The organism is Rugosimonospora africana (assembly GCF_016862975.1).
Classification (GTDB): Bacteria; Actinomycetota; Actinomycetes; order Mycobacteriales; family Micromonosporaceae; genus Rugosimonospora; species Rugosimonospora africana.
This window is the reverse complement of sequence record NZ_BONZ01000035.1, coordinates 1-57,671: the sequence shown is the minus strand read 5'-3', so window position 1 is coordinate 57,671 and position 57,671 is coordinate 1. Positions and strand designations below refer to the sequence as shown.

At 71.3% G+C, this 57,671-nt stretch carries 43 protein-coding genes (1 of these 43 running past the window's edge); 13 read left to right on the top strand and 30 right to left on the bottom strand.

Annotation, left to right across the window (positions count from 1 at the left end; all coding sequences use genetic code 11):
• Nucleotides 1-1,069, bottom strand: partial view of a C39 family peptidase gene (locus Raf01_RS18720; RefSeq protein WP_203919207.1) — the 5' portion only. Its footprint begins 212 nt before the window's first position; only the first 1,069 of its 1,281 coding nucleotides appear in the window; its start codon is at nucleotides 1,067-1,069; its stop codon lies off the left edge, out of view.
• A 313-nt stretch (nucleotides 1,070-1,382) separates the two neighbouring features.
• Nucleotides 1,383-2,189, bottom strand: a complete 807-nt coding sequence (locus tag Raf01_RS18715) for a DeoR/GlpR family DNA-binding transcription regulator (RefSeq protein ID WP_203919206.1) — start codon at nucleotides 2,187-2,189, stop codon at nucleotides 1,383-1,385.
• Nucleotides 2,190-2,674: 485 nt separating this feature from the next.
• On the opposite strand from Raf01_RS18715, the gene Raf01_RS18710 reads away from it, so the two are divergent.
• Nucleotides 2,675-3,679 (top strand): N-acetylglucosamine kinase, encoded by a 1,005-nt coding sequence (locus Raf01_RS18710; protein ID WP_203919205.1) that lies wholly within the window; start codon nucleotides 2,675-2,677, stop codon nucleotides 3,677-3,679.
• On the opposite strand, the gene Raf01_RS18705 is transcribed toward Raf01_RS18710, so the two are convergent.
• The 3 genes from Raf01_RS18705 to Raf01_RS18695 all read right to left on the bottom strand — a co-directional run bounded on the left by Raf01_RS18705 (nucleotide 3,669) and on the right by Raf01_RS18695 (nucleotide 6,876).
• A complete protein-coding gene (locus tag Raf01_RS18705) occupies nucleotides 3,669-4,499 on the bottom strand; it encodes a carbohydrate ABC transporter permease (protein WP_203919204.1) in 831 nt (276 codons plus the stop codon). The genes Raf01_RS18710 and Raf01_RS18705 overlap by 11 nt on opposite strands.
• Nucleotides 4,496-5,467: a carbohydrate ABC transporter permease gene (locus tag Raf01_RS18700; protein WP_203919203.1), complete on the bottom strand. Its 972-nt coding sequence runs from the start codon at nucleotides 5,465-5,467 to the stop codon at nucleotides 4,496-4,498. The genes Raf01_RS18705 and Raf01_RS18700 overlap by 4 nt, the downstream gene beginning before the upstream one ends.
• 122 nt (nucleotides 5,468-5,589) lie before the next feature.
• A complete protein-coding gene (locus Raf01_RS18695; protein WP_203919202.1) occupies nucleotides 5,590-6,876 on the bottom strand; it encodes an extracellular solute-binding protein in 1,287 nt (428 codons plus the stop codon).
• Between the two features lie 244 nt (nucleotides 6,877-7,120).
• Here Raf01_RS18695 and Raf01_RS18690 point away from each other — a divergent pair, with 244 nt between their 5' ends.
• The 3 genes from Raf01_RS18690 to Raf01_RS18680 all read left to right on the top strand — a co-directional run bounded on the left by Raf01_RS18690 (nucleotide 7,121) and on the right by Raf01_RS18680 (nucleotide 10,660).
• On the top strand, nucleotides 7,121-8,374 hold the full coding sequence (locus Raf01_RS18690; RefSeq protein ID WP_203919201.1) for an N-acetylglucosamine kinase: 1,254 nt from the start codon (nucleotides 7,121-7,123) through the stop codon (nucleotides 8,372-8,374).
• Between the two features lie 112 nt (nucleotides 8,375-8,486).
• Nucleotides 8,487-9,617: a peptidoglycan recognition protein family protein gene (locus tag Raf01_RS18685; protein WP_203919200.1), complete on the top strand. Its 1,131-nt coding sequence runs from the start codon at nucleotides 8,487-8,489 to the stop codon at nucleotides 9,615-9,617.
• 122 nt (nucleotides 9,618-9,739) lie between these two features.
• Nucleotides 9,740-10,660 (top strand): C40 family peptidase, encoded by a 921-nt coding sequence (locus tag Raf01_RS18680; protein WP_203919199.1) that lies wholly within the window; start codon nucleotides 9,740-9,742, stop codon nucleotides 10,658-10,660.
• Between the two features lie 27 nt (nucleotides 10,661-10,687).
• On the opposite strand, the gene Raf01_RS18675 is transcribed toward Raf01_RS18680, so the two are convergent.
• Entirely contained in the window at nucleotides 10,688-11,593 is a 906-nt protein-coding gene (locus Raf01_RS18675; protein WP_203919198.1) for a LysR family transcriptional regulator, read from the bottom strand.
• A gap of 64 nt (nucleotides 11,594-11,657) precedes the next feature.
• Between Raf01_RS18675 and Raf01_RS18670 the strand changes: the two genes are divergently transcribed.
• A complete protein-coding gene (locus Raf01_RS18670; RefSeq protein ID WP_203919197.1) occupies nucleotides 11,658-12,878 on the top strand; it encodes an MFS transporter in 1,221 nt (406 codons plus the stop codon).
• Nucleotides 12,879-12,924: 46 nt separating this feature from the next.
• On the opposite strand, the gene Raf01_RS18665 is transcribed toward Raf01_RS18670, so the two are convergent.
• Together Raf01_RS18665 and Raf01_RS18660 are read right to left on the bottom strand one after the other, a co-directional pair.
• Nucleotides 12,925-14,856 (bottom strand): alanine--tRNA ligase, encoded by a 1,932-nt coding sequence (locus Raf01_RS18665; protein WP_203919196.1) that lies wholly within the window; start codon nucleotides 14,854-14,856, stop codon nucleotides 12,925-12,927.
• 283 nt (nucleotides 14,857-15,139) lie between these two features.
• Nucleotides 15,140-15,595, bottom strand: a complete 456-nt coding sequence (locus tag Raf01_RS18660) for a MarR family winged helix-turn-helix transcriptional regulator (RefSeq protein ID WP_239133726.1) — start codon at nucleotides 15,593-15,595, stop codon at nucleotides 15,140-15,142.
• Nucleotides 15,596-15,693: 98 nt separating this feature from the next.
• On the opposite strand from Raf01_RS18660, the gene Raf01_RS18655 reads away from it, so the two are divergent.
• On the top strand, nucleotides 15,694-17,316 hold the full coding sequence (locus tag Raf01_RS18655) for an MFS transporter (protein WP_239133725.1): 1,623 nt from the start codon (nucleotides 15,694-15,696) through the stop codon (nucleotides 17,314-17,316).
• Nucleotides 17,317-17,328: 12 nt separating this feature from the next.
• Here Raf01_RS18655 and Raf01_RS18650 read toward each other — a convergent pair whose 3' ends face one another.
• Complete coding sequence (locus Raf01_RS18650) at nucleotides 17,329-17,535, bottom strand: hypothetical protein (protein ID WP_203919195.1); 207 nt, start codon at nucleotides 17,533-17,535, stop codon at nucleotides 17,329-17,331.
• Between the two features lie 477 nt (nucleotides 17,536-18,012).
• On the opposite strand from Raf01_RS18650, the gene Raf01_RS18645 reads away from it, so the two are divergent.
• The 3 genes from Raf01_RS18645 to Raf01_RS18635 all read left to right on the top strand — a co-directional run bounded on the left by Raf01_RS18645 (nucleotide 18,013) and on the right by Raf01_RS18635 (nucleotide 21,318).
• Nucleotides 18,013-19,494, top strand: a complete 1,482-nt coding sequence (locus Raf01_RS18645; protein WP_203919194.1) for a glycoside hydrolase family 10 protein — start codon at nucleotides 18,013-18,015, stop codon at nucleotides 19,492-19,494.
• A 175-nt stretch (nucleotides 19,495-19,669) separates the two neighbouring features.
• Nucleotides 19,670-20,080 (top strand): YciI family protein, encoded by a 411-nt coding sequence (locus Raf01_RS18640; RefSeq protein WP_203919193.1) that lies wholly within the window; start codon nucleotides 19,670-19,672, stop codon nucleotides 20,078-20,080.
• A 53-nt stretch (nucleotides 20,081-20,133) separates the two neighbouring features.
• Entirely contained in the window at nucleotides 20,134-21,318 is a 1,185-nt protein-coding gene (locus tag Raf01_RS18635; RefSeq protein ID WP_203919222.1) for an RNA polymerase sigma factor, read from the top strand.
• Nucleotides 21,319-21,372: 54 nt separating this feature from the next.
• Here the strand turns inward: Raf01_RS18635 and murJ are convergent, their stop codons facing one another.
• The 9 genes from murJ to Raf01_RS18590 all read right to left on the bottom strand — a co-directional run bounded on the left by murJ (nucleotide 21,373) and on the right by Raf01_RS18590 (nucleotide 36,890).
• Nucleotides 21,373-22,935, bottom strand: a complete 1,563-nt coding sequence (murJ, locus tag Raf01_RS18630) for a murein biosynthesis integral membrane protein MurJ (protein ID WP_203919221.1) — start codon at nucleotides 22,933-22,935, stop codon at nucleotides 21,373-21,375.
• Between the two features lie 184 nt (nucleotides 22,936-23,119).
• A complete protein-coding gene (locus tag Raf01_RS18625; protein WP_203919192.1) occupies nucleotides 23,120-27,103 on the bottom strand; it encodes an Ig-like domain-containing protein in 3,984 nt (1,327 codons plus the stop codon).
• 174 nt (nucleotides 27,104-27,277) lie between these two features.
• Nucleotides 27,278-29,017 carry an ABC transporter ATP-binding protein gene (locus Raf01_RS18620; RefSeq protein WP_203919191.1) on the bottom strand — a complete coding sequence of 580 codons (1,740 nt, stop codon included), beginning with the start codon at nucleotides 29,015-29,017 and terminating at the stop codon, nucleotides 27,278-27,280.
• A gap of 10 nt (nucleotides 29,018-29,027) precedes the next feature.
• On the bottom strand, nucleotides 29,028-30,704 hold the full coding sequence (locus Raf01_RS18615; RefSeq protein WP_203919190.1) for an ABC transporter substrate-binding protein: 1,677 nt from the start codon (nucleotides 30,702-30,704) through the stop codon (nucleotides 29,028-29,030).
• Nucleotides 30,705-30,753: 49 nt separating this feature from the next.
• Complete coding sequence (locus Raf01_RS18610; RefSeq protein ID WP_203919189.1) at nucleotides 30,754-31,746, bottom strand: ABC transporter permease; 993 nt, start codon at nucleotides 31,744-31,746, stop codon at nucleotides 30,754-30,756.
• On the bottom strand, nucleotides 31,743-32,669 hold the full coding sequence (locus tag Raf01_RS18605) for an ABC transporter permease (protein ID WP_239133724.1): 927 nt from the start codon (nucleotides 32,667-32,669) through the stop codon (nucleotides 31,743-31,745). The genes Raf01_RS18610 and Raf01_RS18605 overlap by 4 nt, the downstream gene beginning before the upstream one ends.
• 319 nt (nucleotides 32,670-32,988) lie before the next feature.
• A complete protein-coding gene (locus Raf01_RS18600; RefSeq protein ID WP_203919188.1) occupies nucleotides 32,989-33,780 on the bottom strand; it encodes a rhomboid family intramembrane serine protease in 792 nt (263 codons plus the stop codon).
• Nucleotides 33,781-33,972: 192 nt separating this feature from the next.
• Nucleotides 33,973-36,000 (bottom strand): hypothetical protein, encoded by a 2,028-nt coding sequence (locus Raf01_RS18595; RefSeq protein WP_239133723.1) that lies wholly within the window; start codon nucleotides 35,998-36,000, stop codon nucleotides 33,973-33,975.
• A gap of 122 nt (nucleotides 36,001-36,122) precedes the next feature.
• Nucleotides 36,123-36,890, bottom strand: a complete 768-nt coding sequence (locus tag Raf01_RS18590; protein ID WP_203919187.1) for a maleylpyruvate isomerase family mycothiol-dependent enzyme — start codon at nucleotides 36,888-36,890, stop codon at nucleotides 36,123-36,125.
• On the opposite strand from Raf01_RS18590, the gene Raf01_RS18585 reads away from it, so the two are divergent.
• The 3 genes from Raf01_RS18585 (at nucleotide 36,861) to Raf01_RS18575 (ending at nucleotide 40,336) form a co-directional block, all read left to right on the top strand.
• Complete coding sequence (locus tag Raf01_RS18585) at nucleotides 36,861-37,067, top strand: hypothetical protein (protein WP_203919186.1); 207 nt, start codon at nucleotides 36,861-36,863, stop codon at nucleotides 37,065-37,067. The two genes, Raf01_RS18590 and Raf01_RS18585, sit on opposite strands and share 30 nt — an antisense overlap.
• 129 nt (nucleotides 37,068-37,196) lie before the next feature.
• The gene (locus Raf01_RS49625; RefSeq protein WP_239133722.1) at nucleotides 37,197-38,579 is read left to right on the top strand and encodes a ricin-type beta-trefoil lectin domain protein; all 1,383 of its coding nucleotides are present in this window, start codon (nucleotides 37,197-37,199) and stop codon (nucleotides 38,577-38,579) included.
• Nucleotides 38,580-38,794: 215 nt separating this feature from the next.
• Nucleotides 38,795-40,336, top strand: coding sequence for a Na+/H+ antiporter (locus Raf01_RS18575; protein WP_203919185.1), 1,542 nt, complete (start codon nucleotides 38,795-38,797; stop codon nucleotides 40,334-40,336).
• 133 nt (nucleotides 40,337-40,469) lie between these two features.
• Here Raf01_RS18575 and Raf01_RS18570 read toward each other — a convergent pair whose 3' ends face one another.
• The 10 genes from Raf01_RS18570 to Raf01_RS18525 all read right to left on the bottom strand — a co-directional run bounded on the left by Raf01_RS18570 (nucleotide 40,470) and on the right by Raf01_RS18525 (nucleotide 55,537).
• Nucleotides 40,470-40,958: a PH domain-containing protein gene (locus Raf01_RS18570; RefSeq protein ID WP_203919184.1), complete on the bottom strand. Its 489-nt coding sequence runs from the start codon at nucleotides 40,956-40,958 to the stop codon at nucleotides 40,470-40,472.
• A gap of 119 nt (nucleotides 40,959-41,077) precedes the next feature.
• Nucleotides 41,078-41,905, bottom strand: a complete 828-nt coding sequence (locus Raf01_RS18565; protein WP_203919183.1) for an NmrA family NAD(P)-binding protein — start codon at nucleotides 41,903-41,905, stop codon at nucleotides 41,078-41,080.
• A 75-nt stretch (nucleotides 41,906-41,980) separates the two neighbouring features.
• Nucleotides 41,981-45,037, bottom strand: coding sequence for an AfsR/SARP family transcriptional regulator (locus tag Raf01_RS18560; RefSeq protein ID WP_203919182.1), 3,057 nt, complete (start codon nucleotides 45,035-45,037; stop codon nucleotides 41,981-41,983).
• A gap of 154 nt (nucleotides 45,038-45,191) precedes the next feature.
• Nucleotides 45,192-45,935: a MerR family transcriptional regulator gene (locus Raf01_RS18555; protein ID WP_203919181.1), complete on the bottom strand. Its 744-nt coding sequence runs from the start codon at nucleotides 45,933-45,935 to the stop codon at nucleotides 45,192-45,194.
• Nucleotides 45,936-46,103: 168 nt separating this feature from the next.
• Nucleotides 46,104-48,248, bottom strand: a complete 2,145-nt coding sequence (locus Raf01_RS18550; protein WP_203919180.1) for an alpha-glucuronidase family glycosyl hydrolase — start codon at nucleotides 48,246-48,248, stop codon at nucleotides 46,104-46,106.
• Complete coding sequence (locus Raf01_RS18545) at nucleotides 48,245-50,263, bottom strand: beta-galactosidase (RefSeq protein ID WP_203919179.1); 2,019 nt, start codon at nucleotides 50,261-50,263, stop codon at nucleotides 48,245-48,247. Before Raf01_RS18545 ends, Raf01_RS18550 begins: the two co-directional genes overlap by 4 nt.
• A 254-nt stretch (nucleotides 50,264-50,517) precedes the next feature.
• Nucleotides 50,518-51,576 (bottom strand): substrate-binding domain-containing protein, encoded by a 1,059-nt coding sequence (locus tag Raf01_RS18540; protein WP_203919178.1) that lies wholly within the window; start codon nucleotides 51,574-51,576, stop codon nucleotides 50,518-50,520.
• 90 nt (nucleotides 51,577-51,666) lie between these two features.
• Nucleotides 51,667-52,698 (bottom strand): ABC transporter permease, encoded by a 1,032-nt coding sequence (locus Raf01_RS18535; protein ID WP_239133721.1) that lies wholly within the window; start codon nucleotides 52,696-52,698, stop codon nucleotides 51,667-51,669.
• Nucleotides 52,695-54,338, bottom strand: coding sequence for a sugar ABC transporter ATP-binding protein (locus tag Raf01_RS18530; RefSeq protein WP_203919177.1), 1,644 nt, complete (start codon nucleotides 54,336-54,338; stop codon nucleotides 52,695-52,697). Before Raf01_RS18530 ends, Raf01_RS18535 begins: the two co-directional genes overlap by 4 nt.
• Nucleotides 54,338-55,537 carry an ROK family transcriptional regulator gene (locus tag Raf01_RS18525; RefSeq protein WP_203919176.1) on the bottom strand — a complete coding sequence of 400 codons (1,200 nt, stop codon included), beginning with the start codon at nucleotides 55,535-55,537 and terminating at the stop codon, nucleotides 54,338-54,340. Before Raf01_RS18525 ends, Raf01_RS18530 begins: the two co-directional genes overlap by 1 nt.
• 208 nt (nucleotides 55,538-55,745) lie before the next feature.
• Here Raf01_RS18525 and Raf01_RS18520 point away from each other — a divergent pair, with 208 nt between their 5' ends.
• Nucleotides 55,746-56,117: a YybH family protein gene (locus Raf01_RS18520; protein WP_203919175.1), complete on the top strand. Its 372-nt coding sequence runs from the start codon at nucleotides 55,746-55,748 to the stop codon at nucleotides 56,115-56,117.
• A 24-nt stretch (nucleotides 56,118-56,141) separates the two neighbouring features.
• On the opposite strand, the gene Raf01_RS18515 is transcribed toward Raf01_RS18520, so the two are convergent.
• Together Raf01_RS18515 and Raf01_RS18510 are read right to left on the bottom strand one after the other, a co-directional pair.
• On the bottom strand, nucleotides 56,142-56,678 hold the full coding sequence (locus Raf01_RS18515) for a DUF6886 family protein (RefSeq protein WP_203919174.1): 537 nt from the start codon (nucleotides 56,676-56,678) through the stop codon (nucleotides 56,142-56,144).
• A 46-nt stretch (nucleotides 56,679-56,724) separates the two neighbouring features.
• Entirely contained in the window at nucleotides 56,725-57,516 is a 792-nt protein-coding gene (locus Raf01_RS18510; protein ID WP_239133720.1) for an SAM-dependent methyltransferase, read from the bottom strand.
• Nucleotides 57,517-57,671: the final 155 nt, after the last annotated feature.

Here is a 57,671-nt window from a genome sequence, read left to right as displayed (position 1 = left end):
TGGAGTAGTCGGCGCCGGGGACCTGGCCCTTCTTGAACGCGGCCGACACCACCACCGGTATGCCGGCCGCGATGAACTGCTCGACCTCGTTGAACGAGCGCATCCGGGTCACGAAGGAGCGCAGCCCGAAGCGCGCCGCGTAGGCCGTGTTGAACGGCCAGTTCCCGCAGCCGGTGTAGTTGTTGTCGTAGGTGTTGCGGGCGGCGTAGTCGACCCACGGGTCGGCGTAGCCCGGGTCCACCCAGGAGTAGTCGGCGGGGCTGGGTCCCTTGTGCCAGTAGGCGACGACCATCGACGTGGACGTGGGGCTGCACCACGCCTCGCCGCCGTTGTCCCACTGCGGGTACTGGTCGAGGTGGACGTCCTGGGAGAACTGCGGTACCCGCAGCGTGACGCCCTTGGCCCGGCGCGGTGTGCTGGTCGGGTACTCGTCGGCCTCGGGCAGCAGCGAGGCCATCGCGCCGACCGACCGTACCGTCGGGGTCTGCCGGGTGTCCGCCGGCCGGTACAGGGTCAGCCGCAGCTGCCAGGCACGCAGCCCGGTACCGTCGGCGGCCTCGAACGTGTCGATGTCCACCGTGCCGTCGGCGTCGCGCTGCCCCGGCACCGAGGTACGGGAGAACTGGGTGTCGTCTTCCGCCCACCGGCCCATGACGTACCACTTGGTGGTGGTACCGGCCGGGGTGACGCCGCGCAGCTCCGTCTGGATCCAGGTGCCACCCGGTGTCGTGGCGTTCCAGGACGTCACCGCCTGGCTGGCGGCGAACCCGGGGAACACCCACGGGGACGTCCAGGTGGCGTACTCGTAGTCCCGGCTGCCGCCGACGAACGGGTCGGTGTAGGTGATGGTGCCGACCGGCCTGCGGATGGTGAGCCCGGCCAGGCCCAGCGCGGTCCCGGCCGCGGTGCCGCGGGCGAGCCCGGCGATGCCGTTCCAGCTTTCGTAGCTGACGTCGCGGGTCGGCTCCGGAGACGCGGCAAGGGCGGCCCGGGCGAACTCGGGTCCGGCAAGGACACCGGCCGTTCCGGCGGCGAGCCCGCGCAGCAGTGTCCGTCGATGGATAATCATGACGACTCCCTCCGAGGTATCTTGTGGGATTGTTGCAGAGATCGACGGCCACGGACATAGCCGATCAGCGATCAAAACGGGAGTCGGCCGCGCGGAATCCCACGCCGGGACGGGTGGTGCGAGGCGCCGAGCCGCGATCTGTCCGATGTGGATTGTTCTGCGGCAAGTCGGACCGGCCGGCGGCCGGCCCAGGCGGGTTGAGCCGGCGGCCAGGGCAGGCAGCGGCGGCGTTGAGCCCGCGCCCGGGCGGGCGGCGGCCCGATCAGTCAGCGAGCCGACGGCCGTCGTACGCGGCGCGCGATCGGCGGTTCCGCTACTCCGGACCGGTCAGCGGAGCGGCGACGATGACCCGGACGCCGGCCTGTTCCAGCGACCGCACGCCCGCCGGGTCGGCCGCCGAGTCGGTGATGACCGCGGTGACGGCGGACAACGCGCAGACCCGGCCCACCGCGATGTGACCGAGCTTGGTGGAGTCGGCCAGCACGTACGTCTCGGTCGCCTGCCGCAGGATCGCCTGTCGCAACGGGATCTCGTCGAGGCGGTCCGCGGTCACCCCGGCCTTCGCGGCGACACCGCTGGCGGCGACGAACGCCCGGTCGGCGAAGAACTGGTCGAGGAAGCGCTCCGCGCTGGCGCCGACACAGGCCAGGTCGGCACGGCGCAGCTGCCCGCCGGCGAGGTGCACCTCCACGTCGTCCCGGCTGGTCAGCTCGGCCGCCGTGGGTACCGAGCAGCACAGCGCCCGGCCGGAGAACGTGGCCGGCAGCGCGCGGGCGGTCTCCGCGACGGTGGTCCCCACGTCGAGAATGACTGTGTCGCCGGGTTCGACCAGCGCGGCCGCGGCCGCGGCGATGGCCCGTTTCGGGTCCAGGTGGGCGACCGCGCGTTCCTCGATCGCGCTCTCCCAGCTGCGCCCCTCCTGGGCGACGGCGCCCCCGTACACCCGCCGCAGCACGCCGCGTTCCTCCAGCACCTGCAGGTCGCGGCGGATCGTCTCGCCGGAGACCGTGAACTGGTGGGCGAGGTCTTCCACCCGGACGCGGGCGTCCCGGCGCAGCTGCGCGGCGATCTGGAGTCGGCGCTCCTCGGGCAGCGCCGCGGCAAGCAGTTCTTCCTTCATGGGGTTGGGACTCCGCAAGGTCGACCGAGGGTGTTCGGCCGGCTGCCCGACGCCCCGCTTGCACGGACTTCACCGGATCGAGTTGCCGGTACGTCTGGTGCCAGCCACCCGGGCAAGCGTAACCGGTCACGGTTCCCGCGGTCCCGACTGTCCGGTCCGACTCGCGCACCGGGTCGGTCGACCGGCCCGGGTTCGGACCGGGTACGCACGCGACCTCGCACCTCCATGACCATGAACGGTTGCAACGACGACTATCCATGTCCATCCCGATATCAGTCAAGACTCACCTTGGACTGCCGTGGGATACGCGGTGCGACGGCCCGACCCGGCGTCGGTGGCGGACGATCGCGCCCGCGTGGGGAGGCCATACCGGTCGCCGGCTGCGAACCGGCCACGAAACGACCCTCCGATAGCCAATCCGGCAGCCGCTGATCTATCGTCCGATCAGCGTGAACGGACCCTGCTATCCGCCACAGGAGTGTGCAATGCCGAACGCCGCCGACGGGGCCGGCAGTCTGGTCCTGGGCATCGACGCGGGCGCCGGGCTCGTCGAGGCCGTCTGCGCCACGACTGACGGCGAGGTGGTCGGGCGGGGCAGGTCGGGCTCGGCGAACGCGATGGCGATGCCGGTGGCCGAGGTCGCCGACCACCTGAGTTCGGCGGCACGGCAGGCGACGGAGACGGTCGACCCGCGGCTGGTCAGCCACGTGGTGGTCGGGGCCGCCGGGGTCATCCGGTACACCCGCGGCGCGACCGTCGAGCCGCTCGCCCAGGTGTGGGACTCGGCGGGCCTGACCTGTCCGGTACGGGTGGTCGCCGACGCGGTGACCGCGTTCGCCGCCGGTACCTCGCGGCGGCACGGCGCGGTGCTCATCGCCGGCATCGGTGCGATCGCCGCCCGCATCGGCGACGAGGAGGTGCTGGAGCGGGTCGACGGCAACGGCTGGCTGGTCGGCGACGACGGTTCCGGCTTCTGGCTCGGTCGCCAGGCGGTCCGCGCGGTGTTCGCCGCGCTCGACCACCGAGGCGAGCCGACCCTGCTCACCCAGGCCGTTCTCGCCACGCTGACCGGTGACGAGACGGTACCGGCGGATCCGGCCGAGCAGGTCGTGGTGCTGCGCGACACCGTGTACGACGGCCCGCCGATCGCGCTGGCCGGGCTGGCCCCCCTGGTCCCGGCCGCTGCCGAGGCCGGCGACCGGGTCGCGCAGCGGATCGTCGACCGCGCCGTCGCGCTGCTGGTGGACTCGGCGACGTCGCTGTCCGCCGCCGAGCCGGACGAGCCGCTGGTCCTGGCCGGTTCGCTGCTGTCGGGCGGCGGCCCGATCGGTCGGGAGGTGCAGCGGCGGCTGGCCCGCCACCGTCGCACCGATCCGATCCTCGCCGGCAGCTGCGCGGGTGCCGCCGCCTGGCTGGCCGCCGGCATCGTGGCGCCGGACCTCGACCCGGCCGCCCACGCCCGGCTCACCCGGCGGCCGGTCAGCCCTTGACCGCTCCGGCGGTCAGCCCCCCGGCGACCCGTCGCTGTACCGCCATGAAGAAGGCCACGACCGGTACCGCGATCAGCGTGGAGCCCGCCATCAGCGGCCCGTACTCGGTCCCCTCGCCGAGGGTGAAGTGGGTCAGCCACAACGGCAGCGTGTAGTTGCCCGGGCTGGAGATGAGGAAGTAGGTCAGCATGAACTCGTTCCAGGCCAGGATCATCGTGTAGACCGAGGTGGCGACGAGCCCGGGCAGGACCAGCGGCAGCACGATGCGGATGAACGCGGAGAACCTCCCGCACCCGTCCACCATCGCCGCCTCCTCCAACTCCACCGGGATGTTGGCGAGGAAGCCGCGCAGCGTCCACACCGCGAACGGCATCGCGAAGGCCAGGTACGCCAGCACCAGGCCCGGTACCGTATCGGTCAGCCGCGCCCGGTTGAACATCAGGAACAGCGGGATGACGACCGCGTTGAGCGGAACCATCTGCACGATCATCACCGCGAAGACGAACGCCTTGCGACCGTGGAAGCGGAAGCGCGCGATCGCGAGCGCGGCCAGGAACGCGACCACCATCGCCGCGACCACGGTCAGGCCGGTCACGATGGCGCTGTTGCGCAGCGCGCGCCAGAACACCGGATCGGTCACGACGATCCGGAAGTTGGCCACCGACGGGTGGTGCGGCCAGAACTGCGGGGTGACGGTCTGCATGTCCTTGCCGGGCTTGAACGCGGTGTTGGCCATCCAGTACACCGGGAACACCCAGACCACCACGACCGCGAGGCCGCACACGGTCCAGACCAGGGTGCGCAGTCGACCCCGGCTCATTCCGCCTCCCCCATCCGCAGGATCTGGCGCAGGTACACGACCATCACGCCGAGCAGCAGCAGGACCGTGACGACGGCCAGCGCCGAGGCGTAGCCGTAGTCGTGGCTGTAGTAGGCCCGCGCGTACGAGTAGATGCCGAGCGTGAAGTAGTCCTTGGTGGGATTGGACTGGCGCAGTACCCAGATCTGGGTGAAGACCTGGAAGTCCCAGATCACCGACAGCGTGCTGAGCATCAGCAGGATCGGCCGCAGCAGCGGCACGGTCACCTTGCGGAACACCTGCGGCGATGACGCGCCGTCGACCCTGGCGGCCTCGATCAGGTCCCGGGGAATCTGGGCGAGCGCCGCGTACACGGTGATGGCGATGAGCGGGACGGCGCCCCAGACGACGACCGCGGTCGAGACCGCGAAGCCCTGCACGTTGTCGATGTACCAGTTGTGCCGCGGGATGCCGAGCAGGTAGTTGATGACGCCGTAGTTGTAGTCGGTCATCCACGCGAACATCTCGGTGGACACCGGCTGCGGAACGGCCCAGGCGAGTACAAGCGCGAAGGTCATCAGCCAGCGGCACCACCCCGGTACCACCTGCATCAGCAGCGCGACCGCCACACCGACCACCATGGACAGGACCACCATCGCGGCGGCGACGATGACCGTGCGTTCCAGGACCGTCCAGAAGAACCCGTCGCTGAAGATCCGGCGGTAGTTGGCCAGCCCGGCGAACGACGGCCCGGCATCGGGGTTGAAGATCTGCGCCAGTCCCCAGGTCTGGAACGACAGCACGACCAGCTTCGCCATCGGGTACCCGAGGACTCCCACCAGGACCACCAGCGCCGGAGTGGCCAGCGCGTACGGGGTCAACCGGGCGCGACCGCCCCGCCTACCGCCCCGGCGCGGTGGCCGCGCGGCGGACGGGCCTGGTGGGCCGCCGGCCAGGTCCGCTGTCCGGGTGGTGCCTGTCGACGCCATGGCTCCCCGTTCCGGTGGTCCGCTGGCGGCGGCCCGCCAACATCGGTGAAGTCAGCGACCCTGCCAGGGCTGTGCCGCCCTGGCAGAGTCGCCGATGCTGACGCCGTCCCGGTGGGGACGGGTCAGGACTGGTTGAGGTCCTTCTCGATGGCCGCGTCGGCGGTCTTGGTCGCGTCCGGAATCGACTTGCCGGTCGCGACGTCCACCAGCAGCTGGTTGATGATCTGGTCCTTCTCCACCTGCGCCCAGTTCTTCGCGAGCGGGACGAACCAGGTGTGCGCGAGTTCCGCGGAGAACGCGGACCGCAGCGGGTCGTCGGAGGTGATGTTCTTGGAGTTGGCGAGGAACCCGCCGGCCACGAACTCGTTCTCCGCGCTGGACGAGGTGAACGCCTTGATCCACGCCTTGGACCAGGCTGGGTGCGGCGCGGACTTCGGCACGGCCAGGTCGGAACCGCCCATGAACGGCGGTACGGGCTGGCCGGCGTTGGTCGGGCTGGGCAGCGGGAACGTGCCGAGCTTGTCCTTGAGCGCCGGGTTGCCCTTCGCTCCGTAGACCGCGGCCATCTGGCCGGACGAGTCGTAGAACATCGCCGCCTCGCCGGAGACCAGCTGGACGTAGGAGTTCAGATTGGTCTTCGTGCGGTCGCCCCGGTAGCCGGCGTCGATCAGTTCCTTCCAGTTCGCCAGGCCCTTCTGCGCCTCGGCGGAGGACAGGTTCGCCTGCCACTTCCCGTCGGAGGACTGGGTGGCGATCTGGCTGCCGGCGTCGTACACGAACGGCAGGCCGCCGTACGGGTAGGAGCCGGGCATGTAGAACGCGGAGAAGTTCGGGTCGGAGGCGTGCTTGGTCGCGATCGTCCGCACGTCGGTCAGCAGCTCCGGCCAGGTCTTCGGGGGCTGCGAGATGCCGGCGGCGGTGAAGATGTCTTTGCGGTAGGTGACGGCGCGGTCCCCGCCGTAGTACGGCACGCAGTACAGCTTGCCGTCCATCGTGCAGGACTGGATCAGCCCGTCGAGCCACGACGACGAGTTCTCGAACGTCGACTTGTCGGCGGTCAGATCCGTGAGCGCACCCGCGACGATGTACTGCGCGGTCTCGCTGTTGCCGAACTCCAGCACGTCCGGTGCGGTGCGCGCCTGGGCGGCCGCGTCGAACTTGGTCAGGTGGTCGGTCCACGCCTGGTAGACCACGTTCACCTTGACCTTCGGGTACGTCTTGTTGAACTCGGCCGTCGCGTCGGTGACCGCCTGCGGCCAGAGCGTCTGCGCGTCGGTCTGCAACCATACGGTGATGGCGCCCGATGTGTTCTTGTCCTCAGTGGCCGGTTTGGTGCCCCCACCCGAACAGGCGGCCGCCGCGAGCAACGCCCCGCAGAGTACCGGCGCGATCGCGATCCTTCCTCTCACCGCTCACTCCCTAGAATCCACATGAACCCAAGAGGTCGTGCGACCGCCCACACCCGGCATCGGGCCCGGCCGATCGCCGAATAACGCTGGCAGAACTTATGTTGGCGGGAAGACTTGCAGATATCTCGATCCCACGTCAAGGGTCGCTCGCCGTGTTGAGCTCTTACCGAGACTCTGCCATGATCCCACAGGAAGCCACAGCGAGACATTTGCCGCCAAACGAACCGTTGAGGAGCACGAAGGCATGTCCGGCTCGACGCCCGGCAAGGAACGGTTGGTTCTCGGCCTCGACATCGGCGGCACCTGGACCAGAGCGCTGTTGGCGACGACCGCGGGGAGACGGGTCGGGTCGGCCCGGTCTGCCGGTGCGAACCCGTACGCGCACGGGGTGAGCGTCGCCGCCGGACGCATCTCCACGGCACTGGACGAGGCGTTGCGCGACGCCGACCCGGGCGCGGTGGAGGGCTGTGTGGTCGGGCTGGCCGGTGCCAGCCAGTACGCGTCCGACCCAGCCATCGCGCGGGCGTTCGAGGAGATCTGGCGGGCCGCCGGGCTGACCTGTCCGGTACGGGTCACCAGCGACGTCGCGGTCGCGTTCGCCGCGGGTACGCCGGCCCCCGCCGGTTCGATCCTGCTCGCCGGTACCGGTGCGGTGGCCGCCGAGGTCCGCGATCGGGAGCCGGTCGCCATTCACGGCGGGCACGGCTGGTTGCTCGGCGACGACGGGTCGGCGTTCTGGATCGGCCGGCAGGCGGTGCGCGCCACACTGTCCACACTGGACGGCCAGGCACCCGCCTCGCCGCTGTCCCGCCTGATCCAGTCCTGGTACTTCGGCGACGGCGACGGGCACGAGCCGGCCGGCGCGGCGGGCGTGGAAGGCGCGGCCGGCGTGGACGACGCGGCGGGCATGGACGGCGTGGCCGGTCCCAAAGCAGACGCTGCGTCGGCGCGACCGGGCGGCGACGGGACGCACGCGATGCCGCGCCGCCCGCCCCGCCGGCCGATCGCCGACCTGATCCGGGAGGTCAACCGCCGCCCGGCGATCTCGCTCGCCGACCTGGCACCGCTGGTGATGCAGGCGCGCGCCGCCGGCGACACCACCGCCGACCTGATCGTGCGCGAAGCCGCCGACCTGCTGGTGGCGACGCTCGTACAGTCCCGCCCGGCGGCCAGCGACGCGCCGATCGTCCTGGCCGGCGGACTGCTGGTGTCCGCCGCGCCGGTACGGGACCGGGTCGTTGCCGCGCTCCGGGACCGGTGGCCGGCCGCCGACCTGTGCACCGCGCTGGACGGTCCGGCCGCCGCCGCCTGGCTGGCCGCCCTACCGCTCCTGGCCGGAGAGCCGCTCGTGGCCGGAGAGCCGCTCCTGGCTGGAGAGCCACTCTTGCCCGGACAGCCGCCAGTGGCCGAGGCGGCCCAGGCCGACGCGCTGCACGCTGCCCTGATGCCGCCGGAGAGCCAGCGGGCGAACGTCATGCCACCACCGACCCTGGTCTGACGCGCACCGGATCTATGGACCGCGAGCTATTGCTCTTGGCCGTACCCCATCCATATCCTCAAACAATCCACAGAAGTTGTCGCGATTCCACACCGCCTCGCGGAGGTAGCACATGGCCATCCATCGGCACGAGGTCGATCGCCGCACGCTGTTCAAAGCCGGTCTCGGGGGCGCGGTCGCGGCGGTCGTCGGGACAGAGCTGCTCACCTCGTCACCGGCAGGTGCCGTCCCGGACCCTGAATTCCCATGGGTCATCGACTGCGACACCTGGGGCGCACGGCCGCCGTCGAGCCCCATCCAGATCACCGGCAACACCACCAACAAAATCATCCTGCACCACATGGCGTTCCCGAACGTCACCGACTACTCCCGCGAGCACGCGATGCAGTTGGCCCGCGACTGCCAGGACCTGCACATGGACACCAACGGGTGGGCGGACACCGGCCAGCACTTCACGGTGAGCCGGGGCGGCTACGTGCTGGAGGGTCGCCACCGCAGCCTGGAGACTCTCGACGCGGGCGAGCACCAGGTCATCGCCGCCCACTGCCCGGGCGAGAACGGCAACGCGATCGGCATCGAGAACGAGGGCACCTACATCACCGAGACGCCGCCCGCCGCGCTGCTCGACTCGCTGGTGGAGCTGTGCGCCGCCGTCTGCCGGCAGTTCCGGCTCCAGCCCTGGGACATCTTCGGCCACTGGGACTTCTACATCACCGACTGCCCGGGCATCGCGTTCTACGCCCAGTTCCCGATGGTCCGCTCGCGGGTGGCGGCGGCGCTCGGAACCCCGCGTAGCGCCATCCCGGCGCGCCGCTGGCCGGACATCTGGCGGTTCGTCGACGGCCCGGTCGTCGAGGTCGCCCAGTACCTGCTCGCCGACCTCGGCTACCCACTCACCCCGGACGGCGTGTTCGGCATCGACATGAACGGGGTCGTCGCCGACTTCCAGAGCAGCCACGGGATCCCGGTCGATCCGGACGCCACCTTCGACGCGGCCACCTGGGAGGCACTCGCGCCGGTGCTCGACAAGCACGCGACCGGCTTGCCGGTCGAGGCGCTGCAGTACATGCTGGGCCGCAAGGGGTACGCCGACGTCGCCGTCAACGGCGAGTTCGACCACGCCACGATGAAGGCGGTGCAGGGCATACAGCGCCTGCACGGCCTGGTGCCGGACGGCAAGGTGAACACCGACACCTGGTGCGCGATCGTCGGCGGCGCGGTGCGGTCGGCTTTCCGGTACTGATTCCCGGGGCCGCCCGGCGGGCCCGCCCACAAAAGGGGCGTACCCGTAGCGCGGACAGACGTGGCCGGTCCCGATCGCGGTGCGAGGTCGGGACCGGTCGCCACGAGTGAGAGGCGAGAGGGATGGCCGAGACGGCTTCGGTAGCGGTGGCGGTGGCCACGCTGTGGACGGCACCGGACCGGATCCGGGACATCGACGGTCCGATGCTTTCGGTACCGGGCAGCTGCCGGGCCTGGGTGTCGGCGATACCCGACGGTACCGACGCCGGTCTCGGCGACCGGGTGGAGTCCCAGCTTCTTCTCGGCGACCGCGTGGTGATCCAGGACGTACGCGACCGGTGGGCCCGGGTGCTGGTACCGGGACAGCCGGCGCAGTGCCGCGACCCGGTCGGGTACCCGGGTTGGATGCCGGTGGAGCAGTTGACCGCCGGCGAGCACAGGCGCGACGGCGACGGCGAGTTCGTGACCAGCGCGCTGACCACGGCGCTGTACGCCGCGCCGTCCGGTGCGGTCGCGGTACCCGATGTCGTGCTCGGCACCCGCCTGAACGCGCTCGGCGACCCGGCGGACGGCTGGCTGCCGGTGTCGGTCGTGGGCCGCCCGGAGGCGCTGTGGGTACCGGCGGGAGACGTCCGGCCGGCGGACGGGGAGTCAGGGGTGGCGCCGGACTCGGCGTCGCTGCTCGCGACCGCGATGCGCCTGGTGGGCACGCCGTACGTGTGGGGTGGCCTGACGCCCTTCGGCATCGACTGCTCCGGGCTGACCCACCTGGCCCACCGGCTCGCCGGCGTCGAGGTGCCCCGCAACGCCAGCGACCAGCAGACGGTGGCACAGCCGGTACCGCTGGGCGAGGAGATCCCCGGCGACCTGTACTTCTTCGCCCGCGAGGGCGGGCGGGCCCACCACGTCGGCTTCGCGGCCGGCGACGGGTGGATGGTCGACGCGTGCTCCACCGCCCGCCGGGTGGAGCATCACCCACTGTCGGCGCAGCGGCGCGAGACGCTCGTCGGCTGCGGCCGGCTCCTCCCGGCTCGGCGCGTCTGACGCCGCTCCGCGACCCAGACCAGTCGGTCAACCCCTCCGGAGCAGCCGGGGCGCCTCCTCGATGATGTAGCGGCGCAGGTCGGACACCGGGGTCGACAGGCGCCAGTCGCCGGACCACGCGACCGAGATGGTCCGGCTGGCGCCCTTGTCGGTGATCGCCAGTTCGACCGTGCCGTCCATCGCCGCGCCGGCCGGCAGCACGGCGACACCGAGCCCGGCGGCGACCAACCCGGCCGCGGTGTTCATCTCCTGGCTCTCGTAGGAGTACCGGATCGGCAGCCGCGCCGCGCGCAACAGCTGGTCGGTGATGGTCCGCACGCCGTACCCGGCGGTCATCGTGATCAGCGGCTCGTCGCCGACCTCGGCCAGGCGTACCCGGGCCCGACCGGCGAGCCGGTGACCCGCCGGTACCAGCAGGGTGAGCGGCTGCTCGGCCAGCCGCCGGGTGCCCAGGTGCGGGTGCGGCGGCACCGGACCCGCCACGCCGAGGTCGAGCCGGCCGGACAGTACCCCGTCGACGATCACGTGCGCGGCGTCCTGCACCAGCCGCACCACCACGCCGGGATGAGTCTGCCGGAACCCGCGCAGCAGCGCGGGCACCACGGTCGGGCCCATGCTGTGCAGGAACCCCAGCACCACCGAACCGGAGTCCGGATCGGCCTCGGCGCGGACCGCCCGTACCCCGGCGAGCAGTTCGTCCAGAGCCCGCTCGGCATGCCCGGCGAGCAGTTGGCCGTGCCGGGTCAGCCGGACCCCCCGCCCCTCCCGGTGCAGCAGCGGCGTGCCCAGCTCGGCGGCCAGCCGGGCCAGCGCGCGGGACAGGGTCGGCTGCGGAATGCCCAACTGCTGGGCGGCACGGGTCACGTGCTCGTGCCGGGCGACCGCGACCAGTTCCTCCAGTCCGGGTGCCAGCCCGAAGCTCTCATACGCCACGGTATGAAAATACCCCGAGTCATGTATTGGACGTATGGGACGTTCCGCTCCTAGCGTCGAAGGCGTGACCGTCCTCGACGCCGAACTCGACCGGGAGCGCCCGCCCGGCCTGCCACCCGGCAGCCGCCCGGCGCGCCGGCTCACCCTCGCCATGCTCGCCGCCGGACTGTCCGCGTTCAGCCTGCTGTACTTCACGCAGGCGCTGCTTCCGGCGATCGGCGCGGCCTTCCGGGTCGGACCGGCCGCGTCCAGCCTGACCGTCTCCTGCGCCACCGGCGCGCTGGCCCTGGCCATCCTGCCGCTGTCCAGCGTCGCCGAGTCGGTGGGCCGTACCCGGCTGATGCGCGGCGGCCTGCTCGTCGCCTGCGTCCTCGCGTTCGCCTCGGCGCTGATGCCGCGGTTCTGGATGCTGCTTTTCACCCGGGCCCTGATCGGGGTGGCGCTGGCCGCGGTCGTCGCGGTGGCCATGGGGCACCTCGGCGACGAGATCCACCCGACCGGGATCGGGGCCGCGATCGGCCTGTACGTGTCCGGGAACTCGCTGGGCGGCGTGCTCGGCCGGCTCATCCCCGGTGCCGCGCAGGATCTGGGCTCCTGGCGGCTGGCGGTCGCCGTACTGGCCGGCTGCTCGGCCGTCATGGTCGCCGCGTTCCTGGTGCTGTTGCCGCCGGCCCGGCGGTTCCAACCCACTCCGGCACGGTTGGGCGCGCACGCCTCGGCGCTGCGCGAGCTGTGGCGCGACCCCGGGGTACGGCGCCTGTGCGCGGTGGGCTTCCTGCTGATGGGCGGCTTCGTCGCCTGCTACAACTACCTGTCGTACCGGTTGACGTCGGCGCCGATCGGGCTGTCCGGCACGCTCGCCTCGCTGCTGTTCCTCGCGTACCTGGCCGGTACGGCCAGTTCCACGGTCGCCGGCCGGCTGGCCGACCGGCACGGCCGGCGCGCGGTGATCGGTGCCGGCGGGGTGCTGTCGCTGGCCGGGCTCGCCCTGACCCTGCCGGACAACCTGGCAGCCATCACCGTGGGCCTGGTCGTGTTCACCGCCGGTTTCTTCGTCGCCCACTCGGTCGCCAGTGGCTGGATGGCGGCCCGGGTGTCCCGGTACCGCGCGCAGGCGTCGGCGATGTACCTGATGGCGTACTACCTCGGCTCCAGCGCGCTCGGGTGGGCGATCGGCCTGGCGTACCTGCACAGCGGCTGGACCGCCACGGCCAGCGTGATCGGCGCGTTGTGCGTGGCCGCGCTGGTGTGTGTCGCCGGCATACCGGACCGGCCCCGGCGGTAGCCGCCGAGGCCGGCGGTGGCCACCCGAGGGGGGCGGCTGCCGCCAGCTACCGGAGGACGGCGCGGATGCGGCGTACCCCGGAACTGGACGACTCCTCCTTGACGACCTGGAATCGGCCCAGCACCCCGGTGTGCGCCACGTGCGGGCCACCGCAGATCTCGTTGCTGTACCACTCCCCGTCCGGGTCGCCGGCCGTGTAGACCTGCACGGTCTCGCCGTAGCGGTCGCCGAACGCACCGAGGGCACCCTCGCCGAACGCCGTCGCCGTGGGCAGCTCGCGGCGCACCATCGGCCAGTCCCGGTCGATCTGCTCGTTGACGATCCGCTCGACCTCGTCCAGTTCCCCGCGGGTCAGCTTCGCCGGGTGGCTGAAGTCGAACCGCAGCCGCTCCGGGGTGATGTTGCTCCCCCGCTGCACCACGTGCTCCCCCAGTACCAGCCGCAACGCCTTGTACAGCAGGTGCGTCGCGGTGTGCAGCCGGGTGGTGGCCTCGGAGTGGTCGGCCAGGCCACCCTTGAACAGACCGGCCGAAGCGGTCTTCGACCGCTGCTTCTGCTCCGCCATCCGCGCCGTGAAGCGCTCCCGCCAGGCGCCGTCCACCCCGACGCCGGTGCGCCCCGCCTCCTCGACGGACAGCTCGGGCGGGAACCCGAACGTGTCGAACAGCGTGAAGACCGCGTCACCGGTCAGCCCGCCGGTCGCGGTGAGCCGGCCGAACTCGCGTACCCCGCGGGACAGCGTACGGCGAAACAGCGCCTCCTCCTGTCCGAGCGTGGTCTGGATCTCCGGCCCGGCGGTGGCGAGTTCCGGGTACGCGCCGCAGTAGGCGTCGACGACGACCGGAACCAGTCCGGCCAGCAGGTCGGACTCGATGCCGAGGGACAGTCCCTGACGGATGGCGCGCCGCGCGAACCGGCGCATCACGTAGCCCTGCGCCGTGTTCGACGGCACCACCCCGTCGGCCGCGAGGAACACCACGGCCCGGGCGTGGTCGGCGATCACCCTCGCCGCCGTCAGCGTGTCGTGCTCCCCCGGTACCCCGGGCATCCGCGTTATCGACCAGTCTGGCTCGGCGCGTCTGGCGCCGTGCCGCGACCCGGACCAGTCGGTGACCGCGTCGACGAGCGGACGGAGCAGATCGGTCTGGAACATGTCCGCGGTGTCCGTGACCGCCATCGCGAGCCGCTCCAGGCCGGCGCCGAAGTCCACGTTGCGGCGTGGCAGCTCGACGAAACCGTCGGAGGTGCGCAGGTACTGCATGAAGACCGAGTTGCCGATCTCGATGAACCGGCCGCAGTCACAGTGCGGATGGCAGTGCGCGCCGAACGACGGGTCGTGCGGCACCTGCGGGAACTCGTAGAACACCTCGGAGTCGGGGCCGCCCGGCTCGCCCTCGGGCATCGTGGACGGCGGCCCGGACCGGCTCCACCAGCACTGGCTCTCGTCGTAGAACAGCACGTGCGCGTCGCCGATCCCGGTCGCCGCGGCACGTTCGGCGTCGCCCGCCTCGACCGGTGGGGTCACGATGCCCTTGGTCGCGAACAGCCGTACCCACAGCGAGGCCGACTCGTCGTCGCGCGGGATCCGCCAGCGCGGCGCACCGGCGAACGCCGTGGCGTACAGGCGCGACGGATCCAACCGGAGGTGGTCGACCAGGAACGTGAACAACCGCTCGATCTGCTCGGCCTTGAAGTATGCCCCCAGGCTCCAGTTGCCCAGCATCTCGAAGAACGTGGTGTGCCGCGTGTCCCCCACCTCGTCGATGTCCTCGGCGCGCAGGCAGGTCTGCGAGTCGACCAGCCGGTCCCCGGCCGGATGCGGTGCGCCGAGCAGGTAGGGCAGCAGCGGCTGCATGCCCGAGCCGGTGAACAGTGTGGTGGGGTCCTCGCGGGGCACCAGGCTGGCCCGGGCGATCACGGCGTGTCCATGGAGCCGGTGGTAGTCGAGGTACGCCCGACGAATCGCTGCCGTGTCCACGCCGAAATCCCTTCCGTGACTGCCTTGGGACAGCACGGTAGCCGCCACTCCCGGCGCCCGCAGCGGATTTTCGCGCCCGTACCGTCCACTCTGGACAGTGCGGCCCGGCCCGACGGCGTCAGAGCCTGTTGGCAGACCTCTGGCCGAGCGAGCCGCGATCCGGGCGGCGTCCGGCACGGCGGACGTTTGCCCGGATACCGGTGTTGTATCCGGGCTAGCCGACAACGCCGCCGATCGCCGCCTGGGCGCGGCGCAGCCGGTCAGCTGGGTTTGCCAAGAGGCTTTAGTGTGTGGAGAACTCTTCGGGGCTTTCGGCGGCGCTCTCGGTCATGCTGGTCAGCCAGCGGCGGACTGTCGCCCGGTCGGCGTCGGTGAAATCGATCTCCAACTGCGTTTCGGCCTCGCTCACGGCAGGCGTGGCGGCGGCGATCCGGTCCCGCCCGGCCGGGGTGATGAACACCTGCTGGGAGCGCCGGTCATGGGGGTGCGCCCGCCGCTCGATCAGGCCGGCGCGCTCCAGCCCGGCCAGCATCTCGTTGGCCGACTGCCGGGCGGTGCCGACCTTCCGCGCCACTTCGGCGACGGTGCAGCCCGGTTGCCCGTCGAGAAACAGCAGGGTGCCGTACTGCGCGACGGAGAGGCCGTGCTCGGCGAGCGCCCCGGCCACCGCCGTGCGCATGCTCAGCCAGGCATGCCGTACCAGGAACGTCAGGCAACCGTCGCCGCTCTCGTCCTCCACCGGTACATTGTGCACCGGAAGGGGGTTGACAGGTTCCTGTCAAACGAGCCATGGTGAAGACCAGGCCGTCAGGAACCTGTCAATCATAGGAGCCAGTCTTGCAGCCCCTGAGCCCCGGACGCCAGCGCCGGATCCTGTCCATCCTCGTGGTGTCCGCCGTCCTCATCTGGATCGACGCGACCGTCCTCGGCATCGCGCTGGAGCGGCTCGCCGACCCGGTCACCGGCATCGGCGCCTCGCCCGGCCAGTTGCAGTGGGCCGTCGGCGCCTACTCGCTGCTGTTCGCGACGGTACTTTTCGCCGCCGGTGCGCTCGGTGACCGGTTCGGCCACCGCAGCATCCTCCTTCTCGGCCTGGCCGTCTTCGGGGCCTCCTCCGCCTGGGCGGCATGGGCGACCGGACCGACGGCGCTGATCGCGGCGCGCGCGGTCATGGGCGCGGGCGGCGCGATGATCATGCCCACCTCGATGGCCATCATCGGTGCCACGTTCCCGGCCGAACGGCGCGCGGGAGCGATCGCCACCTGGTCGGCCTCGGCCGGCATCGGCGTGGCGCTCGGGCCGGTGCTCGGCGGCCTCCTCATCGACCGCTTCTGGTGGGGTTCGGTCTTCCTGGTCAACCTGCCGATCGTGGTCGTCGGCCTGGTGGGTACCGCCGTGTTCGTCCACAACCCGCGCAACCCGCAGCGCCGCCGGCTCGACCCGGTGGGCCTCGGCCTGTCAACCGCCGGCCTGTTCGCGCTCGCGTACGGTCTGATCGAGGGCGGCCAGGCCGGCGGATGGGGCCGCTGGCAGGTGTGGGGCAGCATCGTGGCCGGCGTCGCCCTCATCGCCGCGTTCCTGCTCGCCGAAATGCGGGCGCAACTGCCCAGCTTCGACCCGCGCCTGTTCCGCAACCGCCGCTTCGCGGCCGGCAACGCCGCGCTCGCCGCGATCTTCCTCACGGTCACCGGCCAGAGCTTCTACACGACGTTCTACCTGCAGGGCGCGCGCGGCATGACCGCCCTGGCGGCGGGCTTCCTCTCGGTACCCGGCGCGTTCGGCGTCGTCATCGGCGCACCGCTCGGCGCCCGGCTGACCCGCCGGGTCGGCGTCGCCCCGGTCGCCGGTACGGCGATGCTGGTCTTCACCGCGTGCCACGCCGCGAACCTGACGTATGGCATGCACACACCGCTGTGGCGATTCTGCGTCGTCGGTGCCCTGGCCGGCACCGCGATCGGCGCGGCGGTCGCGCCCACCACCGCCGCGGTGATCGGCGTGCTGCCGATGGACCGGATGGGCGCCGGGTCAGCCGTCAACAACACGATCCGCCAGGTCGGCAGCGTCCTCGGCGTGGCCGTCCTCGGTACCGTTCTGGCCAACGCGTACCAGCGCGCGATCGCGCCGTCGCTTTCCGGGCTGCCGCCCGCCACCCGCGCCGCCGCCGGCCAGTCCGCCGAGGCGACCCGCCGGGTGGCGTCGGCGGTCGGCCGCCCAGACCTGGTGGGCACCGCCAACCACGCATTCATCCACGCGATGCACATCACCGCCGGTTGCGCCGCGGCCTGCACGCTGATCGGTGCGGCCATCCTGATCGCCGCGTTCGCCAACCGACGCCCGGCCGCGGGCGATGTCGCTCCGGTGGCGGCGGACGCTCCGGTGCCCGCGGATGCTGCGGTAGCGGCGGATGCTGCGGTGCCCGCGGACTCTGCGGCCGGGATCGCGGTCGGCGATCCGGCGTGACGGGGCGTCGCGTCACGCGGTCGCGCCGCGGCGGCCCCACGCGGACAGCATGCCGAGCGACAGCCAGCTCACCGACGGGTCGGCAAGGTATGCCGAGGCCAGCTCGGCGTCCTGCCGGGCGAGCAGGCCGGCGGCGATCAGCCGGTCCCCCAGCTCGCGCACGGACAGGCTGTAGAACGCCGACTCGGGGCTGCCGCCGTGCACCAGCCGGTGAGTCATCTCCGCCTGTAGATGTAGCTGTCACCGGGTCTGGTCATGCCGACAGACTCCGCCGGCGCGTCGCCGGGCGGCGCGTCGGTCGCCTACGCGACTGTCAGAGTCCGGCGCGGAACTCCTGGTGGCTGACGAACTCCGCGAGCGGCGCCGAAAGTTCTCCGAAACTGTTGCTGTTGCCGGCCTCACCTGGGACATCTGCGGCCCGGCCGGACGGGCGTTGACGGGGATGAACTCGCTCCGATAACCTTCCCCCATCTTCCGATATCTTTCGGAACTTGGGAGCCAAGAGACCTTCGCAGGTTGGTGCGCCCGGCGATCCGCTGGCCGGGCGGGACAGCGCGGCCAAGGGCAGGCCGGCAGGTACTACCCCACGTCTACGTCGGGCGACCGTGTTTGTGGCAGACCGTGCTTGCGGCAGATCGCGAACGGTGCGTCCGGCCGATGGACCCCTGCGCGAACCGGTACGAAGGAAGAGGTCTCATGACATCCCGAACGACCCGGCGCGTCCGGCTGCTCGGCGGCATCGTCGCGCCGTTGGTGGCCGTCGCCGGTATCAGTCTCACGATCCTGGGCAGCAACCCGGCGCAGGCCGCGACCGGGCTGGCCGCGGCGGCCGAGGCTCAGGGGCGGTACTTCGGCGTCGCGTATGCGACCGCGCACGCCGGAGACTCCACGTACAGCGGCATCGCCGGCAGCCAGTTCGACATGGTCACGCCCGAGAACGAGATGAAGTGGGACACCACCGAACCGTCCCAGGGCAGCTTCAACTACGGGCCCGGCGACCAGGTCGTCAGCTTCGCGACCTCGCACAACCAGCGGGTCCGCGGCCACAACCTGGTCTGGCACAGCCAGTTGCCGGGTTGGGTGTCCGGCCTGTCGGGCACCGCCGCGAAGACGGCCATGGAAAACCACATCACCAACGAGGTGACCCACTACAAGGGCAAGATCTACGCCTGGGACGTGGTCAACGAGCCGTTCAACGACGACGGGTCCTACCGGACGGACGTGTTCTACAACGCGTTCGGCGGCGGCGTGCAGTACATCGCCGACGCGCTGCGGACCGCCCACGCCGCCGACCCGAACGCCAAGCTGTACGTCAACGACTACAACATCGAGGGCACCGGCGCCAAGGCGGACGCCATGTACAGCCTGGCCCAGCAATTGCTCCAGCAGGGCGCCCCGCTGAACGGCATCGGCTTCGAGACCCACCTCGCGGTGCAGTACGGCTTCCCCACCCAGATGCAACAGAACATGGCCCGGTTCGCCAATCTCGGCCTGGACGTGGCGATCACCGAGCTGGACGTGCGCATGACGCTGCCGGAGACCTCCGCCCAGGACGCCACACAGTCGACCTACTACACCAACGTGATCAACGCGTGCAAGGCGATCAGCCGGTGCGTCGGTTGGACGGTGTGGGGCGTCTCGGACAACTACTCCTGGGTGCCGAGCACCTTCTCGGGGCAGGGCGCACCCCTGCTGTGGAACACCAACGAGCAGCAGAAGCCGCTCTACACCACGGTACTGAACGCGCTGGGCGGCAGCAGCACCCCGCCGCCGTCGAGCCCGCCACCGACCAGCACCCGGCCGAGCACGCCGCCGCCATCGAGCCCGCCGCCATCGAGCCCGCCACCGACCAGCCAGTCGCCGACCGGTCCGCCGCCGGCGGGCGGTTGTACGGCCACGTACAGCACGGTCAACCAGTGGCCGGGCGGGTTCCAGGCGAACGTGACCGTCACCAACGGCTCCGCCGCGCGCAGCTCGTGGCAGGTCTCCTGGACCTTCGCCAACGGGCAGACCATCACCCAGCTGTGGAACGGCACCCTGAGCCAGAGTGGCTCCAGCGTGACGGTTCGCAACGTGAGCTACAACGGCACCCTGGGTGCCGGCGCGACCACCTCGTTCGGCTTCACCGGTTCGTGGAACGGCAGCAACACCGCTCCGACGAACGTCTCCTGCCAGTAACCGACCGCTACCGTGAGTGGGCGTCCCGATCCGGGGCGCCCACTTCGCTGCCCGCGTACAGTGGCGGCCACCGGCACCGGTGGGATCTCGCCCGTCCCGGTGTCGATCCGCGACCCGGCCCGCTCGTCGTACGGGTGACAGGCCCGACCGGGGCCGCGACACGATGGGGCGTGACATGGCGAAGTACCTGATTCTCATCTTCGGCGACCACCGGCAGTGGGAGGCGATGTCACCGGAGCAGGGGGCGGCACACGATGCCGCCCACGCCGCGTTCAGCGCCGCGGCCGGCACGGCGGTGCTCGGCAGCGAGGAGTTGGAGTCGGCGCCGATGGCCACGACGCTGCGCGCGAACTCCGACGGCGGGGTCACCGTGACAGATGGACCGTTCCTGGAGACCAAGGAGGCGGTGGGCGGCTACTACCTGATCGAGGCGGCGACCCTCGACGACGTGATCGCGCTCGCGACTATGCTGCCCGAGGTGCACGCCGGACACAGCGGGGTGGAGATCCGCCCGGTCGTAGATCACGCTTTCGACCAGTCTGGCTCGGCGCGTCTGGCGCCACGCCACGACCCAGACCAGTCGTGACCGCCGAAGTCGCCGAGGCGGTTGCCGAGGCACACCGCCGCGAGTGGGCCCAGGTGTTCGCGACCACCGCCCAGCTCACCCGGGACCTCGACCTCGCCGAGGAGTGCGCCCAGGACGCGTTCGTGCAGGCGCTGCGGACGTGGACGCGGACCGGCGTACCGGATCGCCCCGGCGCCTGGCTGACGACGACCGCCCGCAACCGGGCCCGGGACGAGCTGCGCCGGGAGTCGGTCCTGCGCCGGACCCTGCCGCTGCTGGTCGCGGACGAATCGGTACCCGGACCCGACGACACGCTGGTCGACGACGACCGGCTGCGCCTCGTGTTCACCTGTTGCCACCCCGCGTTGTCCCGGGACGCCCAGGTCGCCCTGACCCTGCGGCTGGTGTGCGGGCTGTCCACGGCCGAGGTGGCGCGCGCGTTCCTGGTGCAGGAGTCCGCGATGGCCGCCCGGATCACCCGCGCGAAGAAGAAGATCGCGGTCGCACGCATCCCGTACTCGGTACCGTCGCCCGACCAGCTCGCCGAGCGGGTCAGCGCGGTCCTGGACGTCGTACACCTGATCTTCACGACCGGCCACACCGCACCGCTCGGCGCCCACCTGGTCCGCGGCGACCTGGTCGACGGCGCGGTGCGCCTGGCCCGCATGCTCCACCTGCTCATGCCGAACGACGCCGAGGTCAGCGCCCTGCTGGCGCTGATGCTGCTCATCGACGCGCGACGCGGCTCCCGCACGTCGGCCGGGGGGCGGCTGCTGTTGCTGTCCGAACAGGACCGTACCCGCTGGGACACCGCCCTGATCGCCGAGGGCGTCGGCCTGCTGACCGACGCCCTGCGGCGGCAACCTCCGACCAGGTACGCGGTGGAGGCCGCGATCGCCGCGGTACACGCCGAGGCGCCGACATGGCAGGACACGGACTGGTCGGAGATCGTCGCGCTGTACGGCGTCCTGCGCCAGCTCTGGCCCTCACCGGTGGTCGAGCTGAACCGCGCGGCGGCGATCGGGTTCCGCGACGGTCCCGCGGCCGGCCTCGACGCGCTGGCACCGCTGCTCGCCGAGCCGGCGCTGGCCACCTACGGCTACGTCAGCGCCACGCGCGCCGATTTCCTGCGCCGGCTGAACCGGTGGACGCAGGCGGCGCAGGCGTACGAGGAGGCTCTGGCGCTCACCGACAACGAGCCCGAGCGCGCGTTCCTCAGCGAACGGCTCGCCGAGGTGCGGGCACGCCAGGGCTGCTGACCGCCTCGGCAGCGCGCCCGCGACTGAGCCAAGTCGGACGATCCGGCGACCGGGTCAGCCCGTACGGAAGCCGGCGACCGCCATGGCCGCGATCTGCCGCAGTTCGGTGAGGCGGAGAAGCGCCGCGGCAGCGGCATAGCCGGCGGCGCCGACCGCACCGCCCGCGGTCAGGGCTGCCAGTGCGCCGGTCCACCCGCCGTCGACCACTCCCGCGATCACGTGTGCCGTACCGAAGGCCACGCACGCGGCCACCAGCACCGCGACCGCCAACCGGGCGTGCAGGGCGACCAGCCGGCGACCGTCGATGCGCCCCAGCCGGGCACGCAGCACCAGCCCGGCCGCGGCCAGGCCGTACGTGTAGGCCACCGCGTACGCGACGGCGAGGCCGACCACCAGGTCGTGGCGGGGCACCAGCCAGTACGCGGTCAGGCAGCCGATCACCCCGACGGCGCCGACCGACGCGGTGAGCAGTGCGGGGGTCCGGGTGTCCTGCATGGCGTAGAAGCCCCGGAGCAGGATCATGTAGCCCGCGAACGGGAGCAGGAGCAGGCCGAAGGCCCGTACCGCGGCGCCGAGCCCGGCCACCGCCGACGGGACGCTGTGCCCGTGAGCGAACAGCAACGTGGCCACCTGCGGTCCGAACACCACCATCGCGGCGGCGAGCGGCGCGACGATCACGGCGGCCATCCGCAGGGCGCGGGACAACTCCTCGACGACCCGGCGGTACTCGCGGCGGGCCGCGTGCTGGCTCAGCCGGGGCAGTACCGCGGTCATCACCGACAGGGCGACCACCGCGTACGGCATCTGGAACAGCGCGTACGCGGTCTGGTAGGAGCTGACCGCACCCGGCCCGGCGGTCGACGCGAGCCGCGTCGCGACCGTGGCCAGCACCTGGGCCATGGCCACCGCCAGGAGCACCCAACCGCCGAGCCGCCCGATGCGCCGGATGCCGATGCCCCGGGGATCCCACCGCGGGCGCAGCGGAAACCCGCTGCGACGCAGCGCCCACAGCACCACCGCGGTCTGACCGGCGACGCCGAGCGTCGTGCCGAGCGCCAGCAGCAGGGACTGGAAGCCGGTGAGCGCGTCCAGGTCGCTGCCGCCGCCGATCGCGACGTAGGTCACGCCGACCGCGATGACGACCAGGTTGTTGACCACCGGCGCCCACATCGGTGCCGCGAACCGGTCGCGCATGTTGAGGACGGCGCCGGCCGCGGCGCTCATGCCGTAGAACAGGATCTGGGGCAGGAAGAACCGGCCGAACAGGACGGCGAGCTGGCGCTGCGGAGTGGTGAAGCCGGGCGTGTACAGGTCCACCAGATAGGGAGCCGCGAGCGTGGCGAGTGCCGCGATGGCACCGAGCACGTACGCCAGCAACGCGAGCAGCCGCTGGGCGTAGAGCACGCCTCGGTCGTGTTCCGTCACCGCGGCCCGGCTCAGCAGGGGCACGACCACGCTGGCCATCGCGCCGCCGACGATCAGCTCGAACACCGCGTTGGGGATGGCGTTCGCCACGTTGTAGCTGTCCAGCAGCCGGCCGCCCAGGCCGAGCGAGGCGGTCAGCACGAGGACCCGGACGAATCCGGTCATCCGTGACGCGAGCGTCGCCACCGCCATGCCCCGGCTGGCGTTTCCCAGCGAACCACCCGTCATGCCGACATTTCTAGCGCATCCGCGCTTCTCGCCGCTGCCCCGCCTCCTGTGGCGGTGCCCGGGGGCGGTGCGGCGGAGACGTGGCGGCGCCCGGGAGCGGTGCGACGGAGACGAGCCGCCGCACCGCTGCCCTACCGCTGGCCAATTCCTAGGAGCCGACGGTCACCGGCACGGGCGCCGACGTGGCCGGGGTGGCCGTGACGTCGGTGGAGGTGGCGGTCAGGGTGTGGGCGCCGCCGGCCAGCGGGGTGGTCGGAGCGCACGACCAGGCGCCGGAGTCCGACGCCGTCGCGGTGCACACCGCCGTACCGTCGGCGGCCACGGTCACCGTGGCGTCCGGTTCCGCGGTACCCGACACGGTCGGCGTCGCCGTCACGACACTGCCCGAGGCGGGAGCGGTGATCGCGACCGGCGGCGGAAAGTCCGTGGCGTCGGGTACCCCGGCACCGGTGATCGACACGACGGCGCTGTGCACCGTCACCTGCCCGCTGCCGTTGCGCAGCCGGAAGTCCGCGCTGGAGTGCTGCGCACCGCCGAAGAACACGTCGGACGCGGTGACCGTCGCGGTCTTCCAGGTGTTGCTTCCGCTCAGCGGGATGCCGGCCGTCGAGCGGTACGGGTCGCTGGACCCGTCGTCGTACTGCACCGAGAACGAGCCGTTGCCCTGGTCGAAGTACGACACGGTGAACCGCACGGCGTAGTCGCCGGCGTGGGCGATCGAGTCGTCGACGTTGAAGTAGATGTTGCTGTCGGTGCTTGTCCGGGCGGACAGTCCGTCGATGACCGACGCCGTGGTCGGGCCGTCGAACCCGGGCGACGGTGTCTCGTCCTGGCTCATGCCGTAGCTGGAGTTGGTGGCCCCCACGACCGAGCCGACCACGGCCGTACCGGGCGGCACGTCCGAGGCGTCGAAGCTGACCGCGGCCGAGGCCGGGCCGGTCAGTCCGGTCGGATCCGTCGCGGTGGCGGTGATCGTCTGCCGTCCCGGGGTCAGTCCCCCGCTCGGCGCGCAGCTCCACGCGCCGTGGTCGTCCGCGGTCGCGGTACACAGGACGGACCCGCCCTTGCCGACCGTCACGGTCGCGTCCGGCGCGGCCGTACCGGAGATGGCCGACGCGAGCTTGACCGTCGCGCCGTTCTTCGGCGTGGTGACGACCGGGGCCGGCGGGAACCGCGTCCCGGTCGGCACGGCCGGTCCGGTGACCGACACCGCGACGCTGTGCACGGTGAAGGCCGCGGTGGAGTGCAGCCGGAAGTCGGCGCCGCCGGCCTCGAGGTCGCCGAGGTAGGCGCCGTCCGCCGTGATGGTGGCGGTCTTCCAGGTGTCGCTGCCGGTGAGCTGGATCGTACCGGCGAGGTGCGTCCGGTCGGCCGGCCCGTCGTCGTACTGGAGCGCGATCTGGCCGGTACCCGTGTCGTGGTACGAGACCGTGAACGTGGCGTGGTACCCGCTGGTACGCGCGACCGAGTCGTCGATGTCGAAGTACAGGTCGCCCGCGCCGGCCACCACCGTGGCGGTGCGTGCGCTCAGACCGTCCACATCGGACGCAGTGGTCGCGGAGGCGGCATCGACCTGGCTGAGTCCGTAGCTCGCGTTGGTGGCGCCGAGTACGGTGCCGACCACCGCCGTGGTGGGTGGGCCGGCCGGGTCGAGCCCGATCTGGACGTTGCCCAGGTGCCGGGCGCCGACCGGCGCGCTGCCGGTCACAGCCGCGAACGGTCGGCCGGCCGTCGGCGCGGACACCCGTTCGACGAGGTACGACCTGCCGGCGGTGACCGGTACCCGCAGCAGCGCGGCACTCGTCGGCTTGACCACCGTCCTGCCGGCCTTCTTCCCGTCGACCACCTGGACAAACTGGCCGGGCCACGGGTTCTTCACGGTCAGCGTGCCGGTGCTACCGGCCTCGATGGCCGCGGTGACCAGCTCGCCGCCCTCGACCTGGACGTCGACCTTGCCGTTGCCCTGGATGTAGACGGTTCCGCTGCCGTCCCAGTCGGCCGGCCACGCCGGTGCGAACCGGATGATGCCGTCGTAGTCCTGGGCCAGCGCCTCGTCGAGAGCCGCCGCGACCCCGGCAGACTGCTCCATGTAGGGCTGGTAGCCGACCGTGCTGCCCAGGTCGGCGAAGCCGTTCGGGTACACCTGGTGGCCCTTGGTCAGCGAGATCAGGTTGCTCTCGACCTGGGCGGGCTGCTCCAGGCGGGCCGCGTCGAGGGCGTCGAACGACCAGTCGTTGCCGCCCTTGTTCGGGCGGTTGGCGTAGCTGCGCTGCTCCAGCGTGTAGAGGTTGCCGTCCTGATCGCTGATGTCGTTCCACGGCCAGAGCGGTTCGAGCTCGATGTTCTCGCCGTTCTGCCGGGACGCCGCCGGCTGGTACGAAATCGCGATCATGTCGGTACCGGTCGCGTCCGCCGCGTCGGTCTCGGCCTGGGTGTAGCCGGGGTTGAGCAACTGGTTGTGTCCCGGGGTGTTCGTGCGCGGGTACGGCGGGATCTGCGTCAGCGCCCGGGCGAACTGGTCGAGCAGCGGATCCGAAGCGGGCTTGTCGCCGACCACCGCCGCGGCCCGCGCGATGATCGGGAACAGCACCCGGTCGGCGGCGATGTCGGTGGTCGGGTCCTGCACGGCCCACTGGGTCTCGTGCGCGTTGGCCACGGCGTGCAGCAGTCCGTCCGGGCCGACCTGCTGGTAGGCCAGCAGGAACTGCGCGGTCGCCTCCATGAAGGGGAACGCCCGCTTGAGGAACGCCCGGTCGCCGGTGGCCTGGTACTGCTGCCACAGGTAGACCGACAACTCCGGGCCGCTGGTGATGTTCAGCGCGTTCCAGTTCGGCGAGCCGGGCTCGCTGCAGCCGGAGTTGGCGCCCCTGCCCGGGTCTCCGCCGTTGCCGTTGAACCGCATGACCTCGGGTACGCAGGCGCCCGGCAGGCCGCCCATCTGCTGCCGGGTCCAGGTCTCGATGTTCGCCAGGTCATCGAGGTACATGTCGAAGATGGGCGTGTTGAGCTGGTCGTTGCCGGAGCTCAGGTTCGCCGAGATCTCGGCGCGCAGGTTCCACAGCCAGTACTCCGACGGCGTCCAGGTCTGCCGGTCCTGGCTCCAGTCGAACATGTCGGCGTCGCCGGCCTGGTTGCCCGGGTAGATGCCGGCCTTCTCGGACGCCGCCTCCTCGTACAGGTACAGGGTGCGCAGGTTCTCCAGGTACGCGGCGGAGCCGTCGGCCGAGTTCAGCTCGATCAGCCCGGTGTGCTCCCAGAAGTCGCGCCACCACTTGTCCTGCCGGTTCAGCAGTGCGGCCGCACCGGCCTTCGCGTCGTTGCCGAGCAGCTTCTTCGCCGCCTTGGGGGCGTCGCCACCGTGCCAGGCCGGCGATCCGACCACCACCCGGAACGAGCCGTCGCGCTTGGGGGTGAAGCTGACCCGTACCTGCGTCGGGCCGGCGACCGCGGCGCTGACGTCGCGTCCGTCGGCGGTGATCGACGCCAGCGAGCCGAACGTCTGCCCGCCGGCACCGGCCTCGCCCTGGTCGACCCAGGTCTCCGCGAGTGTGCCGATGGTGCCGGAGACGGCCGCGGTGGGGTGGCGGCCGGCCCACAGATTGATCGAAGCGGTCTGGGCGACGGTCGGGTCGGCGCCGGTGACGTCAACGATCAGCTCGTCCGCGCCGGTGGACACCCACGCCTTCATGGACATCCCGCCGCCGGACTCCTCGAGTACCCCGTCGGTCAGGTCCAGCCGGCCGGCGAAGTCGGCCGCGTGCGAGATCACCGACAGCCCGGGGATGGTCAGCTGCCCCGGCGACTTGCGGTCGGGCATGGTGTCGGACCGGTTGAGCTGCGCGGTGAAGCCGTTCGCCGCCCATGCGGCGACACCGAGCGACCCGTTGCCCAGCGGCATGGATGCGGTCGGGTTGACGTTCGGCTGGCCGAGCACGATGTCCGAGCGGCTGACCACCTGGTCGGCGTCGAGCTGGAACGACCCGTCGTGCCAGGCGGTCGTGGCCCCGGCGGCGGCCGCCGACGACGGAGGCGGCCCGAACAGGGCGGCGCCGGACACGGCAGCGAGCAGGACTGCGGCGCCGGCCAGGGGGCGCCACCGGTATGAGGACGTGAACGTGGGACGGAGTGGCACCGGAAACCTCCCGGGAGGCGGACGATGGCCTGGGCATGGAGAGCGATCCGATGAATCAGGGCATAACGCGGCGTGGTGCGCGCTTCAGACAGGAACACTCGGGGGGACTGCCGACAAACATCGGATGATATCTAGCACGACGCCGCCCACGCTGTAAAGGTGTACCGGAGCCGGTCAGGCCGCCGGGGACGCCGCCGACAGCGACCGCCACTCCTCCCGCCGTCGCGCCTGCGACTGCGGATCCGCGACCGGCGCGGCGGACAGCAGCCGCCGGGTGTACGGGTCGCGAGGCGCGCGCATCACGTCCGCGGTCGGTCCCTGCTCGACGATCCGGCCACGGTGCATGACCGCGACCTGGTCGGCGAGTTGCGCGACCACGGCGAGGTCGTGGCTGATGAACAGGCAGGCGAACCCGAACTCCTCGCGCAGGTCCCGCAGCAGCGCGAGGATCGTCGCCTGGACGGACACGTCCAGTGCGCTGGTCGGCTCGTCGGCGATGAGCAACGCCGGGTCCAGCGCCAGCGCACGGGCGATGGCGACCCGCTGGCGTTGACCGCCGGACAGTTCGTGCGGGTGGCGTCCGCGGAGGGCGACCGGCAACGCGACCGCGTCGAGCAGTTCGTCCACCCGCCGGGCGAGCGCCGGCCCGCGAACGTCGGTGTGCAGCAGCACCGGCTCGGCGATGCTGTCCCCGACTGTCCACCGTGGATTGAGCGACGACGCCGGATCCTGGTACACGATGCCCATCCGGGCCCGTACGGCGCGCATCGACCGGCCGCCGGCACGCCCGTGCCGGGACGCGTGCGCGACGTCGACGCCGGCCACCCGTACCTCGCCGGAGGTGACCGGTACCAGGCCGGCGACCGCCCGGGCCACGGTGGACTTCCCCGATCCGGACTCGCCTACCAGCCCCAGTACCTCGCCGGCTCCGACGTGCAACCGGACACCGTCCACGGCGCGCAGCCGGCCGCTGCCCCGCCGCCCCGGGTAGGTGACCACCGTGTCGCGCAACGCCACCACCGCACCGGCGGCATCGGCACTCGCGTCGACATCGGCGTCGGCGTCGACACCGGCGACCGGCCCGGCGTCGGTCTCTCCCGCGTCCCCGGACATCTCGACCAGCCGAGGTACCGCGTCCAGCAGTGCCCGGGTGTACGGGTGCCCGGGAGCGGCGAACAGCGTCCCGACCGGCGCCCGTTCGACCACCTCACCCTGCCGCAGCACCACCACGTCGTCGGCGAGGTCCGCGACCACCCCCATGTCGTGCGTGATGAGCAGGATCGCCATGTCCAACCGGGAGCGCAGGTCACGCATCAGGTCGAGGATCCCGGCCTGGACGGTGACGTCCAGCGCGGTGGTCGGTTCGTCGGCGATCAGCAGTTCGGGTTCGCAGCTGATGGCCATCGCGATCATCGCGCGTTGCAGCTGGCCGCCGGACAGCTGGTGCGGGTACGACCGGGCGATGCGCTCGGGGGCGTCGAGCCCGACGGTGTCGAGCAGTTCCCGGACCCGGGCGCGTACGGTCGAGCGACCGTAGTCCCGGTGGACGCGGATGGCCTCGGCGATCTGGTCGCCGACGGTGAACACCGGGTTCAGGGCGCTGGTCGGCTCCTGGAAGATGGTGCCGATCCGGCCGCCGCGGATCTGCCGCAGCCGGCCCGGATCGGCACCGACCAGTTCCTCGCCGGCAAGCCGGATGCTGCCGGTGACCCGCGCGGTCGGCGGCAACAGCCCCAGCGTGGCCATGGCGGTGACGCTCTTGCCGGATCCGGACTCGCCGACCAGCGCGAGCACGTGCCCGCGACGCAGCCCGAAGGACGCGTCGCGGACCGCCTCGTGCGCCGCCCCGGACGTCCGGAACGCGATGGCCAGCCGGTCCACCGACAGCAGTGGATCGTCGGAGGTGCCGCTCATTTCGTGCCGCTCATTTCGCCAGCGACACCTTGAGGTAGTTGGGGTACGCCGGGAACGACGCGACGAAGAAGTTCTGCACGCCCGAACCGTGCAGGAACGAGTTCTTCGTGTACAGCAACGGAACCACCGGAGCGTCCTGCATGATGCGCTTGTCGGCCTGGGCCCACAGCGCCTGCGCCTTGGCCGGATCGGTCTCACCGGTCGCCTGCTGGATCAGCCCGTCCGCCTGCGGCTGCGAGTACCGCGACAGGTTGAACCCGCCGCCGCCGATCTCGGAGGAGGCGAACAGCGGCTCGATGTTGCCGTTCGCGCTCGGGAAGTCCGGCTGCCAGCCGGAGATGGCCAGGTCGTAGTCGCCCTTGTCGTTGGTGACGTCGGCGGTCCAGGCGTCATACTCCTCGGGCTTGAGGGTCACCTCGATGCCGACCCGCTTCAGACCCTGCTGGACCGCCTCGCCGTAGCCGACGTTCAGCTGGTCGTCCTGCACGAGCAGGGTCAGCTTCAGGTCGCTGGCGTGGCCGGCCTGGGCCAGCAACTGCTTCGCCTTGGCCGGGTCGCCGTCCGGTCCGGCCGGGTACAGGTCGTAGTCGGCCCGGCCGGCGATGCCCGGGGTGATGAGGGTGGTGGCCGGGTCACCGCCGATCACGCCGCCGGCGGCGACCTGCACCGACTTCTTGTCCACGGCGTACTCGATGGCCTGCCGCACCCGCAGGTCGGACAGCCCCGGGCGGGTCACGTTCATCGCCAGGAACTCCAGCGCTCCGGCGTCGGAGGTGACCAACCGGGACTTGGCGGTCGGGTTCTGCTGGATCTGCACGAGTTGGGACGGCGGCACGAAGCCGGCACCGAACGCGTTCTTGTCCGCTCCGGAGTCCGCGATCAGCCGCTGCGCCTGGACCGTGGTGTCCTGCCCGAGCTGGAACACGACCTGGTCGGGTCCGCCGGTGCGCTCCGGGTCGGTCTTCGCGTCCCAGTACGGGTTGCGCTTCAGCCGCAGCAGGCTGCCCTGCTGGTTGACGTCGACCTGGTACGGGCCGGAGGCGACCGGGTTCTTGCCGTACTTCTGCGGGTCGTCCTTGGCCTTGGGGACCGGCGTGAACGCCGGCATGGAGACGATCCACGGCCAGTCGCCGTAGGACTTGGTGAGGTGGAAGACGATGGTACGGGCGTCCGGCACCTCGATCGACGTCAGGTCGCCACCGGTGTACGGACCCTTGTACGTGTCGCCGCCGACCAGCAGGGTCTTGTGGTAGCCGAGGCCGCCGGACAGCTCCGGCGCGAACGAACGCTCCACGCCGTACTTGATGTCGGCCGCCGTGATCGGGGTGCCGTCGGCGTACTTGAGCCCGTCCTTGAGCTGGAACGTCCAGGTCTTGCCGTCGGCGCTGCTGGTGCCGGTCGTGGTGGCCAGGTCGGGTACCACCTTGGCCGGCTGGCCTGGCTGGATGTCCCAGGTGGTCAACCGGCGCAGCACCAGCCCGAGCGTGGTGGTGGCCAGGTTCTGGCTCTTCGCCGGGTCGAGGTCGATGTTCGTCTGCGCGGTCAGGATGGTCAGCGTGCCGCCCTTCGTCACCGCCGTGGTCGGCCCGGGCGACGCGGTACTGGACGGGTTGGCATTGCAGGCGGTCAGCGCCAGCGCCAGTGCAGCGGTGACTGCGACGGCTCCGGCGGCCCCGTGACGTCTCATGCTCGGTGTTCCCTTCGTCGGTGTCGGAGGCTGCCCGGCCGCACGGGCGTCAAGCGGCGGCGCGCGGGTCGATGGCGCCGTAGAGCAGGTCGACGGCGGCGTTGGCGAGGATGATGAGGAAGGCCGAGAACAGCGTGATGCCCACGACCAGCGGCAGGTCGAGGTTGTGGACCGCGTCGATGAGCAGCGCACCGAGACCCTGCATGCTGAAGACCCGTTCGGTGATGACCGCGCCGCCGAGCAACTGCCCCAGGTCGAGCCCGAACAGCGTCACGACCGGGATGAGCACGTTGCGCAGCCCGTGCCGGCCGACCACCCGCCACTCGCGCAGCCCCTTGGCCCGCGCCGTACGGATGTAGTCCTCGCCGAGCACGTCGAGCATCTGCGCGCGGGTCAGCCGCGCGTACACCGCGGCCGAGATGACGGCCAGCACGCACCAGGGCAGCACGAGATGCCAGGCCCACTGCACCGGGTTCTCGGTCAGCGCCACGTACCCGTTGACCGGCACCATGTTGAGCGTGAACCCGAACAGCAGGATGGCCAGCAGGCCGACCAGGTAGGCCGGTGCGGAGACGCCACCGACGGCCACGGCCATCGCGGCCCGGTCGAGCAACGTCCCGCGCTTGACCGCCGAGCCGACCCCGGCCGACACGCCGAGCAGCAGCCACAGCACGGCCGCGCCGATCGCGATCGAGAAGGTGACCGGGATCCGGCCGAGGATGAGCTGGGTGACCGGCGCGTTCAGCTGGAACGAGTAGCCGAAACACGGGGCGGCGCAGTGGATCGCGGCGACGCCGGAGCCGTAGCTGCGTCCGGCGAAGATCCCGCCGAGGAACGCCAGGTACTGCCGCCACACCGGTTCGTCGTAGCCCATGAAGGCGCGGGCGGTGGCCAGGCTGGCCGGCGTGCACGGGCGACCGCAGGACAGCTGCGCCGGATCGGACGGCAACAGGTAGAACACCAGGTAGGTCAGCGCGCTGACGATCAGCAGCACCAGGACCGTCGCCAGCACCCGGCCGGCCACGAATCGCGCGGTCCTCATCGCAGCCCCCGCAGCCTCGGGTCGAGGGCGTCACGCAGCCCGTCGCCGAGCAGGTTGAACGACAGCGTGGCGGCGAACAGTGCCAGGCCCGGGAACAGCAGGAACATCACGTCGGTCGAGACCCAGTCGATGGCCGACCCGATCGTGCGCCCCCAGGACGGGGTGGGCGGCGGTACCCCCACCCCGAGGAAGGACAGCGCCGCCTCGGCGCCGATCATGCCGGGTACCAGCATGGTTGCGTACACGATGACGGTCGCCCCGAGGTTGGGCAGCAACTGCCGTACCAGGACGTGGACCGACCCCGCGCCCATCGCCTCGGAGGCGACGACGAACGTACGCCGCCGCAGCACCAGCGTCTGACCGCGGACCACGCGTGCCACCGGCGGCCAGCCGAAGAAGCCGATGACCAGGAGGATGAGCGAGGAGCGGGGGAACCGGGCCGGCACGATGGCGCCCACCGCGATCATGAAGATCAGGCTCGGGAACCCGAACAGCACGTCCACGCCGCGGCTGATCAGCCGGTCGTACCATCCGCCGAAGTAACCGGCGGTGACACCGACCGCGACGCCCAGCAGGACCGCGACCGCGGTCGCGCCGACGCCGATGAGCAGCGAGGTGCGCGCGCCGAAGGCCACGATCGCGAACAGGTCGCGTCCGGTACGCGGCTCCACGCCGAACCAGTGCCGACCGCTCATTCCGCCGCCGGAGCCCAGTGGTGCGCCGGAGTCGGCCAGGGCGTCGAGGTGGTACGTGTAGGCGTCCTGCCCCTCGATCCCGGCCAGTACCGGCGCCAGCACCGCGAAGAGGACGAGCAGCACGACCACCACCGCTCCGATCGCGGCCCACCGGTCGGCGAGCAGCCGCCGCCAGGTCTCGGATCCCCGGCGGGCAACGTCGGGCGAACCAATCTGGGCGGCGGACACGGCGGGATCTCCATTCCCTAGTTGGCCTACCGGGACAGTAGGCTTCGCAAGATCAAATCAGCCGGCGCCGTGGTACGTCAAGTCGGACCCCCGAATCATGACGACAAACACAGAACAAGTAACTCAATCAACAATAGAATCCCTTCTATCCGCGATCAAGATGATGCGTCGGCATCCGTCGCCCCTCCGCCCGGATCTGGCGAGGCAGCTGCGCATCGGCAGGCCGGACCTGCCGTGCGCCGTCGACGACGGTGGCCTGGTCAGCGTGAACGAGGTACCCGAGTGGGTATGGGCACAGCTTCCGGGTGTCAGGCGATCCTCAACGCCGGACCGGGTACCCGACCGGTGGCCGGCGTCCCCGCAGCGGGATCGCGAGCAGCGCACCGAGGACGAAGCCGACCACGTGCGCCAGGTATGCCACCGAGCCCGCGTCGGAGACCGCGTACCCGGCCGAGTAGACCCACTGCAGCACGAACCACATGCCGAGGACGAGCCAGGCGGGCAGCCGGAGCGGGATGAACAACAGAAACGGAACCAGGCTCCACACCCGGGCGCGCGGATAGAGCACCAGGTAGGCGCCGAGCACACCCGCGATCGCGCCGGACGCGCCGATCAGCGGCTGGGTGGAGTTCGCGTTGGCCAGAGCGAAGACGTACGCGGCCGCGTACCCACAGACCAGGTAGAACAACGCGAACCGCACCCGACCCAGCCGGTCCTCCACGTTGTTGCCGAAGACCCAGAGGAACAGCATGTTGCCGAGCAGGTGCAGCCAGCCGCCGTGCAGGAACATCGCGTACAGGACGGAGAGCGCCGGGATCTTGTGATAGCTGGGCGGCCCGACCAGGCAGCCCACCGCCCCGCCGCGCCCGACCGCGGCGGTCCCGGTCGGTACCCGGGCCAGTTGCTGATCGTGCGTCAACTCCGCCGGGATCGCCGAGTACCGGTCGTAGAACGCCTCCTGCTGGCACAGCTGGGTGACGCTGGTGGCCTGTACGCCGGTGCTGCGCGCGGCCGGGGTCAGCAGGAAGACGACCACGTTGATCGCGATCAGGGCATAGGTGACCCAGGGAGTCCGGCGTACCGGCAGCACGTCGTGGACGGGAATCACCATAGGCATCACTGTGCCCGACCGGGCGCCCCGCCGCGACCCTTGCGGCGGGGCCGGGCGCGCCCCTTGCCCGCGGGCTCCTTAAGACGGCCTCCTTGCGACGGGCCCTTGCGGCGAACTGATCCCTTGCCCGCGGGCCTCCTGCGGCGGGCTCCGGCGCGACAGCACCGGAGCCCGCCTCGGTCTACCGGACGGTCAGTTGGACGGGCACGGCTGCCCGCCGCAGACGTCCACCACGAACCCGGTCAGCAGGAAGGTGGCCTTCTGCTGCTGGGCCTCCGGCTGTGCCCGGGGGAACTCGTGCGGGTCCTCGCCGTACTGCGGCCCGTCCGGTGTCAGGTTCGTCGGCGGCGGGTTGAACGCCGCCCCGCTGTTCCAGACCACCATCGCCGAGCCCCGGTACGGGTGGTCCGGCAGCGACGGGATGCCCCAGTACGGGTGCACCTCGTTGGTCCAGCCGGGTGCGAGCGCCGGCTGGTAGAGGCGGGCGCCGATGGTGCGGGCCTCGACCTCGGCCGCCACGTTCGAGACCTGGTGGTCGGCGAACGCCACGTGCATGAGGACGGTGTGCGCCGGTGTGTGCGGCAGCGGGTCGGTGGTGAGGTGCTGCGCGTACCCGTCGGCCTCGCCCCGGTCCCAGAGCATCTGCAGCAACCCGAAGATGAGCTGCTGATCGATGGGGTCCGGGTAGTATCCGTCGGCGATCTGCTGGAACGGCGCGAAGTCGACGCTGCGCTGCAACAGCGTGGAGTAGTTCATGCCGGGGACGCCGAGCACCGCACGGGTGAAGTCCTGGGCGATGGCGGTCAGCGCGCCGCCGTTGATGCCGCCCTGGCTGTTGCCGTCATAGTGTAGGCCGCCGCGCACGTCGATGAGCGAGTGCCCGTGCGCGTCCTGGAAGGCCGGATCGCTGGCGAATCCGGACCCGGTATCCATCGCCCGGCCAAGGAACAGGAAATTCAGGAAGCCCTGCTGGAGCCTGTCCGGTACCGCGGCGAACTGGGAGACGTTGCTCCACACTCCGGCGACGAAGTTCACGTCATCGGCGGCCAGGCCGATCCAACTGGTCGCGCAGAACATGAAGTCGTGTCCGTTGGACATGTCCTTGACGTTGCCGGCGTTGATCTCTGTCGGCGAGCCGAGCAGACCGTGACCGTACAGGGAGAGGTGTGCGGGGTGTGCCGGATCGGCGGCCCGCGGGATGTTGCAGACGAAGCCGGCCTGGAGGTCCTGTCCGGACGGGGTGGGCAGGGCGTCGGGTGTGGCCGGAAGGCCGTTGCCGCCGGCCGGGCCGTAGTGCAGCCGGGAACCCGGGCCGCCCGAGCCAGTGAGGAACGACGGCACCGTCACGGTGCCCACGACCTGCCTCGCGATGCGGGCGTCCTGGTCGGCGGTGTAGTTGACCACCGAGGCGACGGTGAACTTCGGCGCGGACCTGCCGAGAGCCTTGAACGCCGTGTCCCGGATGGCGAGCATGCGCCCGGTCAGGTTCTGTTCGCTGGCGACGGTGAAGTCCCAGGCCAGGTAGAGGTCGCGGGTGCTAACTCCGCGTGCGGCCAGGGACGCGGCGATGTGCTGGAGCTGCGAGTCGCGGGCGGTCCGGTGGTGACCGCCGGCCGCCAGGGCGGACCGGAAGCTGGCCGGCGCCGGGATCGACCTGCCGGCGCTGTCCCGCAGGTCGCGCAGGCCGACGAGGTAGGTCGCACCCTCGTCCAGCGCCACGGCCGGTCGGATGATGAGCAGTTGCCGGTCCGGCTGGGCGGCGGCGTGCGCGTCGAGTTCCGCCCAGTAGGGCGTGCGGCGGCCGGTGCGGGAGTTGATGAGCACGATCGGCGCGTTCGCGTCCAGCGAGGACCCGATGTCGGTCACCGGCGCGATGTGCGACCTGGCCACGTCGAGCCCGGGCACCTGGACCAGGATCGGCTCGCCCGGGCTGAACCCGTCCTGCCGGTCCCACTCGGTCGGGTCGATGCTCTGGCCGAGCACGTTGGCTGGCATCGCGGCCGGGTCGAAGTGCACGCGCCGGCCGGTCGCGCTGTGCCGGTCGGGGACGGTGAAGTAGTTGTTGGGGAACGGCAGCATGCAGCCGGAAGGGGCGACCGGATCGCATGAGGTGGTGGCAGGGGCAGCGGGGGCGGCGCTGGCGCCGGTGGTGCCGGCCAGGACGAGGCCGAGCACCGCGGTCGTGCCGAACACAGCCCATCGCACGGTGAGGCGACGCACGTTACCTCCGGGGGATTGAGGCGTGGGAGCTTCGCGGCTAAACGATCTCTTTCTACAAGACGCGATTGGCGGCGGCAATACCCACCGGTAAGGCACGGCTCAACGGTGGACTCTTACCCGGGTCAGCCCCACTCGACCCGGACCCGCGACCGCCAGTCGTCGGCGATGTCGGACCGGCCCTTCGCGGTCAGCTCGTCGGCCCGGTTCCACAGGCTCAGATACAGCTGCCCGGCGCTTCCGGAGAACACGGCCTCGGGCGACGCGGTCTCCCCGACGATGGTCACGACCGGTCCGTCGCTGACCCGCAGTGTCCACGCGTGGCCGGTGTCGTCGGCCCTGACCACGACCGAATAGGGCTCGGCCGAGCGCAGTCGGCTTTTCGCTCGGGTGATGAAGCCGGTCAGGAGCTCGTCGATCCCGTCGGCGGCAAGCGCCGAGTCGAGGTCGGCCTCGGCCGCCGACGGCCACCGCCCGAGCCGGGCCGAGATGGCGTCCACGCTGTGGATGGTGGTCTCGTGGGCCTGGCGTCGGGCCCAGAACCGGCGCGGCGGCGGAGCGTCGTTGAGGAACACCCTCGCCTTGATGTCTTCTGGCGTCGCGGCCAGCGTATCGATGAGGGCGGTGAGCCCCTGCGAGAACCACCCGAGCGGGTCGGTGGCGCGCCTTCCCTCTCGCTCCGAGGCCGTGGCGTCGTGGTCGGCGTCGCCACGCAGGTGAGCCGCCGCCCACCGGTGAACCATGCCCTGGTGGGCCACCAGGTCCGTGACGGTCCAGCCGGGACACGTGGGTACCGGCGCATCAGGCCCGGCCGCCGAGGCTGCCTCGCGCAGGACGGCACCGGCGCGGGCGAGCGCGTCCACATGACGGTCGAAGCTCAGGTGTGTCGGCATGCCCGGATCGTACGAGACGGCACCGACAATTCCGCGCCGGCGCGGTCCAGCGGCGACGACAGCGACGACGGCAAGGGCAACGACGAGGGCAGGGGCGACGACGGCAAGGGCCGCGACGGCGACGACGGCAAGGGCGGCGAGTCGCGCCCATGCTACCGTGACATCACCGAGACATAGACCGTCAACGATTGCTGGTCGCCTCTCCCCGCTCGCCGCCGCCCGCCCCACGCGGCACCCGTCCCGCCGCCGGCCGGTTCGGGCAGCCCCGTGCCCGGGGCAGGCCGCCCGAGACCCGGAAGGATCACCATGAGGAAGAGACTGACGCCCGTGCTCCTGGTGCTGCTCTTCGCGCTGGGGCTGCTCGCCCGCCCGGCCTACGCCGCGCCGGTGACGATCACCCCCGGTACGGTGTGGACCGACACGTCCGGCAAGACGATCCAGGCGCACGGCGAGGGCATCACCAAGGTCGGCAACACCTACTACTGGCTCGGCGAGGACAAGACCAGCGGGTCGCCGTTCCAGAACATCAAGTGCTACTCCTCCACCGACCTGAGCCACTGGACGTTCGTGGCCAACGTGCTGAGCCGCCAATCCAGCGGCGACCTGGGCCCCAACCGGGTCGTCGAGCGCCCGCACGTCATCTACAACGCCAGCACCGCCACGTATGTCATGTACATGCACATCGACAACAGCGGCTACTCCGAACGCAAGGCCGGCGTGGCCACCAGTGGCAGCGTCTGCGGCAGCTACACCTACCGGGGCAGCTTCAAGCCGCTGGGCCACGACAGCCTGGACGACAACCTCTTCCTGGACGGCAGCACCGGGTACTTCATGAGTGAGGACCGCACCAACACGAAGCTGCAGATCTACCAGCTGTCGCCGGACTTCCTGACGGTCACCGCGCTGGTCAAGACGCTCAACCAGTACGAGGCGCCGGCGATGGCCAAAATCGGGAGCACCTACTTCCTGTTCGGCTCGCACCTGACCGGCTGGTCCACCAACGACAACCAGTACGCGACGGCCACCTCCATCACCGGCACCTGGAGCGCCTTCCGCAGCTTCGCACCGTCGGGTACCAACACCTGCAACTCGCAGACGACGTCCATCCTCCCGGTGTCCGGCAGCAGCGCGACGAGCTACCTGTTCCTGGGCGACCGGTGGAACTCCGGCAACCTGGCCGACTCGCGCTACGTCTGGGAACCGCTGACGGTCAGCGGAACCACCGCGTCGATCACCTGCCAGGCGAGTTGGACCGTCGACACCGCTACCGGCGCGGTGGGCTCCGGCGGCAGCGGCGGCACAGGCAGCTCGGTCATCCGGGGCGTCGGTTCCAACCGTTGCCTGGAGGTACCCAACTCGTCGACCACCAACGGCGTGCAGCTGGACATCTGGGACTGCAACGGCGGCGCCAACCAGTCCTGGGCCCTCACCTCGGCGAGGGAGTTGCGGGTGTACGGGAACAAGTGCCTCGACGTCGCCGGCGCCGCCACGTCCGCCGGTACGAAGGTCGAGCTGTGGGACTGCAACGGCGGCACGAACCAGCAGTGGACCCTCAACAGCAACGGCACCATCACCGGGGTGGGATCCGGGCTGTGCCTCGACGTGACGAGTGGCGCGACCGGGAACGGCAGCCTGGTCGAGATCTGGACCTGTAACAACGGGTCGAATCAGCAGTGGACCCGATCCTGACTCACGACTCGATCCTGACCCACGACTCGCGCCCCGGCGGTGGACCGCGCTCCACCGCCGGGGCGCTGTCTGTGCGGCGTTGTCCGGACGGGCCGTCTCGCTCCGAAGAAACGGCCAGCCGGAAGTAAGGGCGGTACAGTGGCGTCGGCGCGCCGGGAAGTCTGGTCGGCATTGAATGCCGAGGAATCGGACGTAACACCACGAAGGGGTCCCGGGTGCGCGGAGTCGAGATCATCCTGCTGCTGGTCGTGCTGGCCACGGCGGTCGCGGCGTCCGCCCGACGGCTCCGGGTACCGGCGCCGTCCCTGCTGGTGGTCGCCGGCCTGGTGGTCGCCTTCGTTCCCGGCGTACCGGCCATCCAGCTGTCCCCCGGACTGGTGGGCCTGGTCGTGCTGCCGCCGCTGCTGTACGCGGCCGGGCAGGACCTGTCCTGGCGCGAACTGCGCCCGGTGTGGCGCCCGGTCACCGTGCTGGTGATCGGGCTGGTGATCGCGTCGGCCGCCGCGGTGGGCGTGGTGGCGTCGGCCGTCGCGGGCCTGCCGGCGTCCATGGCGTTCGTGCTGGGGGCGGTGCTGGCCAGCACCGACCCGGTGGCGGTGACCGCGCTGGGCCGCCGGCTGTCGCTGCCCGGCCGGCTGCAAGCGCTCATCCAGGCGGAGAGCCTGTTCAACGACGCGACCAGCCTGGTGCTGGTCCGGGTGGCAGTCACCGCCGCGGTGGCCGGCGGTGCCGTTTCCTGGTATCGGGGCGTCGGTCAGTTCGCTCTCCTGGCCGGCGGCGGGGTGCTGATCGGCGCCGCGGTGGCCGGCGGCGTCGCGCTGATCCGCCGCCGTACCGAGGATCCGGTGCTGGAAACCGTCATCGCGTTGGTCACCCCGTACGCCGGGTATGTCATCGCCGAGGCCGTGCACGTGTCCGGCGTGACCGCCGTCGTGGTGACCAGCGTCATCCTGGCCGGCCAGGCCACCCGCCTGACCAGCGCGCGGATCCGGTTGCAGCTGCACGCGGTGTACGACACCGTGGTGTTCCTGCTGGAGAGTGTGGTGTTCAGCCTCATCGGGCTCGAGCTTCCCGGTCTGGTCCGGGCCGCCGGCGGTCGCACCGGGACGTGGCTGGTCCAGGCGCTGGCGATCACCGTGACCCTGCTCGCCGTCCGCGCGCTGTGGGTGTTCCCGCTGTCGCTGGCGGCGCAGAGCCGGCGCGGCGGCCGGCCGTCCTGGCGGGTGCCGGCCGTCGTCTCCTGGGCCGGTGCGCGCGGCGTACTGCCCCTGGCCGCCGCCCTGTCGATCCCGCTGACCGCGCGGCACGGCGCCCCGCTGGCCGGTCGCGACCATGTCCTGCTGCTGACCACCGCGGTCATCGTCACCACGCTGGTCGTGCAGGGGTTCACTCTCGGCCCGCTGGTCCGCCGCTCCGGCGTCGCCCTGCCGGAAGACCATGCCCGCAACGAGACGGCCACCGCGCGCACCGCCATGTCCCGCGCCGCACTGACCTACCTCGATGAGGTCGAGGACCAGGAGGCGGCTCCGCAAGTCATGATCGCGCAGCTGCGCCAGATCCAGCGGTCCCGGTTGGACTCGCTGGAGGGAAGGTCCGACGACTCGCTGCGGCCGGCGATGCGGCAGTTGCGCCGCGATCTGATCGCCGTCGAGTCGGCGGTGCTGACCCGGCTGTACGAGGAAGGCACGGTCGGCGCGGAGACCCGGCGGCGGTTGCAACGCCGTCTCGACTTGGAGGAGACCAGCCTTACCGAGTGAGCGCAGCCGGAGCCGATCTGTGGCGGAGGCGAGCACACTCCCACGCAACACCGAGTGAGCGCAGCCGGAGCCGGGTTGTGGCGGAGGCGAGCACACTCCCACGCAACACCGAGTGATAAACAGTAGAAACTGACTACTCCACCGCGCCCCGGCCGGCCTGCCACGCCTCGCGGATCAGGTCCGCCTTCGCGGCGAAGCCGGGGTCGCGGGTCAGTCCCCGCCCGTCGTAGGGCGCCGGCAACGTCCGGAGGTCGCCGGTACCGAGGCGGAGCACGACGCTCGTGTGCCGGCGCCGCCGTACCACCGTAACGTCGGCGACCCGGTCCCAGCGCACGAAATTCGCGGAGCCGGTGACCCACGGCCGGTCGTTGAGCCGGATTCCGGTCCGTTCCACCGCAGTGCGAGCGGTCCACCACTGTGCGGACACCAGCAGCAGCAAGCCGAGTACCAGCACCACCACCAGCGGGAGTGCGGCATCCCCGGGCCCGCCCGCAGTCAGCTTCAGCACGACGAAGACCGCCGCGACGAGCCCGGCGACCAGCGGAACGCAGACCAGCTGGAGTACGGCGATCTGCCGGCGCGTGGGTGCGAACGTCGCGACCGCTCCGTCCCGCTCAGCCATCGGCGTTCCTCCCCCATCGGTGTCGACTGGACGCAGACGATAGGGGATCGAGTGCGCCGTCCGCGTCCACCCCCGGTGGTACCGCCGCGCGGCGGGCGTGGCAGCAGTCGGGGCGCCGGTCAGCGGAACAGGTCGGCGTGCGCGACCGTCCATTCCCGGAAGGTGCGCGGGGCGCGCCCGGTGACGTCCAGGACCGTCGGCAGCACCGTCGACTCGTCCAACGCACCGTCGACGTAGAAGTTGAAGAAGGCGTCGACGTACTCGGCCGGCATCGCCGCGCTCATCTCCGCGCGGGCCTGCTCGTCCGGCTGCGCCTCGAACCGCAACGCCCTGCCGAGTACGTCGCCGAGGATCGCCACGCGCTCGGCGGGCAGCAAGGGCTGGGGACCGGTGACCACATGTACCCGCCCGGCGTGGTCGGGCGAGCGCAGTGCCACGGCGACGACGGCCGCGATGTCGTACGGGTCGATGACCGCGACCGGTACGCCGGCGAACGGGACACGCACCACGTCGCCGTCCCGGATCTGCGGCGCCCACTGCAGCGCGTTGGACATGAACCCGCTGGGCCGCACGACCGTCCACGACACACCGGCGGCGTGGACCGCGTCCTCCGAATCGATCATGTACCGGCTGATGGCGTTGCTCCGGTCGCCACTGGCCGCCGACGTACCAGACAGCAGAACCACGCGTTCGGCGCCGGCACGCTCGACCTCGGCGAGCAGTCCCGGCATGTCCTGGTAGCCGGGCAGCAGGAAGACTCCGCGCACCCCGACCAGGGCGTCGCGCAGGCTCTCCGGCCGGTTCAGGTCGCCGGACACCACGGTCACCCCCGGCGGCAGCGCGGCCGGAGCGGTGCGCGACAACGCCCGTACCGGCTCCCCCTCCCGGGCCAGCGCGCGGACGACCTCCGCGCCGACATTGCCGCTCGCGCCGGTCACCAGAAACATGTCCCCCACCCCTCGTGTCGGCATCCTCGACGGACGGTACTCCCGCGATCCGCGGTCAGGCGCACCCGAATTCGGTCACCGCTCGCGGCCCCGGTCCTCGTGCCGGCGCTGACCGGCCTCGTCGAGCAGCGCGCGCAGCTCGTCCGCCTCGGGTACGCCCATGTCGGTGTAGATGGCCAGCGCCCGCGACCAGTGTTCGCGGGCGGCGTCGGGATCGCGCTCGCGCAGGACGTTGCCGATGCCGTGGTGGCCGTGTGCGATGTCCAGCGGGTCGACCGCCTCGGCGGCGATCGCCATCGCCTGCTCGTGGCAGCGCAGCGCGTCGTCGGCGCGCCCGGTGTCGCAGTACACGTCGCCGAGGTTGTTCAGAGTCTCGGCCTCGGTGTGCCGGTCGCCGATCTCTCTGGCCAGCCGCAGCGCCTCCGTGTGGCGCTCGACAGCCTCCTGGTGGCGGCCGAGCTTCCGGTACGCGTTGCCGAGGTTGGTCAGGTTGTTGCTGCTGGCACCACGGTCACCGGACCGGCCGGTGATCTCCAGTGACCGAAGGTAGGCGCTGATCGCCTCGTCGTACCGTTCCATCCGCGCGTACACCAGGCCGAGGTTGCCCAGCACGATGCCGACCCCGCGTTCCTCACCGACCGCCTGGAAGATGGCCAGCGTGTCCTGGTAGTGGGCAATGGCCTCGTGGGGGTGGCCCAGCCGGTCGTAGATGTTGCCCAGGTTCATCCGGGTGGCGCCCTCGCCGCGCCGGTACCCGACCGCCAGCCGCACCGGCAGCGCCTGTTGGTAGCTGTGCAGCGCCTCTTCGTACTGGCCCAGCCGCTCCTGCGCGAGCCCGAGGTTGTTGAGCGTGTCGCCCTCGCCGTGCTGGTTGCCCGTCTCCCGGTAGATGGGCAACGCCTGCCGGTACAGCTCGATCGCCTCACGGGAGTCGCCGGCCGCCCACTGCCCCAGACCGAGGTTCTTGAGCATCTCCGCCTCGGCGAGCCGATCGGCGAGGCGCCGGGCGGCGGCGAGCCCGGACCTGTGCGTGGACAACCAGTCCGCGGTCCGGAAGCGCAGGTTCAGGTAGAGCTGCAGCAGGTGCGGCAGCTGCCAGGCGTGAGCGTCCCAGCCGTGCTCTGCGGCGTACCCGACGGCGGCGATGAGCGTGCCGTACTCCGCGTCCAACCAGTCCAGCGCCGCGGCCGTGTCGCCGAGGAGCGGCGAGTGGACCGGCGGACGGGCCGCCTGGATGGTGACCACCGGCTCCCGCGAGTCGAGGCGGCGCATCGCCACGGCCGTGGTGTGCAGGTAATAGTCGAGCGCCCGGCCGGTCGCCTCGCGCCGCACGGGTTCGGGCTCGGTCCTGGTCGCCACCGCCTCGGCGTGCTCCCGCAGCAGGTCGTGGAACCGGTACCGCCCGGGGGCGGGCTGCTGGAGCAGGTGCACATCGACGAGGTCTTCCAGCAGGAGACTCGCGTCGTTGAGGTCCAACTCGGCGACGGCCGCGGCCAGGTAGGCGTCGAATTCCGCGCCAGGTGCGAGGCCGAGCAGCCGGAACAGCCGTTGCCGGTCGGCGTCGAGATGCTCGTACGACAACGCGAAAGCGGCCTCCACGCTGCGGTCACCGGTCGCGAACTCGGGCAGCCGGTGCCGCCGCTCCGCGAGGCGCTCGACGAGGTGGCGTACCGTCCACGCCGGGCGGGTACGCAGGCGGGCACCGCTGATCCGGATCGCCAGCGGAAGGTACCCGCACAGCCGTACCACCTCGGCGACAGCGGCCGGGTCGCCGGCCGTACGCTCGCCGCCGGCCACCCGCCGCAGCAGCGCCTGGGCGTCGCCGGGCGGCAGGACGTCCAGCGAGACCGCGTGCGCCGCCTCGAGGTCGGTGAGCCGGCGACGGCTGGTGATCAGCGCGAGGCAGGTGGGCGTACCGGGCAGCAACGGGCGTACCTGGGCGGCGCTGGTCGCGTCGTCCAGCACCACGACCGCCCGCCGGTTGGCCAGTTCCGCGCGCCAGAGCGCGGACCGCTCGTCGAGGTCCTCGGGAATCGCTCCGGGTGGCACGCCGAGCGTGCGCAGCAGCGTGTCCAGGGCGGTCGCCGGGGTCACCGGTTCCTGCCCCACGGTGTGCCCGCGCAGGTTGATGAACAGTTGAAGGTCGGGGTACCTGCCGGACAGCGCGTGCGCCGCGTGCACGGCCAGGGCCGTCTTGCCGATGCCGGCCATGCCGTCGAATGCCGAAATGGTCACGGCGGCCGGTGCTCCGGTGTTCCGGACCAGCAGGTCGAGCAGGCGGTTCATCTCCTCTTCCCGGCCGGTGAAGTCGGCGACGTCACCGGGCAGGTCGTTGCGCCTGGTCGCGGGCTCGGCGGCGGGATCGGCCGGCGCCTGGCCAGCCGCCTGGTCCGCTTCCCCGGCGAGGATCTGCCGCTGCACCCGCTGGAGTTCCGGGCCGGGTTCGACGCCGAGTTCGTCGATGAGCAACCGGCGGGTGTCGGCGAACACCTTCAACGCGTCGGCCTGCCGGCCCGACTGGTACAGGGCGCGCATGAGCTGGGCGCGCGGCCGTTCCCGCATCGGGTACTGGGCGATCAGCGCGGTGAGTTCGACGATCGCCTCCTCGATCCGGCCGGCGGCGAGTTCGGCTTCGATCATCATCTCGGTGGCCAGCATCCGGCCCTCGGTCAGTTCGATGCCGATGCGCTCCCGCAGCCGGTCCGAGGCGACGTCGGCGAGCAGCGGCCCGCGCCAGAGAGCCAGCGCCTCGCTCAGGGTCGCCGACCGCTCGGCCGGGTCGCTCAGGCTGCCGGCACGGGAGACCAGCGCGCGGAACCGGTGTGCGTCCACCCGCTCCGGGTCCGTTTCGACGAGGTAGCCACCACCACGGGTGATCAGCCGGATGCCCATCGTGCCCTGACCGTCGGGGTCGATCCGCCCGCGCAGCCGGGAGATGTGGGCGTGCAGGTTGGCTCGCGCGCCGCCCGGCGGTACGCCGTCCCAGAGCAGGTCCACCAGGCGATCGGCCGACACCGTGGTGCCGGCCTCCAGCAGCAGGATGCCCAGCAGGCAGCGTTCCCGGCGGCGCCCCAGCTCGACGTCGGACCCGTCGTGCTGGGCTTCCACCCGGCCCAGCAAACGAAACTGCACGTGCTCTCCCCGGGAACGGTCGCATCGACGGCTGGCACGTTTACCACTGGCAAGCGGCATGGCAAGGTGTGCGGCAAGATTTCTCGGAGAGCCTATCGGGGACCGGGAATCCCGTGAAACACGCGCAAGCCGGTCAGTAGCGAATCGACCGCACTCAGCCGGTCGAAACGTCCCGCCCGGCCGCCCGGTCTCTGGCGATGTCGGCCAGCCGCTCCCAGGCCGGCGAGGACACGGTCGAGGATTCGATCAGCTGCAGGATGGCGGGGTCCGGGGCGGACCGCCGCCGCTCGCCGGTCGCACGGCCGGCGAGCCACCGGTGGACGCGGTCGGCCAGGGCGGAAAGGCGCGGGTCGTCCGGGGACCAGTCGAACGCCTCGTCGTGCTCGCGGTAGATTGCCCGGAACTCCGGGTCGCGCATCGCGTCGCGCTTGTCGGCGAGCCAGTGGGCCGCTTGTTCGGGCGAGACCGCCTGGAGCAGGATCCAGAGGTCCCGCTCCACCTGCACGACACGCTCGCTGACCCCGAGCCCGTGCAGGTCGTCGAGGTAGTCGGCGACGTCCGGGGAGACGAACAGCCGGTCGCCGCCGCGCAACTGGGCGATCCGCTCGCGGGTACGCACCAGTTCCTCGGCCCGCTTCCGCAGGTTGTCGTCGATCGTCGCGACCGCCGAGGCGAACTGGTCGGGTTCGGCGGCCAGCAACTCCTTGACCCGGGCGAGCGGCACGCCGGCGTCGGCGAGCGTCTTGATCTTGAGTAGCTGGATGGCGTCGTCGGCGGTGTAGCGCCGGTAGCCCGACGAGTCCCGCGGCGGCTCCGTCAGCAGGCCGCGCTCGTGGTAGTGGCGGACCGCCTTGATGGTCACGCCGGCGTAGCCGGCGAGCTGACCGATGGTGATCATGCGCGTCGGTCTCCTCTCCGCCATCCCGCTGACCGGCGACTGGCCTGGGTCGCGGCGCGGCGCCAGACGCGCCGAGCCAGACCAGCCGATTCGCCCATCATGTCATCGGGTACCGCGGCGGAACGCGGCCCGGGCCCGCAGGTAGCTGGCCAGCGCGATCGCGGCGGGTCAGTAGATCGGGCGGCCGTGAGCGTCCGGTACGCCCGACTTGCGGAGAAAGTACGCGTTGAGCTGGTCGCACCACTCCTCGGCACAACGCAGCTGCTCGTCCAGCCGTTCACGGACCCTGGTGTCCACCGCCGGATCGACCAACCCGGCCCCGGCCAGGCGCTCCCAGACCTGACGCGCCCGGCGCACCTCCTCCACGCCGGCGAAGTGGGTGTCGTAGATGTGCTGGATGACGGTCGACCCGCTGTGCAGGACGTGCCCGTACGGCACGTGGTGGAAGAACAGCAGCAGCTCGTCGGGGCATCCCTGGCGGGACTCGTACAGCTGCGACCAGGGCGGCGGGTACTGGCCGGCGAATCCGGTACCGGTGGCGACGGTACGGTCGACGCCGATGCCGTCCCGGTCGGCGAAGTGGTAGGTGCCCCACGGCGTGTACTCGTACCCGTCCACGTCGGGCCCGTAGTGGTGCCCCGGCCGGACCATGAAGCCCACGCCCAGCGGCGCCGTGTACCGCTCGTACGTGCGCCACGAGCCGTCCATCACCTCGTGCAGCGAACGCCGCAACAGGTCGGGGTCGCCGGTCGAGGACGGCGTGAACGTCAGCTCGATCCACTCGTCGAGGATGGCCGTGGGGTCCAGGTCGGGCGCCCAGGCGAGCCGGCCGGCGGCGTAGAGATTGGCCTGTGCCAACGGATGGCCGGTCCAGAACGGGTCGTCGCCGGCGTTGGAGACGGCGACCAGGCCGCCGCCGTCGTGCGCTCTGCCCGGTGACGCGGCTCCCCCGGGTGACGCGGCCACGTCCCGGACCGCCGGGCCATCCGGGCCCCACGGCCGGAACCCGAGCACCTCACTCCACTGTGGACCGAGATAGCACACGTGCCGCTGCTGGCCGGTGTATTCCTGGGTGACCTGCACCTCCACCGCCAACCGGGTGGCCGGCATGGCCGCGATCACCGGCGACACCGGTTCGCGCGCCTGGAAGTCCATCGGCCCGTACTTGACCTGGAGGATCGCGTTGTCGTGGAACTGGCCGTCCAACGGCGCGAAGTGGTCGTACGCGGCCCGGGCGCGGTCGGTCGACCGGTCGCGCCAGTCCTGCCGGTGGTTGTAGACGAAGGCGCGCCAGTGCACCACGCCGCCGTACGGCGCCAGGGCCGCGGCGAGCAGGTTGGCGCCGTCGGCGTGATTGCGGCCGTACGCGAACGGGCCGGGCTGTCCCTCGGAGTCGGCCTTCACCACGTACCCGCCGAAGTCGGGGATCGTCGCGTACACCTGCCGGGTCGTGCCGGCCCACCAGGCGCGCACCCGCTCGTCCAGCGGATCGGCGGTGGGCAGCCCGCCGAGCGTGATGGGCGAGGCGAAGCTCACCGACAGGTGCACCCGGATGTGGTACGGGCGCAGCACGTCCGCGATCTCGGCGACCTCGGCGAGCCGGTCGGTCAACAGGTGCGCCTCGGTGGCGTGCACGTTGACGTTGTTCACCGAGACCGCGTTGACTCCGCACCCGGCCAGCAGCCGCCCGTACGCGCGCAACCGGTCCGGGTCCCGGCGCGGCTTGCCGTCCCGCCAGAACAGGGATCCACCCGCGTACCCCCGCTCGACCTGCCCCATCACCGGGTGCACGTCGACGTTGTCCCACTGGTCGACCATCCGGCGGCGCATGGCCGGCCGGTGAGACTCCGGGGCGCGCTCCGGCCGGAACGCGGCCTCGCCGAGCCGGACCAGCTCGAACAGGCCGTAGAGCAGTCCGGCCGGCCGGTCGGCGACCACCACGGTCACACCGCTTCGGGCGGCGAGCGTGAAGCCCTCCTCCCCCAGGGGCTGCCCGGCCGGAACGAAGTCCCGCACCGCATCCACTGTGGACAGTACGAGGATCAGGTCGTCCGGTTCGTCGCCGGTCGCGCCGTGCCCCATCACGCCACCGTGCCGCGCCACGCCGCCGTACCGGGCGCACGCCTCGCGCACCTCGGACAGCACCGTCTCGACCAGCGGACCGTCGCCGAGCACCCGGGTGCGGCGCGAGCCGATCGCCCGGAACGCCTCCGGCGGCAGCCACGCCGGGTGGACGTCGAGCGGTCGCTGACCCTCCGGCTGCTCCGGCTCGGCGCGTCCGGCGCCGCGCGACGACCCCGGCCCGTCGTTCACTCGGTCACCCGGATCACCGCGACCTGCAACGGGGCCAGCCGCACCACGTCCCACACGGGTTCGCCGCCGATCAGGTCGACGCCCCGCTCCCCGGTCGTCACGGTGGCGGGCGCGTCGTCGGAGTGGTTGAGCAGGAACAGGTACCGGTGCTCGGCGGTCTGCCGGACCGTCGCCTCCACGAACGCGGGCGCGTCCGGGACGACCGGTCGGACACCCGCGTCGGCGAGCGCGCCGAGCAGGACGGCCGCGAGCGCGGCGGGCTCCAGGCGGGTGCCGATGTAGACGAACCGCCCGTCGCCCAGGGTGTTGTCGATGACCGCCGGCCGACCGGCCAGCGGACCCGAGGTGTAGCGGGCGAGCACCGTCGCCGACTCCGGGTGGATGCTGTCCTGCCACCAGTCGGCGATCGCCGGCGTCCCGTCGGCGAAGCTCACGTTGACGGTCTCGTTGTCGCGGGCCGGCCAGTATTCGTCGATGTAGGCGCCGATGAGGTCGCGGAACGCACCCGGGTATGCCGGCTGGCGGACCTGGTTGCACTCGTCGACGACTCCGGAGAAGAACGAGCAGATCACGGTGCCGCCGCCTCGGACGAAGGCCTCGAGTTCCCGGGCGCACCGGTCGTCGACGAGGTACGCGTTGGGTACCACGATGGCCCGGTACCGGCCGAAGTCCGAGCCGAACGACACGAAGTCGACGGCGTGGTGGGCCTGCCACAGCGGCCGGTAGTGGTCGGTCTGCAGTTGGGTGTAGTCGAAGTCGTTGCGCGGCAGGCCGTGCGTCTCGGTGAGGCCCCACCACGCGTTCCAGTCGAACAGCACGGCCACGTCTGCCGTGCTGTCCGCGCCGGCCACCTCGGCGATCCTGGGCAGCTCGTTGCCCAGGGCGCTGACCTCCCGCCAGGTGCGCGCACCGGTGCCGGAGTGCGGCAACATCGCGGAGTGGAACCGCTCCTGGCCACCCCGGCTGGCCCGCCACTGGAAATACATGACGGTGTCGGCGCCGTGCGCGACGGCCTGGTACGAGCCGAGCCGCATCCGCCCGGGTCGCTTGACGTTGTTCACCTTCCACTGCGACACACCGCTGGCCGCCTGCTCCATCAGGACCCAGGGCTCGCCGCGCAGCGACCGCATCAGGTCGAAGTTGAGCGCCGCCGGGATGTGCGAGTCGTCCCGGCCCGGATCCGGGTAGATGTCCAGCGCGGCGGCGTCCTGCTCGGCCGCCCAGCGCCAGTAGTCGGCGTTCTTGTAGAAGCGCATGAAGTTGGTGAGCACCGGGATGTCGTCCCGGTAGGAGCGCACGATGTCCCGCTCGGCGATGAAGCACTCCAGCAGCGTGTCCGACACGAACCGCTTGAAATCCAGCCGCCGCGCGGGATTGGACCAGGACCGCGGGACCTCGGGGACGTTGACCTGCTCCCAGTCGGTGTAGACCTGGCTCCAGAACCGCGTGTACCACGCGTCGTTGAGCCGTTCGAGCGTGCCGTACCGGCGGCGCAGCCAGTCCCGGAACGCGACCGAACTGTGCGCGTTGTACGCCGTCGGGCCGAACTCGTTGCTGATGTGCCACATCGCCAGCGCGGGATGGTGAGAATACCTCTTCGCGAGGGCGGTGGTGATCCGCGTGGCGGCCTGCCGGTATGCCGGCGAGGACGGGTCGAAGTGCAGCCGGCTGCCGAAGCCGAACGTCTCGCCGTCTTCCATCACCGGAAGCACGTCCGGGAACTGCTGCGACAGCCAGGCCGGCGGCGCCATCGTCGGGGTCGCCAGGTCGACGCTGATGTCGTTGCGGTGCAACAGGTCCATCACGTCGTCGAGCCAGTCGAAGGTGAACTCGCCGGGCGCCGGCTCCAGCGACGCCCAGGCGAACACCCCGACCGTGACGAGGTTGACGCCGGCCTGCCTCATCAGCGTCATGTCCTCGTCCCACACCGAACGGTCCCACTGTTCGGGGTTGTAGTCGCCGCCGAAGGCGAAGCCGCCGAGCCTTGACCGGAAGGCGTTCATCCGGCTGTTCATGGCTGTGTGCACTCCCGTCGTGTCTCCCCCGTGACCGGGCTTCCCGCGGCGGCCACCATTGTGGTCGCCGCGGGGACCACAGACAACCGCAGGCCGTGTCTCGACGTACCTGGCCGGCCTGCGGCGGGTCCAGACGACGACCGGCGGCGTTGTCATCTCGCCCGGATACAACACCGGTATCGGGACGAAACGGCGCCTTGCCGGACCGCCGCCTGGACCTCGCCTCGGCTCGACCGAGCACTCCGAGACACGGCCTACGATCTGAATCCGAGCGGCAGGTATTTGTCCACATTGGACTTGGTGATGGTTTCGGAGGTGAGCACGATCTGTTTCGGTACCTGCAGCTCGACCAGGTCACTCATGCCCTTGCCCTGGCCGATCAGGCGGGCCAGCGACACGGCCGACGACGCCATCGTGGGCGGGTACGTGACCGTCGCCTCCAGCGGTGAGTCGCCGCTCTTGATGTGTTCCATCGCGTCCAGCGAGCCGGCACCGCCGACCATGAAGAATTCCTTGCGGCCGGCTTGCTTGATGGCCGCGAGGACACCGACGCCCTGGTCGTCGTCGTGGTTCCAGATGGCGTCGATGCGCTGCGCCGCCTGGAGCAGGTTCGCGGTGACGTCCTGCCCGCTCTGCACGGTGAACTGCGCGGCGACCCGGTTGGTCACCTTGAGCCCGTACTGGGCCAGGCCGTCGCGGAAACCGCGGGAGCGGTCCTGGGTCAGTGGCAGGTTGTCGATGCCGGCGATCTCGGCGACGACCGGATTGGCGTGGCCCTTGAGTTTCGCGCCGATGTACTGGCCCGCGGCCAGCCCCATGCCGTAGTTGTCGCCCTTGATCAGGAGCCGGGCGGCACCGGCGTCGGAGAACTCGCGGTCGAGGTTGACGACCTGGATCCCGGCCTCCATGGCGGCTTTGCCGGTCGCGGTCAGTTGGGCGCCGTCCTGGGGCAGCAGCACGATCACGTCGGGCTTCTGCTGGATCAGGGTCTGCAGCGCGGCGATCTGGGCGGGTGCGTCGGCGCCCGCGTCGACCTGGCTGAACTTGACGTCCTTGTAGAGCGCGGCCTGCTTTTTCGCATTGTCGGTGATGGCCCGGATCCAGCCGTGGTCGGCCGCCGGCGCGGAGAAGCCGATGGTGACGGTCTTGCCCAGCGCGGCGTTGTCTCCGCCGGTCACCTTGGTCTGCCCGGTGTCGTTCTTCGTGCTGTTGTCCGCGTTCGAGGTGCAACCGGCCAGCAACGCGCCGGCGCCCACCGCGGCACCGCCGAACAGTATCGAGCGCCGGGACGGGCCGTTCGTGAAGGGATTCATCGCGACCTCCTCGTCGGATGAGAGTCAATGCGGTGTTTCGACCAGTCCGGCTGGGCGCGTCTGGCGCCGCGCCACGACCCAGACCGGGCGTCAGGCGCCGGGTGGCACCGGCCGCCGCAGCGCGGCGACCCGGAACTGCTGGATGAGGACCGCGGCGACGATGATGACGCCCTGCGCGATCTGCTGGTACTCGGTCTGCAGGTTCTTCACGATGAACAGGTTGTAGATCTGGGTGAACACGAGCACGCCGAGCACCGACCCGACGATGGTGCCCCGCCCACCCGTCAGCGCCGTGCCGCCGATGATCGCGGCGGCGATCGCGTTCAACTCGTACAGGTTGCCGTGGTCGGACGAGCCCGCGGTCGCCTGTGCGGTGACCATCACCGCCGCGATCCCGCAACACAGCCCGGACAGCGTGTAGACCAGCAGGGTGTGCCGGCGGATGTTGATGCCGGCCAGCCGGGCCGCCTCGGCGTTGCCGCCGATCGCCACGGTACGGCGACCGAACGTGGTCCGGTTGAGCAGCACCCAGGCCAGTACCGCGACCACCACGAAAATGATGACCAGCAACGGGATGCCCAACGGCCGCCACTCGGCGATCCGGTTGAACGAGGTCACCTTCACGATCTGGGTCAGCTTCCCGGAGATCTTCTGCGCCAGTCCCCGCGCCGCGACCATCGTGGCCAGCGTCGCGATGAACGGCACCATCCGCCCGTACGCGATGAGGATCCCGTTGACCAGACCGGATCCGGCACCGACCAGCAGAGCGGCCAGGATCATGACTCCGGGGCCGTAGCTCTGTGTCGCGACCGTGGTCGACCAGACGCTGGCCAGCGCGAGCAGGGCTCCGACCGACAGGTCGATGCCGCCGCTGATCATCACGAATGTCATGCCGATCGTGATGACGCCGATCGACGACGCCTGGGTCAGCACGGTCAGCTCGTTGGACCACAGCCGGCCGCCGTGCAGGAAGATATCCGGCCGGGCCAGGGCGCCGACGAGGTACAGCAGGACGAGCACCCCGACCAGGCCGAGGTTGCGCCGTACCGGCTCGCTGCCGTCGCCGCGCCACCAGCCGGCGCGCTTGGCCGACGCTGCCGCCGGCGACGCCACATCGATCACGAGAGGTCTCCTTCCGCCTGCGCCCCGGACAGCAGCGATCCCGCCATGACGAGATCGAGAACGGCGTGCTCGTCCAGATCGGACGCCGCCGCCTCGTGGATCACACGGCCCTCCCGCATGACCAGCACCCGGTCGGCCAGACCGAGCACCTCGGGTACCTCGCTGGAGACCAGCAGCACCCCGACCCCGTCATCGGCCAGCCGGCGGATGACCCCGTACAACTCGGCCCGGGCGCCGACGTCCACTCCCCGGGTCGGCTCGTCCAGCAACAGCAGCCGGGTACCCGCGCACCCACCGCGCAGCAGCCACCGGGCCAGTACCACCTTCTGCTGGTTGCCGCCGGACAGCGTGCGCACCGGCCGGCGGACGTCGGCCGGCACCAGCCGCAGCTCGCCGGTCACCCGGGCCGCCTCCGCCCGCTCCCGGGCCGCGTCGGTGAACCCCGCCCGCGCCAGCCGGCCGAACGTGGCCAGCGTGACGTTGCGGTACACCGGCTCGCCCAACAGCAGGGCCTGGCTCTTGCGCTCCTCCGGCGCCATGCCGATCCCGGCGCGTACCGCCGCCCGGACACTCCCCGGCCGCAGCACGCGACCGTCCAACCGCACCGAGCCGCTGTGCGCCCGGCGCGCTCCGTAGACCGTCTCCAGCAGCTCGGAGCGGCCGGAACCGACCAGTCCGGCGATGCCGACGATTTCTCCACTGTGGACGGTGAGGGACACGTCGGCGAACTCGCCGGACCGGCCGAGCCCGGACACCTCGAGCAGCGGCGCCACCGGCGCGGCGACCGACCCCTGCGACACCGTCGGCTCCGTCGGCCTTTGCGGCACCGGCGGCGCCGGCGGCCTCGGCGGGAAGACGTACTCGATGCTCCGCCCGGTCATGTACCCGACCAGTTCGCGGGTCGAGGTGGTCGCGGCCGGCAGGTTCGCCGCCGAGGTGCGCCCGTCCTTGAGTACCGTCACCCGGTCACCGATCTCCCGGATCTCCTCCAGCCGGTGCGAGATGTAGACCACCGCTATCCCGCCGGCCGTCAGGCCCCGGATCACCCGGAACAGGTTGGCCACCTCGTCGTGCGCCAACACCGCGCTGGGCTCGTCCATCACCAGCAACCGGGCCCGGCGCGACAACGCCCGCCCCATGCTCACGACCTGCTTCGCGGCGGCCGGCAGCTTCCCCACCAGCCGGCCCGGCGGGATCTCCGGATGGCCCAACTGGGCCAGGATCTCCCGGGTCCGGCGCGCACCCGGGCCGCGGTGCACGAATCCGGCCGTCCGCGGTTCGTGACCGAGAAACACGTTCTCCGCCACCGTCAGGTCGTCGACCAGATCCAACTCCTGGTAGATGGTCGCGATCCCGGCCCGCATCGACGCCTGCGGACTGGGGAACGTCACCGGCTGGCCATCCCAGACGATGTCCCCGGCGTCCGGCCGGTGCACTCCGGCCAACACCTTGATGAGAGTGGACTTCCCGGCGCCGTTCTGCCCGAGCAGGCAGTGCACCTCTCCCGCCGCGACGTCGAGGTCGACGCCGTCCAGTGCCCGTACCCCCGGAAAGGTCTTCACCACAGCGGAAAGCCGCAGCAGCGGCGCGGCCTGTTCCACCGCCGGGGTGGGCGTCGAGACCGTGGCAGCGTCGTCCATCATCCCTCCAGACCGCTGTAGGCCAGCTCGCTGGCCAACACCGCCGCGCCGACCACCCCGGCCCGCGGCCCCAGCTCGGACATCACGATCGGCAGGTTGCCGGTGGCCAGCGGCAGCGAGCGCCGGTACACCACGCTGCGGATCTCGGCCAGCAGGGCATGACCCAACCCGGTGAGCCCGCCGCCGATCACGATCATCGACGGGTTGATGAAACTGACCAGACCGGCCAGCGCGGTACCCACCTGGTGCCCGCCATCACGGATCAGCCGCACGCACGCCGGATCCCCGGCCGCCGCGCCGTCGGCGACGTCGCGCGCATCCACCGCGCCGCTCTCGGCCAGCCGCCGGGCGAGCGCCGGTGACGCGCCCGACCGGGCCGCGGCCAGCGCGTCGCGCGCCAGGGCGGCACCGCCGAACACCGCCTCCAGGCACCCCACGTTGCCGCAGGTGCACTCCTGACCGTGCCCGTCGATCTGCATGTGCCCGATGTCGCCGGCGCACCCGTCGGTCCCCCGGTAGACCTCACCGCCGAGGTAGATGCCGCAGCCGATGCCCGTGCCGAGCTTGAGGAACAGCAGGTTGCCGACCGAACGGGCGACTCCCGCGTGTCGCTCGCCGATCGCCATGATGTTCACGTCGTTGTCCACCACCGCCGGGCAGCCGTGCTCCCGGCTCAGCAGGTCGCGCACCGGGTACCGGTCCCAGCCCGGCATGATCGGCGGAGACACCGGCACCCCGTCGCGGAAGCTGACCGGACCCGGCACCCCGATGCCGATCGCGCGCAACCGCTGATAGGCGCCCTCGGCCCGGAGCTTCGCCAGGATCTCGCTGACCCGGTGCAACACCGCGCGTGGACCTGACCGGATGTCGGCCGGCTCCGCGTATGCCGCGACCGGCTCCAAGCCACCGTCGGTGATCTCCACGTCGACCGACGACGCGCCCAGGTCGATCGCGGCGAACCGCAGGTCTGAGGCCAACTGAACCAGGGTCGAACGCCGACCGCCACGGGACGCGGCCAGCCCCGCCTCGGTCACCAGGCCACTGGCGACCAGCCCGGAGATCTCCCCGAACACGCGCGCCCGCGATTCGCCCGATCGGTCGGCCAGCTCCGCGCGGGACAAGGGTCCGCGGTCGCGCAGCAGGCACAGCAGCCGAAACGGAAGCGGGCTCGGCACCGGCGGCAGTACGGAGGAAACCATGTGGGCCTCCACGTTCCGTAAGTTAGGCCGGACTCTATGGAATTACCGCTGGACTGTAAAGAGGTTTCGATGTTTAGGCACAAACTTTCGTCTGCGCAAACGAAAGATAGCGTCCGTCCACTGTGGATCTTGCCACGACGGGCGGCGCGGGTCGGCACGTCCGAAGGGACCGCGCTGTGCACCCGGGACGGCTGTGCTTTGCTGAGGCGTGGACAGGCAGCAGTTATCTCAGTGGGTCGCGGACTACGAACGCGCCTGGCGGACGGCCGGCGTCACGGCACTGGCGGATCTCTTCACGCCGGACGCCACCTACCGCCAGAGTCCGTACGCGGAACCGGTCGCCGGGCCGCCCTCGATCGGCCGGATGTGGGACGACGAGCGCTCCGGTCCGGACGAGGTGTTCACGATGACCGCCGACATCGTGGCGGTCGAGGAAGACACCGCGGTGGTACGGGTCGAGGTCCGGTACGGCAACCCGGTCGAGGAGCGGTGGCGGGACCTGTGGGTGATCCGCTTCGCCGCCGACGGACGGTGCCGGGAGTTCGAGGAGTGGCCGTTCTCCCCGCCGTCGTCGCGCTGATTCCTCGGCTGGTCCGATCGCCTCTCACGGGCGGGGTCGGGCGTTCCTCAGGCGGATACCGCTGAAGCCGAGCGTACTGGCGATCACCGTGTCCCACAGCGGCCACAGGTTCGGCAGTACCCGCAGCTGGATGCCGGCCGCCTCGTGCAACGCGAACAGGTCCCCCACCGGTTCCGCCGGCCCGAGGGGCTCGACCGGCTCGGTCGCGACGACCGCGTGCGGCACCGGGCCGCCGAACGGATGGAACCGGTCGGCGGGCAACCGGTAGGCGAACAGGCGCACGGTCCGCATCGCCTCCAGCCAGCCGTACTCGATCGCGTGCACCCGTTCACCGCCGCCCGGGCCGAGGATCCGTTCCCGGTCGGCCCGCGAGGTTGTCCCGGTCACCCAGGCCATCGCGCGCGGACACGCGCGCGGGAACCAGTAGTCCGGGGCGCGTGCCGCGTCGACCGCCCAGACGTACGGCTCGGGCTGCTGGGCGGTTGCCGCGACATGGGGAACGAAGCGCCGGATCGTCGGGTCTTCGGAGAAGTGCAGGACGTGTCCCTCCTCGGGGCGCACCGCGTTGCCTCTCTGGAACGTCGGAATGTGGACGGCGCAGTACCGTTCAGTCCTCGGGCAGTGCGGCGACGACGACCATCCGCCGGTGGTCCGCGGTCAGCGGCTTGCCGTCCTCGCCGAAGCCGTGCACGGTGGCGAATCCGGCGCCGAGCAACCAGTCCCGCAGTTCGGGGAAGCCGAACAGCCGCTTGACGAAGGTGAGCTTCCGGGCCCGCCCGTCCCGGACGACCGTCCGCTCCGCCTCGAAGCGACCGGTGACCGCGTCCAGGTGGTACCGGTCCACGAGCATGTCGCCGTTGTCCCGCGCGGCGACGACCCGGGACGGGCAGTACGCGGCGAGGAACGCCGTCAGGTTGTCGAGGTCCATCGCCAGCCGGCCGCCCGGCCGCAGTGCGGCGGCGATGCCGGAGAGCACCGCGCGGTTGGTGTCATCGTCGAAGTACCCGAACGCGGTCGACCAGTTGACGATCCGGTCGAAGTGGCCCGTCCAGGGCAGCGCGCGCATGTCTCCGGCCACGTACTCGACACGCAACCCGGCGGCGTCCGCGTCGGCGCGCGCCCGATCCAGGAACACCGTCGACGAGTCGAGCCCCGTGACCCGGCAGCCTCGCGCCGCGAGCTGGTTGGCCATCGCGCCGTGACCGCAGGCCAGGTCGAGCACGTTCAGGTCCGGTCGCAGCTCCAACAACCGCCAGGCCAACTCCGCGTCCGCCTGACCGGAGGATCCGGCGGGGACGACGGGTCCGTGCGTCGCGACTTCGGCGCGCTGCCGGGGACTCGCGAAGAAGTGCAGGTAGTCGTCGTCGTACATGGCCTCGGCATCGAAGAGGTCGGTCACTCGGACGAGGGTAGGCGCGGCCACCGGTACCGGCAACGCGTTTGAAACGCCCGCGACGAAGTGCTGACCTCGCCGGCTACGGCGTGTCTCGAAGTCGGGTCCGTCTGCTTTGAGCCCTGGCTGTGGGTGAGGACTGTCGGGGGTGTGTGGCATGG

Bases quoted from the DNA above. Each gene is read 5' to 3' on its own strand.
- Raf01_RS18705 (WP_203919204.1), bottom strand. From the start codon at position 4,499: ATGAGCCGGGGTCGACTGCGCACCCTGGTCTGGACCGTGTGCGGCCTC.
- Raf01_RS18715 (WP_203919206.1), bottom strand. From the start codon at position 2,189: ATGAAGGAAGAACTGCTTGCCGCGGCGCTGCCCGAGGAGCGCCGACTC.
- Raf01_RS18710 (WP_203919205.1), top strand. From the start codon at position 2,675: ATGCCGAACGCCGCCGACGGGGCCGGCAGTCTGGTCCTGGGCATCGAC.
- Raf01_RS18680 (WP_203919199.1), top strand. From the start codon at position 9,740: ATGGCCGAGACGGCTTCGGTAGCGGTGGCGGTGGCCACGCTGTGGACG.
- Raf01_RS18590 (WP_203919187.1), bottom strand. From the start codon at position 36,890: ATGCCGACACACCTGAGCTTCGACCGTCATGTGGACGCGCTCGCCCGC.
- Raf01_RS18645 (WP_203919194.1), top strand. From the start codon at position 18,013: ATGACATCCCGAACGACCCGGCGCGTCCGGCTGCTCGGCGGCATCGTC.
- Raf01_RS18640 (WP_203919193.1), top strand. From the start codon at position 19,670: ATGGCGAAGTACCTGATTCTCATCTTCGGCGACCACCGGCAGTGGGAG.
- Raf01_RS18690 (WP_203919201.1), top strand. From the start codon at position 7,121: ATGTCCGGCTCGACGCCCGGCAAGGAACGGTTGGTTCTCGGCCTCGAC.
- Raf01_RS18610 (WP_203919189.1), bottom strand. From the start codon at position 31,746: ATGAGGACCGCGCGATTCGTGGCCGGCCGGGTGCTGGCGACGGTCCTG.
- Raf01_RS18600 (WP_203919188.1), bottom strand. From the start codon at position 33,780: ATGGTGATTCCCGTCCACGACGTGCTGCCGGTACGCCGGACTCCCTGG.
- Raf01_RS18685 (WP_203919200.1), top strand. From the start codon at position 8,487: ATGGCCATCCATCGGCACGAGGTCGATCGCCGCACGCTGTTCAAAGCC.
- Raf01_RS18540 (WP_203919178.1), bottom strand. From the start codon at position 51,576: ATGAATCCCTTCACGAACGGCCCGTCCCGGCGCTCGATACTGTTCGGC.
- Raf01_RS18555 (WP_203919181.1), bottom strand. From the start codon at position 45,935: ATGATCACCATCGGTCAGCTCGCCGGCTACGCCGGCGTGACCATCAAG.
- Raf01_RS18530 (WP_203919177.1), bottom strand. From the start codon at position 54,338: ATGGACGACGCTGCCACGGTCTCGACGCCCACCCCGGCGGTGGAACAG.
- Raf01_RS49625 (WP_239133722.1), top strand. From the start codon at position 37,197: ATGAGGAAGAGACTGACGCCCGTGCTCCTGGTGCTGCTCTTCGCGCTG.
- Raf01_RS18545 (WP_203919179.1), bottom strand. From the start codon at position 50,263: ATGAACAGCCGGATGAACGCCTTCCGGTCAAGGCTCGGCGGCTTCGCC.
- murJ (WP_203919221.1), bottom strand. From the start codon at position 22,935: ATGGCGGTGGCGACGCTCGCGTCACGGATGACCGGATTCGTCCGGGTC.
- Raf01_RS18620 (WP_203919191.1), bottom strand. From the start codon at position 29,017: ATGAGCGGCACCTCCGACGATCCACTGCTGTCGGTGGACCGGCTGGCC.
- Raf01_RS18565 (WP_203919183.1), bottom strand. From the start codon at position 41,905: ATGTTTCTGGTGACCGGCGCGAGCGGCAATGTCGGCGCGGAGGTCGTC.
- Raf01_RS18650 (WP_203919195.1), bottom strand. From the start codon at position 17,535: ATGACTCACCGGCTGGTGCACGGCGGCAGCCCCGAGTCGGCGTTCTAC.
- Raf01_RS18585 (WP_203919186.1), top strand. From the start codon at position 36,861: ATGACGGTCGAAGCTCAGGTGTGTCGGCATGCCCGGATCGTACGAGAC.
- Raf01_RS18615 (WP_203919190.1), bottom strand. From the start codon at position 30,704: ATGAGACGTCACGGGGCCGCCGGAGCCGTCGCAGTCACCGCTGCACTG.
- Raf01_RS18700 (WP_203919203.1), bottom strand. From the start codon at position 5,467: ATGGCGTCGACAGGCACCACCCGGACAGCGGACCTGGCCGGCGGCCCA.
- Raf01_RS18570 (WP_203919184.1), bottom strand. From the start codon at position 40,958: ATGGCTGAGCGGGACGGAGCGGTCGCGACGTTCGCACCCACGCGCCGG.
- Raf01_RS18525 (WP_203919176.1), bottom strand. From the start codon at position 55,537: ATGGTTTCCTCCGTACTGCCGCCGGTGCCGAGCCCGCTTCCGTTTCGG.